General features: G+C 53.7%; 53 protein-coding genes and 2 pseudogenes (1 of these 55 cut by a window edge). 32 read left to right on the forward strand and 23 right to left on the reverse strand.

What is annotated here, in order from left to right; translation table 11 throughout:
• The first annotated feature begins 28 nt into the window (after positions 1-28).
• Genes ABGB15_RS04470 through ABGB15_RS04485 form a run of 4 tightly spaced genes read left to right on the forward strand, consistent with a single transcriptional unit; the run spans position 29 to position 2523 of the window.
• Complete coding sequence (locus tag ABGB15_RS04470; RefSeq protein ID WP_215722562.1) at positions 29-532, forward strand: hypothetical protein; 504 nt, start codon at positions 29-31, stop codon at positions 530-532.
• A gap of 9 nt (positions 533-541) precedes the next feature.
• Positions 542-988, forward strand: a complete 447-nt coding sequence (locus ABGB15_RS04475; RefSeq protein WP_215722563.1) for a DUF421 domain-containing protein — start codon at positions 542-544, stop codon at positions 986-988.
• Between the two features lie 11 nt (positions 989-999).
• On the forward strand, positions 1000-1518 hold the full coding sequence (locus ABGB15_RS04480; RefSeq protein WP_152082133.1) for a 2-oxo-tetronate isomerase: 519 nt from the start codon (positions 1000-1002) through the stop codon (positions 1516-1518).
• A gap of 18 nt (positions 1519-1536) precedes the next feature.
• Positions 1537-2523, forward strand: a complete 987-nt coding sequence (locus ABGB15_RS04485) for an SDR family oxidoreductase (RefSeq protein WP_215722564.1) — start codon at positions 1537-1539, stop codon at positions 2521-2523.
• Here ABGB15_RS04485 and ABGB15_RS04490 read toward each other — a convergent pair whose 3' ends face one another.
• The 7 genes from ABGB15_RS04490 to ABGB15_RS04520 all read right to left on the reverse strand — a co-directional run bounded on the left by ABGB15_RS04490 (position 2524) and on the right by ABGB15_RS04520 (position 8122).
• Positions 2524-4149: an alpha-amylase family protein gene (locus ABGB15_RS04490; protein ID WP_152082131.1), complete on the reverse strand. Its 1626-nt coding sequence runs from the start codon at positions 4147-4149 to the stop codon at positions 2524-2526.
• 8 nt (positions 4150-4157) lie between these two features.
• A complete protein-coding gene (cydB, locus tag ABGB15_RS04495) occupies positions 4158-5168 on the reverse strand; it encodes a cytochrome d ubiquinol oxidase subunit II (RefSeq protein ID WP_152082130.1) in 1011 nt (336 codons plus the stop codon).
• Entirely contained in the window at positions 5168-6571 is a 1404-nt protein-coding gene (locus ABGB15_RS04500) for a cytochrome ubiquinol oxidase subunit I (RefSeq protein ID WP_313326907.1), read from the reverse strand. The genes cydB and ABGB15_RS04500 overlap by 1 nt, the downstream gene beginning before the upstream one ends.
• Before the next feature lie 21 nt (positions 6572-6592).
• A complete protein-coding gene (locus ABGB15_RS04505; RefSeq protein WP_152082128.1) occupies positions 6593-7099 on the reverse strand; it encodes a ferritin-like domain-containing protein in 507 nt (168 codons plus the stop codon).
• A gap of 25 nt (positions 7100-7124) precedes the next feature.
• Complete coding sequence (locus ABGB15_RS04510) at positions 7125-7328, reverse strand: hypothetical protein (RefSeq protein WP_013096662.1); 204 nt, start codon at positions 7326-7328, stop codon at positions 7125-7127.
• A 24-nt stretch (positions 7329-7352) separates the two neighbouring features.
• Complete coding sequence (locus tag ABGB15_RS04515) at positions 7353-7847, reverse strand: ferritin-like domain-containing protein (RefSeq protein ID WP_152082127.1); 495 nt, start codon at positions 7845-7847, stop codon at positions 7353-7355.
• An 89-nt stretch (positions 7848-7936) separates the two neighbouring features.
• A complete protein-coding gene (locus tag ABGB15_RS04520) occupies positions 7937-8122 on the reverse strand; it encodes a general stress protein (RefSeq protein WP_152082126.1) in 186 nt (61 codons plus the stop codon).
• 523 nt (positions 8123-8645) lie between these two features.
• On the opposite strand from ABGB15_RS04520, the gene yjdI reads away from it, so the two are divergent.
• Positions 8646-8876, forward strand: coding sequence for a 4Fe-4S mono-cluster protein YjdI (gene yjdI, locus ABGB15_RS04525; protein ID WP_215722566.1), 231 nt, complete (start codon positions 8646-8648; stop codon positions 8874-8876).
• A 10-nt stretch (positions 8877-8886) separates the two neighbouring features.
• Positions 8887-9159, forward strand: a complete 273-nt coding sequence (locus ABGB15_RS04530) for a GNAT family N-acetyltransferase (RefSeq protein WP_152082124.1) — start codon at positions 8887-8889, stop codon at positions 9157-9159.
• 35 nt (positions 9160-9194) lie between these two features.
• Here the strand turns inward: ABGB15_RS04530 and ABGB15_RS04535 are convergent, their stop codons facing one another.
• Complete coding sequence (locus ABGB15_RS04535; protein ID WP_152082123.1) at positions 9195-10424, reverse strand: amino acid permease; 1230 nt, start codon at positions 10422-10424, stop codon at positions 9195-9197.
• A gap of 118 nt (positions 10425-10542) precedes the next feature.
• On the reverse strand, positions 10543-11004 hold the full coding sequence (locus ABGB15_RS04540; protein WP_152082122.1) for a multidrug/biocide efflux PACE transporter: 462 nt from the start codon (positions 11002-11004) through the stop codon (positions 10543-10545).
• A 100-nt stretch (positions 11005-11104) separates the two neighbouring features.
• On the opposite strand from ABGB15_RS04540, the gene ABGB15_RS04545 reads away from it, so the two are divergent.
• The 3 genes from ABGB15_RS04545 (at position 11105) to ABGB15_RS04555 (ending at position 14248) form a co-directional block, all read left to right on the forward strand.
• Positions 11105-11971 (forward strand): LysR family transcriptional regulator, encoded by an 867-nt coding sequence (locus tag ABGB15_RS04545; protein ID WP_215722567.1) that lies wholly within the window; start codon positions 11105-11107, stop codon positions 11969-11971.
• Positions 11972-12064: 93 nt separating this feature from the next.
• Complete coding sequence (locus ABGB15_RS04550; RefSeq protein WP_152082120.1) at positions 12065-13243, forward strand: acetyl-CoA C-acetyltransferase; 1179 nt, start codon at positions 12065-12067, stop codon at positions 13241-13243.
• A gap of 321 nt (positions 13244-13564) precedes the next feature.
• Entirely contained in the window at positions 13565-14248 is a 684-nt protein-coding gene (locus tag ABGB15_RS04555; protein WP_152082118.1) for an oligogalacturonate-specific porin KdgM family protein, read from the forward strand.
• A 204-nt stretch (positions 14249-14452) separates the two neighbouring features.
• Here the strand turns inward: ABGB15_RS04555 and ABGB15_RS04560 are convergent, their stop codons facing one another.
• Positions 14453-15628 carry an oligogalacturonate lyase family protein gene (locus ABGB15_RS04560; RefSeq protein WP_215722568.1) on the reverse strand — a complete coding sequence of 392 codons (1176 nt, stop codon included), beginning with the start codon at positions 15626-15628 and terminating at the stop codon, positions 14453-14455.
• Positions 15629-16041: 413 nt separating this feature from the next.
• Here ABGB15_RS04560 and kduI point away from each other — a divergent pair, with 413 nt between their 5' ends.
• The 3 genes from kduI (at position 16042) to ABGB15_RS04575 (ending at position 19433) form a co-directional block, all read left to right on the forward strand.
• Positions 16042-16878 carry a 5-dehydro-4-deoxy-D-glucuronate isomerase gene (gene kduI / locus ABGB15_RS04565; RefSeq protein ID WP_215722569.1) on the forward strand — a complete coding sequence of 279 codons (837 nt, stop codon included), beginning with the start codon at positions 16042-16044 and terminating at the stop codon, positions 16876-16878.
• A gap of 63 nt (positions 16879-16941) precedes the next feature.
• Positions 16942-17703 carry a 2-dehydro-3-deoxy-D-gluconate 5-dehydrogenase KduD gene (gene kduD / locus ABGB15_RS04570; RefSeq protein WP_152082115.1) on the forward strand — a complete coding sequence of 254 codons (762 nt, stop codon included), beginning with the start codon at positions 16942-16944 and terminating at the stop codon, positions 17701-17703.
• Between the two features lie 314 nt (positions 17704-18017).
• Entirely contained in the window at positions 18018-19433 is a 1416-nt protein-coding gene (locus ABGB15_RS04575) for a sugar porter family MFS transporter (RefSeq protein ID WP_152082114.1), read from the forward strand.
• 81 nt (positions 19434-19514) lie between these two features.
• Here ABGB15_RS04575 and ABGB15_RS04580 read toward each other — a convergent pair.
• The 5 genes and pseudogenes from ABGB15_RS04580 to ABGB15_RS04600 form a co-directional block, all read right to left on the reverse strand.
• Positions 19515-20641: pseudogene (locus ABGB15_RS04580) on the reverse strand (oligogalacturonate lyase family protein).
• 67 nt (positions 20642-20708) lie between these two features.
• Positions 20709-21995 carry an ABC transporter substrate-binding protein gene (locus tag ABGB15_RS04585; RefSeq protein ID WP_215722570.1) on the reverse strand — a complete coding sequence of 429 codons (1287 nt, stop codon included), beginning with the start codon at positions 21993-21995 and terminating at the stop codon, positions 20709-20711.
• 13 nt (positions 21996-22008) lie between these two features.
• A complete protein-coding gene (locus tag ABGB15_RS04590; protein WP_215722571.1) occupies positions 22009-23136 on the reverse strand; it encodes an ABC transporter ATP-binding protein in 1128 nt (375 codons plus the stop codon).
• Positions 23137-23148: 12 nt separating this feature from the next.
• Positions 23149-24051 carry a carbohydrate ABC transporter permease gene (locus tag ABGB15_RS04595; RefSeq protein ID WP_152082110.1) on the reverse strand — a complete coding sequence of 301 codons (903 nt, stop codon included), beginning with the start codon at positions 24049-24051 and terminating at the stop codon, positions 23149-23151.
• Entirely contained in the window at positions 24044-24934 is an 891-nt protein-coding gene (locus ABGB15_RS04600; protein WP_152082109.1) for a carbohydrate ABC transporter permease, read from the reverse strand. The genes ABGB15_RS04595 and ABGB15_RS04600 overlap by 8 nt, the downstream gene beginning before the upstream one ends.
• A 532-nt stretch (positions 24935-25466) precedes the next feature.
• Here ABGB15_RS04600 and wzz(fepE) point away from each other — a divergent pair.
• The gene (gene wzz(fepE), locus ABGB15_RS04605; RefSeq protein ID WP_215722572.1) at positions 25467-26591 is read left to right on the forward strand and encodes an LPS O-antigen length regulator Wzz(fepE); all 1125 of its coding nucleotides are present in this window, start codon (positions 25467-25469) and stop codon (positions 26589-26591) included.
• A 40-nt stretch (positions 26592-26631) separates the two neighbouring features.
• On the opposite strand, the gene ABGB15_RS04610 is transcribed toward wzz(fepE), so the two are convergent.
• A complete protein-coding gene (locus tag ABGB15_RS04610; RefSeq protein ID WP_152082107.1) occupies positions 26632-26955 on the reverse strand; it encodes a cupin domain-containing protein in 324 nt (107 codons plus the stop codon).
• A gap of 135 nt (positions 26956-27090) precedes the next feature.
• Between ABGB15_RS04610 and ABGB15_RS04615 the strand changes: the two genes are divergently transcribed.
• A complete protein-coding gene (locus ABGB15_RS04615; RefSeq protein ID WP_152082106.1) occupies positions 27091-27783 on the forward strand; it encodes an aspartate/glutamate racemase in 693 nt (230 codons plus the stop codon).
• Here ABGB15_RS04615 and ABGB15_RS04620 read toward each other — a convergent pair.
• Positions 27778-28704, reverse strand: coding sequence for a LysR family transcriptional regulator (locus ABGB15_RS04620; protein ID WP_152082105.1), 927 nt, complete (start codon positions 28702-28704; stop codon positions 27778-27780). The genes ABGB15_RS04615 and ABGB15_RS04620 overlap by 6 nt on opposite strands.
• A gap of 123 nt (positions 28705-28827) precedes the next feature.
• On the opposite strand from ABGB15_RS04620, the gene lysA reads away from it, so the two are divergent.
• Positions 28828-30090, forward strand: a complete 1263-nt coding sequence (lysA, locus tag ABGB15_RS04625; RefSeq protein WP_215722573.1) for a diaminopimelate decarboxylase — start codon at positions 28828-28830, stop codon at positions 30088-30090.
• Here lysA and ABGB15_RS04630 read toward each other — a convergent pair.
• Positions 30060-31097: a LacI family DNA-binding transcriptional regulator gene (locus ABGB15_RS04630; protein WP_152082103.1), complete on the reverse strand. Its 1038-nt coding sequence runs from the start codon at positions 31095-31097 to the stop codon at positions 30060-30062. The genes lysA and ABGB15_RS04630 overlap by 31 nt on opposite strands.
• 300 nt (positions 31098-31397) lie before the next feature.
• On the opposite strand from ABGB15_RS04630, the gene ABGB15_RS04635 reads away from it, so the two are divergent.
• From ABGB15_RS04635 to ABGB15_RS04650, 4 genes are all read left to right on the forward strand, one after another.
• Positions 31398-32723 (forward strand): PTS sugar transporter subunit IIC, encoded by a 1326-nt coding sequence (locus ABGB15_RS04635; RefSeq protein ID WP_152082102.1) that lies wholly within the window; start codon positions 31398-31400, stop codon positions 32721-32723.
• A 7-nt stretch (positions 32724-32730) separates the two neighbouring features.
• Complete coding sequence (locus ABGB15_RS04640; RefSeq protein ID WP_313326914.1) at positions 32731-34158, forward strand: glycoside hydrolase family 1 protein; 1428 nt, start codon at positions 32731-32733, stop codon at positions 34156-34158.
• 78 nt (positions 34159-34236) lie between these two features.
• Positions 34237-35010, forward strand: a complete 774-nt coding sequence (locus ABGB15_RS04645; RefSeq protein WP_152082100.1) for an FCD domain-containing protein — start codon at positions 34237-34239, stop codon at positions 35008-35010.
• Positions 35007-35483, forward strand: coding sequence for a GNAT family N-acetyltransferase (locus tag ABGB15_RS04650; protein ID WP_215722575.1), 477 nt, complete (start codon positions 35007-35009; stop codon positions 35481-35483). Before ABGB15_RS04645 ends, ABGB15_RS04650 begins: the two co-directional genes overlap by 4 nt.
• On the opposite strand, the gene galR is transcribed toward ABGB15_RS04650, so the two are convergent.
• Positions 35444-36460: an HTH-type transcriptional regulator GalR gene (galR, locus tag ABGB15_RS04655; protein WP_152082098.1), complete on the reverse strand. Its 1017-nt coding sequence runs from the start codon at positions 36458-36460 to the stop codon at positions 35444-35446. The genes ABGB15_RS04650 and galR overlap by 40 nt on opposite strands.
• A 622-nt stretch (positions 36461-37082) precedes the next feature.
• On the opposite strand from galR, the gene aas reads away from it, so the two are divergent.
• Both aas and lplT read left to right on the forward strand, forming a co-directional pair.
• On the forward strand, positions 37083-39242 hold the full coding sequence (gene aas / locus ABGB15_RS04660; RefSeq protein ID WP_215722576.1) for a bifunctional acyl-ACP--phospholipid O-acyltransferase/long-chain-fatty-acid--ACP ligase: 2160 nt from the start codon (positions 37083-37085) through the stop codon (positions 39240-39242).
• Positions 39235-40428: a lysophospholipid transporter LplT gene (lplT, locus tag ABGB15_RS04665; RefSeq protein WP_215722577.1), complete on the forward strand. Its 1194-nt coding sequence runs from the start codon at positions 39235-39237 to the stop codon at positions 40426-40428. The genes aas and lplT overlap by 8 nt, the downstream gene beginning before the upstream one ends.
• Positions 40429-40533: 105 nt before the next feature.
• On the opposite strand, the gene ABGB15_RS04670 is transcribed toward lplT, so the two are convergent.
• The 4 genes and pseudogenes from ABGB15_RS04670 to ABGB15_RS04685 all read right to left on the reverse strand — a co-directional run.
• Entirely contained in the window at positions 40534-41574 is a 1041-nt protein-coding gene (locus tag ABGB15_RS04670) for an NADP(H)-dependent aldo-keto reductase (protein WP_215722578.1), read from the reverse strand.
• A 131-nt stretch (positions 41575-41705) separates the two neighbouring features.
• A complete protein-coding gene (locus tag ABGB15_RS04675) occupies positions 41706-41924 on the reverse strand; it encodes a YgdI/YgdR family lipoprotein (RefSeq protein WP_152082094.1) in 219 nt (72 codons plus the stop codon).
• 128 nt (positions 41925-42052) lie between these two features.
• Complete coding sequence (mutH, locus tag ABGB15_RS04680; protein WP_215722579.1) at positions 42053-42745, reverse strand: DNA mismatch repair endonuclease MutH; 693 nt, start codon at positions 42743-42745, stop codon at positions 42053-42055.
• 154 nt (positions 42746-42899) lie between these two features.
• Positions 42900-42974, reverse strand: a pseudogene (locus ABGB15_RS04685) (hypothetical protein); the annotation flags it as partial.
• 454 nt (positions 42975-43428) lie between these two features.
• Here ABGB15_RS04685 and rppH point away from each other — a divergent pair.
• The 11 genes from rppH to recB form a co-directional block, all read left to right on the forward strand.
• On the forward strand, positions 43429-43959 hold the full coding sequence (gene rppH, locus ABGB15_RS04690; RefSeq protein ID WP_369064112.1) for an RNA pyrophosphohydrolase: 531 nt from the start codon (positions 43429-43431) through the stop codon (positions 43957-43959).
• A 12-nt stretch (positions 43960-43971) separates the two neighbouring features.
• Complete coding sequence (gene ptsP / locus ABGB15_RS04695; protein ID WP_215722580.1) at positions 43972-46218, forward strand: phosphoenolpyruvate--protein phosphotransferase; 2247 nt, start codon at positions 43972-43974, stop codon at positions 46216-46218.
• Between the two features lie 160 nt (positions 46219-46378).
• Entirely contained in the window at positions 46379-47254 is an 876-nt protein-coding gene (gene lgt / locus ABGB15_RS04700; protein ID WP_152082091.1) for a prolipoprotein diacylglyceryl transferase, read from the forward strand.
• A gap of 6 nt (positions 47255-47260) precedes the next feature.
• A complete protein-coding gene (gene thyA / locus ABGB15_RS04705; protein ID WP_152082090.1) occupies positions 47261-48055 on the forward strand; it encodes a thymidylate synthase in 795 nt (264 codons plus the stop codon).
• Positions 48056-48239: 184 nt separating this feature from the next.
• Entirely contained in the window at positions 48240-48704 is a 465-nt protein-coding gene (locus ABGB15_RS04710) for a prepilin peptidase-dependent protein (protein ID WP_215722581.1), read from the forward strand.
• Positions 48695-49255, forward strand: coding sequence for a prepilin peptidase-dependent protein (locus tag ABGB15_RS04715; RefSeq protein WP_215722582.1), 561 nt, complete (start codon positions 48695-48697; stop codon positions 49253-49255). Before ABGB15_RS04710 ends, ABGB15_RS04715 begins: the two co-directional genes overlap by 10 nt.
• A complete protein-coding gene (locus ABGB15_RS04720; RefSeq protein ID WP_215722583.1) occupies positions 49252-49653 on the forward strand; it encodes a DUF2509 family protein in 402 nt (133 codons plus the stop codon). The genes ABGB15_RS04715 and ABGB15_RS04720 overlap by 4 nt, the downstream gene beginning before the upstream one ends.
• Positions 49638-49961 (forward strand): prepilin-type N-terminal cleavage/methylation domain-containing protein, encoded by a 324-nt coding sequence (locus tag ABGB15_RS04725; RefSeq protein ID WP_152082086.1) that lies wholly within the window; start codon positions 49638-49640, stop codon positions 49959-49961. The genes ABGB15_RS04720 and ABGB15_RS04725 overlap by 16 nt, the downstream gene beginning before the upstream one ends.
• Positions 49962-49973: 12 nt before the next feature.
• Positions 49974-53348 carry an exodeoxyribonuclease V subunit gamma gene (gene recC, locus ABGB15_RS04730; protein WP_215722584.1) on the forward strand — a complete coding sequence of 1125 codons (3375 nt, stop codon included), beginning with the start codon at positions 49974-49976 and terminating at the stop codon, positions 53346-53348.
• A 139-nt stretch (positions 53349-53487) separates the two neighbouring features.
• Positions 53488-56370 carry a pitrilysin gene (ptrA, locus tag ABGB15_RS04735; protein WP_215722585.1) on the forward strand — a complete coding sequence of 961 codons (2883 nt, stop codon included), beginning with the start codon at positions 53488-53490 and terminating at the stop codon, positions 56368-56370.
• Positions 56367-57180: the beginning of an exodeoxyribonuclease V subunit beta gene (gene recB / locus ABGB15_RS04740; protein ID WP_369064113.1), read on the forward strand. It continues 2729 nt past the right edge of the window; only the first 814 of its 3543 coding nucleotides appear in the window; it begins with the start codon at positions 56367-56369; its stop codon lies beyond the right edge, outside the window. Before ptrA ends, recB begins: the two co-directional genes overlap by 4 nt.

Below are 57180 nucleotides of genomic sequence, written 5' to 3' on the forward strand. Positions count from 1 at the left end.
GTAAATAGGCGAAACGGTAAAGGTTGCCATGAATCGTAAAAATGAAAAGGTGCCTGGGATAAATGAGAGTTATCGCTTACTGACGTTTGAGTTTGCATTTCGCCAGGTGGGTTTTATTGTGTTGTTGGGCATTATTGTCGCCGCCGTTGCGGGGCTGTTTTCGAGTGGGGTAGTGAGTGACAGGGAAAAAATAAATTCAGCGAAATCGCTGACAATCAACTATGAGCGCTTTGGTCGCCGACAAACGGAGTCCAGAATGCAGCTTACCTTCCCGGTTAAAAGTGAGGGAAAATATATCATCAGTATGACCACGGAGAGCCGTGAGGCTTACGAGCCAGGCAGCGTCTGGCCGCAGCCGGACAGCATGTACAGTCGCGGTAATACCCTCTTCTTTGTTTACAACCACCTGAAAACTGAAGATACATTCTCCGTCCTGTTATTCATCACGCCCTCTAAAGCCGGAAAATGGGCCAATGTCATTCGCGTAAATAACGAGCCGGATATTCATTTCTGGCAGTTTATTTACCCTTAGGAGGCTGATATGGATATGGTCTTTCGTGCCCTGGCAATTTACCTGTTTTTGATGGTGGTATTTAAAGTGGCCGGGCGTCGTGCTTTGCTACAGATGACCAGTTTTGACCTGATACTCCTTTTAATTATCAGTGAGGCGACACAGCAGGCGTTGCTGGGGGATGATTTTTCCATCACGGGGGCGATGATAACGATCACCACGCTGGTGGTGGTAGATATTATATTTGGCCTGATGAAGAAATATTTTTCTCCGGTGGAGAATATTCTCGATGGCACGCCGGTTATTCTTGTGGATAACGGCGTTCCGTTACGCGATAAACTTAAAAAAGTCGATGTTTCCTGTGACGATATTTTAGTGTCCGCACGCCAGAATCATGGCATTACAGAATTAAGTGAAATTAAATATGCCATTCTGGAGCGTAATGGCCATATCTCAATTATTCCTTTTGAAAATTAAGAGGTGCAGGTATGAGCAATCTTTACCACGATAAAAATACCACGGTCAGTGAACTGACCAAAAAGGTAGCGAGCAAGCTCACGGACTTAGGGCTTCGCTTAACCACGGCAGAATCCTGTACCGGCGGAAATCTGGCCGTCGCGCTCTGTGCCGAAGAGAACACGGCAGAATTTTACGATGTCGGCATGGTGGTTTTCAGTGATGCCGCAAAGGAAAGAATTCTGGGTGTACGCCCGGAGACCATCGCGCGCTTTACTGCCGTCAGTGAACAAACCGTTACCGAGATGGCCGCCAAAATTCTCGACATTGCCGAGGCGGATATCAGTATCGCTATCAGTGGCTATGCCGGGCCAGAAGGGGGCGACGATGGCACCGCAGCGGGCACAGTCTGCTTCGCCTGGAATTTACGCGGACATACTGAAACGAGCACCGTGCTGTTCTCAGGTGAATGTCAGGATGTGGTGGAAAAAGCGGTCCGCTATTCGCTATCGGAATTGATTGTGAAGCTATCAGACGGGAAAAACGGATAAAACAACGGCGGAGGTTCTATGGCTGTGATTGTCATTACCGGCGGTACGGCGGGCGTGGGGAAAGCCACGGCGCTGCACTTTGCGAAAGCGGGCTATGATGTGGGCATTATTGCCCGCGATGAGGAAAGCCTGCACTCTACGCAGGAGGAGCTACGCCGGTTTGGGGTGAATGCGTATGCCGTCCATGCCGACGTGGCCGACAGCAAGGCGGTCGTCGATGCTGCTAATGAAATCGAGTATCGTCTCGGGGCCATTGATGTGTGGGTCAACAACGCCATGGGGGCAGTGTTAGCGCCGTTTCGCACCCTGACGCCCGATGAATTTCGTCGTGTCACCGAGGTGACTTACCTGGGCTATGTCAACGGCACCCGCGCCGCGCTGGAGTTAATGATCCCCCGCGATCGCGGCACGATTATTCAGGTCGGCTCGGCGCTGGCCTACCGTTCCATTCCGTTGCAGTCGGCCTACTGTGGCGCAAAAGCGGCAATTCGGGGCTTCACCGATGCCGTGCGTACCGAGCTGATGCATGAAAACAGTCGGGTCACGTTGTCGATGGTGCAGATGCCAGGTCTCAACACACCGCAATTCGAGTGGGCCAGAAATAAATTTGCCTGGGCCATGCGCCCCGTACCGCCGGTCTTTCAGCCTGAAGTGGCCGCCAGCGCGATTTTTAAGGTCGCGCAAAAGCCGGTACGTGAACTGTGGGTGGGAAGCAGCACTATTCAGTCGATTGTCGGGCAATTTCTCTTTCCCGGTTTTCTCGATCGCCTGATGGTTAAAAAAGCCTGGGAAGGGCAGATGACCGATAACCTGAAGGCAGAAAATCGACGGGATTATCTGGATCAGCCGGTTAACGATCTGCACAAAATCCATGGGCATTTTTCCGCTGAAGCGAAAGATCGCGCCACAGCCATCACCTCTGGTGCGCCGGGGAAAGTGCTGCTCGGCTCCCTCGCGGTGGCGAGTCTGATCATGGTTCGTCTGCTGGCGACCCGGAAAAAATAATCAGCGCAGCGCGGTGCGGTTGGTCCAGAACCAGCGGTAACCGTAGCCGCCAATGCTGAGCTGCACGGTTTTGCCGCAGATCAGCGCGTCATCGTAGCGTTTGTCGGCCAGACAGGCGGTCCATGTCGTGTTCCGGATGCCTCTGGCGGTGAACTGTACGGGCTTGTCGCTGAAGTTCACGAAGGTCAGAATGCTGCGCTCGTCGGTCTCGTAACAGATCCCCAGAACCGCATCCTGATTGATATTAATGATACGAAACGGCGCAATGCCGATCTCCGGAAACTCCGAGCGCGTATTGGCGATATCAATGATTCTGTGCAGCAGCGAGTTGCGGTGCAATAGCGAATCCGCCACGTTGATTTTCTGATAACGAAACGGGCCGTGGTCGATGATGGGCGCGATAAAGGTCTCTGGGTCGGCGTCGGAGAAGCCACCGCCTTGCGATCCTGCCCACTGCATCGGCGTGCGGACGGCATAACGCTCCTCAAGCGCCAGGTCGTCACCCATCCCAATCTCATCCCCGTAGCGCATCACGGGTACGCCAGGTAGCGAAAACAAAACTGCGTGGCAGAACGCCAGCCGCTTTTGATTGCCGTTCAGCATGGGAGCCAGACGGCGGCGGATACCTCGCTGGTAAACGTACATCTCTTCTTCCGGCGCAAAGGCGTCGAGAACGGTCTGCATTGCTTTTTTACCGATCCCTTCCAGGTCCAGCTCGTCATGATTGCGCAGCCAGTTGGCGAAACAGCAGGCGTCAGGCGGCACAATCATCTTTTTAACCGCATTACGCAGCGGCCGCGCGCTTTTCTCTGCAAGGCTGACGTAGAAGAACTTATTGAGCCAGAAGTTCAGCACCAGATTCAGGCGGTCGTTATTACCGAAGTAGTCTTTATACGCCTCAACCTCAACGTCGACTTCGCCGAGCAGGATCGCATCCGGATTGTGTTGTTCAACGAGGTTGCGCATATGCTCCAGAATCCATAGCCCCTTTTTTTCATCACCGCGTCCGGCTTGTTTTGTCAGATGTGTCGCTGCATCCAGACGAAAGCCCGACACGCCGAGTTTGAGCCAGAAGATGATGATGTTCTCGATCTCTTTGAGGACGGCAGGCGAGGCCAGATTCAGGTCCGGCTCATGGTGATAGAACATATGCCGATAGTATTGGCCAGCTTCGTCATCCCATGACCAGATACTCTTTTCCACGCCGGGGAACATGGGCGGCGTGTCGTCGTCGTCATTATCAGACCACAGGTAATAGTCACGAAACGGTGAGTGCGGGTTGCGACGCGCTTTCTGAAACCAGGGATGCGCGTCAGAGGTATGCTGGATCAGCAGCTCAATGATGACCTGCATCCCCAGCTCGCGGGCCAGCTCGATAAACGCGATAATGTCCGCCAGTTTACCAAAACGGGGATCGACCTGAAGATGGTCGCTTACGTCATACCCCTCGTCCAGAAAGGGCGTAAGGTAAAAAGGGGTGATCCAGATAACCGTTGCCCCCATCCGGCGAATGTAGCGTAACTTCGCCCCTATTCCGGCGATATCTCCACAGCCATCGCCGTTAAGATCGTAAAACAGTGCAGTATCAATCTGATAAATAATGGCTCGAGTATGCCAGCCTGCCATAGCGTACCTCAGTGATAACCTTCCGTTCCGGAAACCTTGCCCCGGAAGACGTAGTAGCTCCATGCGGTGTAGACCAGAATCACCGGAATAATGAGCAGTGTACCGACCAGCATAAACAGCTGACTGGCAGGAGGGGCCGCAGCGTCCCACAGGGTGATATGCGGCGGAATAATGTGAGGCCACAGGCTAATCCCCAGCCCGCTAAAGCCGAGAAATATCAGCCCAAGCGTCAGCAGGAACGGGCGGGCATGGCTGTCCGGATTACGGGTTAGCCGCCAGATCCACAGACTGAACACGCCGACCAGCAGCGGAACCGGCAGGAACCAGAAGAAGTTGGGCAACGTAAACCAGCGCTCGGCCACGTACTGCCAGCCGAGCGGCGTCCAGATGCTCACCACGGCAATCACCGCCATCAGTGCGAGCAGTACGTGTCGGGTCAGGTCGCGCATGCGGTTTTGCAGTGCGCCTTCACTTTTCATGATCAGCCACGTGGTCGCCAGCAGGGTGTAGGCGACAACCAGCCCTAATCCACAAAACAGGTTAAACGGCGTGAGCCAGTCGAGTGCTGACCCTACGAAGCGCCGCCCCTCAACCTTAAAACCGTTGATCATCGCACCGACGACAATCCCCTGGCTGAAGGTGGCGAGCAGCGATCCGCCGGCAAAAGAGTAATCCCAGAATTTACGGTGTGAGGGCGTGGCCTTAAAGCGGAACTCAAAGGCTACGCCGCGAAAGATAAGGCCAATCAGCATGGCGGTGAGGGGAATGGTCAGCGCGTCGATAATCACCGCATAGGCCAGCGGAAACGCGCCGAATAGCCCTGCGCCGCCGAGCACCAGCCAGGTTTCATTCCCGTCCCAGACCGGAGCGACGCTGTTGACCATGACGTCCCGTTCCTTTGCGTCGCCCACGAAGCTGAACAACATCCCAATACCTAAGTCAAAGCCATCCATGATGATATACATCAGCGTGGCGAAGACGATGATGGCAAACCAGATAACCGAGATATCAACGCCCATCAGGTTCTCTCCTGTTCCGGAACCGACTCTGCGGCAGACAGCGGACGAGCAGGCGTGCCCGATGTATTCGACGTCAGCGTGCCGACAGGCTGCGGCCCTTTCTTGATCAGCCGGACAAGGTAAACGTAGCCCACGCCAAACACCGAGCAGTAGACTACGATGAAGGCCAGCAGGCTAATGCTCATCTGCAGCGTGCTGTGAAGTGACACCGCATCAATGGTACGCAGATAACCGTAGACCACCCACGGCTGACGGCCTACTTCGGTGGTGACCCAGCCTGCAAGTAACGCAAGCAGTCCGGCGGGGCCCATGCAGAGAGCAAACCAGTGAAACGGCCGCGAGTGATAGAGCCGGTGGCGATAGCGTAGCCAGACGCTCAGCGCGCCGAGGGCAATCATTAACAGCCCCATCCCGACCATAATCCGGAACGACCAGAAGACGATTAACGAATTCGGGCGATCCTCTTTTGGAAAATCTTTCAGGGCGGGAACCTGTTTATCAAGGCTATGCGTCAGGATCAGGCTGCCGAGCGCGGGGATCGCCAGCCCATATTTCGTGCGCTCTTCTTCCATATCCGGCACGCCAAACAGCAGCAGCGGCGTGGCCTCGCCAGGCGGATTCTCCCAGTGGCCTTCGATTGCGGCAATTTTAGCGGGCTGATGCTCAAGCGTATTCAGACCGTGCATATCGCCCACGACGGCCTGGATGGGGGCAACCAGCAGCGCCATCCACATCGCCATCGAGAACATTTTCCGCACCGCCGGCGTATCGTTGCCGCGCAGCAGATGCCACGCACCCGACGCCCCCACAAACAGCGCGCTGCTGAGGAACGCGGCAATAGACATGTGAATCAGGCGGTAAGGGAAGGAGGGATTAAAGATAACGGCCAGCCAGTCCTCCGGGATCACCTGGCCGTTCTGAATACTAAAGCCCTGAGGCGTATGCATCCAGCTGTTAGAGGCCAGTATCCAGAAGGTCGACATCAGCGTGCCGAGGGCGACCATGCAGGTGGCGAAGAAATGCAGTCCGGGGCCAACCTTGTTCCAGCCGAACAGCATCACGCCCAGGAAACCCGCTTCGAGGAAGAAGGCGGTGAGCACTTCATAGGTGAGTAGCGGGCCGGTAATACTTCCCGCAAACTGAGAGAACCCGCTCCAGTTAGTGCCGAACTGGTATGCCATTACCAGCCCTGAAACCACGCCCATGCCAAAATTGACGGCGAAGATCTTTAGCCAGAAATGGTACAACGAGCGCCAGACGTCATTTTTGGTGCGCAGCCACATCCCCTCCAGCACCACCAGATAGCTGGCCAGCCCAATGGTGATCGCCGGAAAAAGGATGTGAAAGGAGACGGTAAAGGCGAACTGAATCCTGGCCAGATGAAACGCATCGAGTTCGAACATAGCCCGCCCCCCCGAAGAGCGCTATTTTTTCGCTTCGACGCCGGATGCGTCAGAGCGCAGCAGGAATTCTTCTGTGGTTTGCGGAATATGGCGAATCAGCCAGTCTGCCATTTCGCGCTCTTCCGCCAGAATAGTTTCAATGGCCGGGATCGAGGCCGTGTCACCCGCTTTTTTTGCAGCTGCCAGCAGCGAGGTATAACAGGCAATTTCGAACTGTTCGAAAACATACCCGCTGATCGAGCCTTTGACGATTTCATCTGACGGGAACATACCACCAATGGACTGACCCAATGCGGCCATCTTGCTCATGGAGTCTTTTAAAACCGAACGTGAAATATCATTGCGATCGAGAATTTCTTCCAGCAATGTGATTTGGCGTTTTGTCTCATTAATATGTTGTTCAATTCGGGTACGTAAATCAGGGTAATTTTCAATACGGCTGGCCATGGATTCCAGCATTGATTCTGCCTGCTTTTCCATCGCATGGGCATCGCGTAGCCAGTCATGGTAGTGTTCAACGTGATTCATTTTATTTACCTCTACATTTGGCCGGTTATTTGGTTTCACTTTCAGCAGCCTGGTCGGCACGTGCGGCGCTATAGCCGGATAAGTGGCCGACAATATTGGCATATATACTGATGATAATGACCCAAAGCACGCTATTCTTCCACCATATAACGGAAGGTATTGCAAGAATGAACCATATTATGGCTGCCGTTAAATGGCACCGTTTAATTGTCCTGGGACTGATGCTCATTTTTATTTAACCTGTTAAATAGCGTTATTTTTGCGCTTTTTGGTTAATATTTCCTACAGCCAGGTCGGTGAGTTTAAGATCGGTTGCTTTTTCTTCTTCCAGTGTTTCGGCAAGAAGTTTTACTGCTTTTTTATAGCCTAATTGCTCAGCTAAAGTCGCCAGAGTACCGTAACTTGCAATTTCATAGTGTTCGACTTTTTGTGCGGCGGCAATTAATGCGGCATCACGCACTTCATTTTTCTCTGTGCTCTCAATAACTTCATTCGCTTCTTCTATTAAACCTTCCATTGCAACGCATTTCATGCGTTTAAGTTTAATACCCGATTCCTGTTCAATGATCTGATCGATTCGCTCAATCTGACCCTGCGTCTCTTCCTGGTGCGCGGTAAAGGCTGTGCTTAGCTGCTCGCTGGATGCGGCACGAGAGAGCTTACCGAGCGCGCGGGCTAGCTGCTTTTCGGCGCTATAGGTGTCTGATAACAGGTGGATAAAGACATCTTCGATGCTTTTCATATTCATACCAGTGCTCCGATTAAATAAGTTCGTATACTGCGAGCCACCCGGCCCGCAGCATTCTCTCTGATTATTTATAAGGGACTTAAATATACTCAGGAGTTGTCAGATTTACGGCCTCCGCCATGACTATTTTGTCCCCCTTTTTTGCCTGCTTCAGAGGCGCGTTGCGGATCGTTTTTAAAATTACCGCCGCTATGCTGGCCACCTTTACGTCCAGCGTCAGATGCTTTTTCACGGTCTTCAGCGAAATTACCGGAACCACCACGATGCTCTGCCATATATCAACCCTCATGTTGCGTTTATGTCAGGAGATACGAGTTGTCATTCGTATCAGTTGTCGTTCAGGAATTAACATTAGTCGTTATATCCAAAGAGTCAAATTTGTCGTTTGGCTCGTAACTGTAATATTTTGAAATATTGCAAAATATGCCGCTTCGTTTTCACTTGAGGAAGGTGTATGGAAAGTAAGGGAAATCCATTGGTTAGGCTTAGAATTTAATAAATCATACCTTTAACGCCTGGCTAATATTCTTATTTGTCAGCGCGGCGGTAATAATTACACGAGTTTACAAGCGGGAAAATATATTCCGTTGCAGTGAGAAAATAAATATTAGGATTATTCTTATCTAATCGTCATGATTATATTGCAGATCGTGATTCGTTGACGCCGTTAACGGAGCGGACAATGCCTGGTGAGGCGAGGCAGTGCGCAACCGTTTTTAGAACGAATGAAGCATAGCCAGCGGGGGACTGGGGGACTATGCTTCATTCGCAACGGAAAAATAAAAACGAGGTAATGTCGTGGATAAAGAGCTACTGGACGCGGGTTACCGGGCCTACACCGGGGAAAACATTGATGTCTACTTCAACACCAGCATTTGCAAACATTCAGGTAATTGCGTGCGCGGCAGCGCGCAGCTCTTCAATCTGAAACGTAAACCGTGGATCATGCCGGATGAAGTTGACGTTGAAACTGTCAAACGTGTGATTGATACCTGCCCAAGCGGTGCGTTGAAGTATCGCCAGAAATAAGCGAGGAACCATGGAGATTCTGGAAGGCCATAACAAATTTTATGTTAACGATGCAGACGGTAATCAGGTAGCTGAGATTGTTTTTGTCCCGACCGGAGAGCATCTGAGCATTATTGAGCATACCGATGTGGACCCAAGCCTTAAAGGGCAGGGGGTAGGTAAGCAACTGGTGGCAAAGGTGGTGGAGAAGATGCGCGGTGAGAAGCGTAAAATTATCCCGCTGTGCCCGTTTGCTAAGCACGAGTTCGACAACACGCGGGAGTATGACGATATTCGTGCCTGAACCGTGTGCCCGGCATCGCGCCGGGCATAGACGGATTAACCCACAAACATTACCGACACACACAGCACGCCGACGATAAATGTCAGCAGGTTGCCGGTGGAGCGGTACTGTTTCAGCGACGGGATCAGGTACGTTGAAAGCGTTGGCATAATGAACAGGATCAGGGCGATAAGCGGGCCGCTGATGGCGTAAATCATCGAGATGGCATTCGGGTTAATGCAGCACACCGCAAAGGTAATCAACGACACGCCCAGAATCGAAATCGCGCGGTTAAAAGCGCGGCTTTTCTTCATGCCGACCTGATTCAGTGACGATTTCACAATCTCGGTCGCCCCTTCAATCACGCCAAAATAAGTACCAAGGAACGATTTCGACATTGCAACGATTGCCACAATAATCCCGGAGATGCCGAGCCACGCCGGAGAAGAGGGCATCATCGACAGCGCCGACAAGATCGTCACCCCTTCCTCCTTCGCCGCCACGATATATGACCGTGGAATAGAAAGCAGGCAACTGAACACAAAGAACAGCACGCTCAGGCAGATGATCAGATAGGCCACCTTCATGATTTTTTTGCATTTACCCATGGCCTCGTCACCATACTTCTCCCGACGGTCAACGGCGAAGGTCGAGATAATCGGGGTATGACTAAACGCGAAAACCATCACCGGGATCGAAATCCACACCTGGTGCAGCGTATGGTTATCGAACGCCATCTGGCTGGTAAGCAGCGACGGCTGCCAGCTTCCGGTCAGATACAGCGAAACAAACAGGAAGTAGGCGATCAGCGGGAACACCAGAAAGCCCATCACCCTGATGGTGATGTGCCGTCCCATCAGGAAGATGGCATTCAGGACCAGCACGACACCAAAACTCACCAGCATTCGCAGGGCAGTATCCACCGTCATATGCTTCGCCAGCTGTTCCGTCAACGAGTTGGTGATCGCTACCGCATAAATCAGCACCACCACAAAGAAGGCAACGAAATAGAGAGTTGTGATGAGATTGCCGATCTTCTTGCCGTAGTAATGCGTGACGGCTCCGGTGATCCCTTCATTCCCATTTGTTTTCGATGAGAGGATAAACTGTGCCAGCGCTTTGTGCGGCCAGTAGGTTAAGGGATAGGCCACAAGGGCGGTAATGAGCAGGACAATCGCGCCTGCGGAGCCGAGCTGAATGGGCAGAAAGAGCGTTCCTGCGCCTACGGCTGTGCCATAGAGGGCGAAACTCCAGAGAGTCTCTTCTTTTGACCAAATTTTCGACATTAGAGCAACGTATCAACTATAAAACCAACAAAAAGGAGTGCAATTTACCATAATTCTGTGGCGAGGTCGCAGTTGCTTCGGAGGGGCTGGCCGGAGCGGGTGTCCGGCCAGTGGGACGTTAGCTTGCCAGGGCGCGACGCTGCTGGCGGCGTTTGATGAATTTCTCACGCAGGGTGTCATACGCCCAGTTATAAAACATGGTGTACGGCAGGAAGAACAGGAAGAACCCGATTTCAAGCGTGAAGGCCTGCAAAAGTGTTACGCCCAGAACGGCGGCGACAATAGACACGCCGATCACAATAAACCCGCACTCAAATCCCAGCGCATGCAGCGCACGTACTTTGGCCGTGCGTTTAACGCGCTGTACGGGCCAGAAACGGTCGAAGCCGAAGTTATAAATAATGTTCCAGAGCATCGCGGTCGTCGCCAGGATGATGGTAAGCCCGCCCATTTCAACCACTGAGCGCTGCATTAACCATGCGGCGGTGGGAGCGAGAATAGCCGTGGCGATCCCTTCGAAGCAGACGGCGTGGAAGATCCGCTCTGGCAGCTTTCGTTGGAGTGTATCCTGATGTTGCATAGTGACCTCATGATTCGCCGGTATGGGCGTTGATGCGGCCTATTCTTATCGTTAAAGATGATATATAAAAGATAGTATCCATCGTAAAAGTAGATACTTCATGCGTTATTCACCCGAAGCCCTGACGGCGTTCGTTGAAACGGTTGCGGCGGGATCGTTTTCCGGCGCTGCCCGTCGTTTGCGTAAAAGCCAGTCCACCATCAGTACCTCCATTGCGAACCTTGAAGCTGATTTAGGGTTTGAGCTTTTTGACCGCTCGGCGCGCCAGCCGGTGTTAACCGCCCAGGGGGAGCAGGTGCTTGGCTATGTACAATCGATCCTGGCGGCCAGTGCGCGCCTGGATGAGCTGGCAGTGTCGTTAACCGCGCAAACAGAGGCGCGCCTGACGTTTGTGCTCTCCGATACGCTCAACCCGGACGTGCTGGAAGATTTGCTGAGTCAGTTCGATCACCGCTTTCCTCACACGGAATTTGAGTGCCTGATCGGTGAGGATGAGGACGTTATCGATCTGCTGCAAAAGGAGCGGGCACAGATTGGTCTGACGGAAGCGCGCGACAGCTACCCGACCGGTATTGGCGTCACCCGGCTTCCGATGCAAACCCGAATGGCGATTTATGTTTCGACAACGCATCCCCTTGCCGGGCTGCCTGAGACTCAGGCTGATGAGCTGCACGGCTGGCGTGAGCTACGGCTGAATACCTATCTCGAACGCGAGCCGACGCTGGCGCGCGGGCCGGTCTGGTCGGCACCGAATTACCTGTTACTCTTGAGTATGGCGGTGCAGGGCTTTGGCTGGTGTGCGTTACCCTGTGCGCTGGTGGATGAATTTGCCGCGGCGAAATCGCTCGTGCAACTGAACGTTCCCGGCTGGCCACGCACGATCGCTATCGATCTGCTCTGGAACAAACGAACCCCGCCCGGCGTCGCCGGTAGCTGGCTGCGGCAGTATTTGCAGGAAGCGCGCTAATCCTTGTGATTAAACTCACTAATTTTAAACAATTGCGATAATTTTTGATAACAATCCTCTACTATCGTCCTGTCATTTTGCACAGAGGTCGTGATGAAAGATGTCGTTATAGTGGGTGCGTTACGTACGGCTATCGGCTGTTTTCAGGGAGCGCTTGCGCGCCATTCTGCTGTTGATCTCGGCAGCGTGGTGGTCAAAGCACTGGTGGAACGCAGTGGGATCGCCGCACACGAAATTGACGAGGTGATCCTGGGCCAGGTGCTGACCGCTGGCGCGGGGCAGAACCCTGCGCGGCAGGCGGCGCTGAAAGGCGGTCTGCCGAACACCGTGTCTGCAATAACCATCAACGACGTCTGTGGTTCCGGTTTAAAAGCACTGCATCTTGCGACGCAGGCTATTCAGTGTGGCGAAGCAGACGTGGTAATTGCCGGTGGGCAGGAGAACATGAGCCGCGCTCCGCACGTACTGACCGACAGCCGCACCGGCGCACAGCTGGGTAACAGCCAACTGCTCGACAGCCTGGTTCATGACGGACTGTGGGATGCCTTCAATGACTACCATATGGGCGTGACGGCGGAAAACCTGGCGCGCGAGTATGGGATTAGCCGTGAGCTGCAGGATGCGTATGCGCTTAGCTCGCAACAAAAAGCCCGCGCCGCGATTGATTCCGGGCGCTTCCGGGCTGAGATCGTTCCGGTCAGCACTCTGCGCCAGAACGGCGAAGCCGTGACGGTCGATACCGATGAACAACCGCGTACCGATGCCAGCGCTGAAGGGCTGGCAAAACTCAATCCTGAGTTTGAAACTCTCGGCTCGGTGACGGCGGGGAACGCCTCTTCCATTAATGACGGTGCCGCCGCTGTTATGATGATGAGTGAAAGCAAAGCGCTGGAGCTTGATCTCCCGGTGCTGGCGCGAATCAAGGCCTTCGCCAGCGTGGGCGTTGACCCTGCGCTGATGGGGATTGCCCCTGTGTATGCGACCCGGCGCTGTCTTGAGCGTGCGGGCTGGCAGCTCAGCGATGTGGATCTGATTGAAGTCAACGAGGCCTTTGCTGCGCAGGCAATCTCGGTCGGTAAAATGCTGGAGTGGGACCCGTTGCGGGTCAACGTCAACGGCGGAGCCATCGCGCTCGGCCATCCTATCGGCGCTTCTGGTTGCCGCATCCTGGTATCGCTGGTTCACGAAATGATGAAGCGTGACGCCCGCAAAGGGCTGGCAACGCTCTGTATCGGCGGTGGGCAAGGGGTTGCATTGGCCATTGAGCGGTAGTTATCCGTGCCCGGCCTACATTAAAACCTCCTTTCGGGAGGTTTTTTTTGACAGTCAGAATTATATTTTTACTCTTATCAGCTCTTTCTTAAGTTCTCTCCGGTGCTTGCACTCCTAATTATTCTCCTCGCTAACGTTTTAGTGTGATCTCTCTCCTGAAATTTAAGGTTAATACCCGCGTTTTGTTGATGGGTGTCACGTCCATCTTTGCCAAAAAAAATGAAACAAATAATTTCGATCCTGGTCACTAAAATAACGTTATTTAAAAAATAAACTGCAGTTCCATAAAAACGAAACGTTATTTTAATTGAGGGTTTTTTCATGTTTAAGAAATCTCTGGTCCTTGCTTCTCTTATTGGTGCATCTTTTGCGGCTCAGGCCGTTACCGTCGATCTGCGTCATGAATATATCGACAGTGGTTCGAATGCCGATCGTGTTTCGGTTTCGCATCGCTTTGCGAACGGCTTAGGTTTTTCTGTAGAAGCAAAATGGAAATCAGGTGGTGACAAGGCTGACCAGCCTTTTGCGGATGTCGTCGGCAACGGTCATGAAGACCAGATTAGCTGGCGCTGGAAAGCGACAGACAATATCGCGCTGACGCCAGCGTTCACGATTGAGAGTAATGACAGTCGTACCATTTATAAGCCGAATCTGCATTTGCAATATAGCTTCGATAATGGTTTCTACGTGGCGGCGCGCTACCGTTATGAATATACCCGTTATCCGTCAAGCGCGAATAAAGACGATGATAAAGTTAACCGTGGCGATGCGTGGATCGGTTGGGTACTGGGAGACTGGCGTACCGAGCTGAATTATGTTTATGCGAAAAGCTCTGAAGGGATGATCCGTAACAATAATAAAGATTACTCTAACGAATATAACGCCAAGCTGGCCTACAAATGGGATAAAAACTGGGCACCGTATGTTGAAGTGGGTAACGTGGGCGTGAAAGAGACCGACGAACGTCAGACCCGTTTCCGTTTAGGCGTGGCGTACTCTTTCTAAAATAATAAGCAGTACCTCCGGGAAAAGGCCGGCTCGTTTGAGCCGGTTTTTTTGCGCCCAGAAAACGCCGGGTGGCGATGTGCGGGATAAAGCGGATTTTGTAGGCCCGGTAAACGCAGCGCCACGGGGCAAAAAGCGCGCATTGAGCAAAAAAAAGCCCCCCGAAACGGAGGGCAAGGCCAGTTACAGAAACATTAACTCAAATCATGCATGCAACATTTCAGGTTGCTCGGGGAGTTTCGCGATATAGAGAGCCGGTTTGCCGTCTTTATCGGAACTGTACAGCACCGCACGGTCATCCGGTGTAAAGGATGGATGCGGGTGGGTGACCTGGCGGCTGTTGGCCACCGTCGCCCAGGAGGTGTCGTGACGGGCAATACGGAAGTATGCTTTTTTCGCCACGTCAAAGGCATAGAGATAAGGATCATTGTCAATGGTGTAACCGCTGGTGTCCTTCACGTCCACCGGTGTGCCTGAACCGTCACCCACCAGCAGCGTACCGTCAAAATTGCTCATCAGATGCGAGCAGGCTGGCATTGGCATCACTGCCTCGTTAACGCCGGTATCCGGGTTGTAGCTGTAAATGGTGCGCCCCTGCTGACCTTTCAGGTAGGAGACATACACCAGCGCAGAACCGTTTGGCACCCAGAATTCGTGAGTACAGCTTTCACCTTCCGCATGTGCTTTCACTTTGCGCACGTTACTGCCGTCCTCATTGACCAGCCACATACGGGCGTCTACCAGGTCGTGCGGCCCTTCATGGCAGAAGGCCACGGTATGGTCATCGAACGGGCGGTAAATAGGATGGCCGAGCCAGCTCTTCTCTTCGTGGATGGTCGTGCTTTCGCCGGTTTTCAGATCCACGCGCAGCAGGCGACAGTGTGGCCCTTTGTGGAAAAAGTCGTGGAAGATTTTCCAGTCGTTGAGCGGCGTCCAGTCGCTTTTGGCAATCTCGATGCCGACCAGTTTGGTGCAGTCACTGTTGGCAACCCATGTGCCGTAACCGACCCACTCGTCCGCGACGCGATACACTTCGCGTTCTGCCAGCGTCTGCAAATTCACTTCCAGCAGCGTGCGATCGTTCTTCACATAGTAGAACGATTTGTCATCCGGCGAGAGGAACCCGCCAAAGGTGTTATCACCCGCACCTTCTGTCAGCTGCACCGCCTCGGCTTTTTTCAGATCCAGCAGGTAGTAGTTCCAGTGGCCGTCGAACTCCCCGGCAAACAGCAGATGGCTGCCATCATTAAAGAAGCACTTCTGGTAAAAGTAGTTGCGATGACAGGTTACTTCGGGTGGGGTCAGGCGGGTGACTTCCACGCCTGTATCCGGATCGTGGCTGACTTCATAGTTCAGCTTGACCCGCATACCTTTAGCCATAATGCGCTCCTTTATTACGATGAATGATAAGTTTAAAAACTGAGTGTCAAATTATCAAAACATCGTTTCAATATGTGTGACTGGTGGCGCAATTCGCAAGATTAATTCAGCCTGGCGATCCCATCTTTGATTTTTAACACCGAATGTTTTTTACACCGTCGTATTTCAAAGGTTTTATAATTGATTGTTTATTATGATTAATATCCATGATTGCTTCGCTCTTGTCTGTGTCAATTCCCCAACAATCGTGATCAAAACATCATTTTCGGCATAAATTTGCAGAAAAAGTGAAACGTTGTTTTAAATGTAATTGAAAACCCAAATCTGTGCGGATACTATGTGCCTATCATGAAAACGGAACATTGTTTCGTTAATTATCTTTGCCTTCGGGCACGATCAATCTGGAGGTTAACGTGGACGTCAGACAAAGCATCCACAGTGCGCATGCGAAAACGCTGGATACCCAGGGGCTGCGCAATGAGTTTTTTATTGAGAAGGTTTTTGAAGCCGACCAGTACACCATGGTCTACAGCCACATTGACCGCATCATTGTGGGCGGGATTATGCCGGTGACGAACACGGTTTCCGTTGGCAGTGAAGTGGGTAAACAACTGGGCGTGAGTTATTTTCTGGAGCGTCGCGAGCTGGGCGTGATTAATATCGGTGGGCCGGGCACCATTACCGTAGACGGGCAGTGTTATGAGATCGGCCACCGCGACGCGCTGTACGTCGGCAAAGGTGCAAAAGAAGTGATCTTTGCCAGCGTCGACAGCAGCAAGCCTGCGAAGTTTTACTACAACTGCGCGCCAGCACATACCACCTGGCCAACCAAAAAAGTCACTCCTGCGGACGTAGCGCCCGTGACGCTTGGCGATAACCTCACCAGCAACCGTCGCACCATCAACAAATACTTCGTGCCGGATGTGCTGGAAACCTGCCAGCTCAGCATGGGGCTGACCGAGCTTGAGCCGGGCAACCTGTGGAACACCATGCCGTGCCACACTCACGAACGCCGCATGGAGGTCTATTTCTACTTCAACATGGAAGAAGACGCGTGCGTGTTCCACATGATGGGGCAACCGCAGGAAACGCGTCATATCGTGATGCATAACGAGCAGGCCGTAATCTCTCCGAGCTGGTCCATTCACTCTGGCGTGGGCACCCGCGCGTATACCTTTATCTGGGGTATGGTCGGTGAAAACCAGGTCTTTGATGACATGGACCACGTTGCTGTAAAAGATCTGCGCTAGTCGCGGGCAGTTAAGCATAAACCTGCCTGTTCGTGACAGGCGCTGAAAGAGTAAGGAACAAACATGATTCTGGATGCATTTTCTCTGCAGGGTAAAGTGGCGGTCGTTTCCGGTTGTGACACCGGGCTGGGCCAGGGCATGGCGTTAGGTCTGGCGGAAGCGGGCTGCGATATCGTCGGTATCAACATTGTTGAGCCTACAGAAACGATTGAACGCGTCACCGCGCTGGGCCGCCGCTTCCTGAGCCTGACTGCCGATCTGCGTAAAATCGACGCTATTCCTGAGCTACTGGATCGCGCGGTGGCAGAATTTGGTCATATCGACATTCTGGTGAACAACGCCGGTCTGATCCGTCGTGAAGACGCGATCAACTTCAGCGAGCGTGACTGGGATGACGTAATGAACCTGAACATTAAGAGCGTGTTCTTCATGTCTCAGGCGGCAGCGAAACACTTTATCGCCCAGGGTAAAGGCGGCAAGATCATCAACATCGCCTCCATGCTCTCCTTCCAGGGCGGCATCCGCGTGCCGTCTTACACCGCGTCAAAAAGCGCCGTAATGGGTGTGACGCGTCTGCTGGCGAACGAGTGGGCGAAGCACAACATCAACGTCAACGCGATCGCTCCCGGCTACATGGCAACCAATAACACCCAGCAGTTACGTGCGGACGAACAGCGCAGCGCGGAAATCCTCGACCGTATTCCGGCGGGCCGCTGGGGTCTACCGAGCGACCTGATGGGGCCGGTGGTGTTCCTGGCCTCTCCGGCATCTGACTATATCAACGGCTACACCGTGGCGGTTGACGGTGGCTGGCTGGCGCGTTAATCCGGCTTTGCGAAACAACCTCTGCCCTCGGGCGGAGGTTTTTTTTTGCTCAAAAATTGCCATTATCCATATCCTCAAAGATGAAAAATCCATACTAAAAAAATCATGAATGATGCGCATCACACTTTAATTTCTTAAAAATTAGCTGGTTAACAAATCATGGTGATAATTCGCCAGAAGTTTAAATTGTAATGTCCATCACAGTTCACTATGTCGTAGCGAAATAATCCATATCTTCACCCTTTCCGGCCTGACACTTTTTCTCGCTATCTCGTAATTTCAGTTAACGAATTTCGCTGTTCAGGCAGGAAACTATGACATCTGTAAATGACTCTACCCTTATGCCCGCTGCACTGCGGGATACCCGACGCATGAACCAGTTTGTCTCCATCGCGGCGGCCGTGGCGGGCCTGTTGTTCGGACTGGATATCGGCGTGATTGCCGGAGCGTTACCCTTCATTACCGATCACTTCACGCTGAGCAACCGCCTGCAGGAGTGGGTGGTGAGCAGCATGATGCTCGGCGCGGCCATCGGCGCACTGTTTAACGGCTGGCTGTCGTTCCGGCTTGGGCGTAAATACAGCCTGATGGTCGGGGCGATTCTGTTCGTTGCAGGCTCTATGGGCTCCGCGTTTGCCACTAACGTCGAAGTGCTGCTGCTCTCCCGCGTGCTGCTGGGGGTGGCGGTGGGGATTGCCTCTTACACCGCGCCGCTTTATCTCTCCGAAATGGCGAGCGAGAACGTGCGCGGCAAGATGATCAGTATGTATCAGCTAATGGTCACGCTCGGCATTGTGCTGGCATTTTTGTCCGATACGTATTTCAGCTATAGCGGTAACTGGCGTGCGATGCTCGGCGTGCTGGCGCTGCCTGCAGTGTTGCTGATTATTTTAGTCATCTTCCTGCCAAACAGCCCGCGCTGGCTGGCGCAAAAAGGCCGCCATGTAGAGGCCGAAGAGGTACTGCGTATGCTGCGTGATACCTCGGAAAAAGCGCGTGAAGAGCTGAATGAAATCCGTGAAAGCCTGAAGCTGAAGCAGGGCGGCTGGTCGCTGTTCAAAGTGAACCGCAACGTGCGCCGCGCGGTGTTTCTCGGGATGTTGCTGCAGGCGATGCAGCAGTTTACCGGGATGAACATCATCATGTACTACGCACCGCGCATCTTCAAAATGGCCGGGTTTACCACCACCGAGCAGCAGATGATCGCCACGCTGGTGGTGGGGCTGACCTTTATGTTCGCCACTTTTATTGCAGTGTTCACCGTGGATAAAGCCGGGCGTAAACCGGCGCTGAAGATTGGCTTTAGCGTCATGGCGCTCGGTACGCTGATCCTCGGCTACTGCCTGATGCAGTTTGACAACGGCACGGCCTCCAGCGGGCTTTCGTGGCTCTCAGTCGGTATGACGATGATGTGTATCGCCGGTTATGCGATGAGCGCCGCACCGGTGGTGTGGATCTTGTGCTCCGAAATCCAGCCGCTGAAATGCCGCGACTTCGGCATCACCTGTTCCACCACCACTAACTGGGTGTCGAACATGATCATCGGCGCGACCTTCCTGACGTTGCTGGATGCAATTGGCGCAGCGGGCACCTTCTGGCTCTATACGGTGCTGAACGTGGCGTTTATCGGGATAACGTTCTGGCTTATTCCTGAAACCAAAGGCGTGACGCTGGAACACATTGAACGCAAGCTGATGGCAGGGGAGAAGTTACGCGACATCGGCGTGTAATGTTATTGCCCGGCGGCGCTACGCTTACCGGGCCGACAAGTTTGAACAGGCCGGGTAAGGCGGAGCCGCCACCCGGCTTTTTTACACCCGCGCCAGGTAAAGCGCGGGCATCCCTTCCTCATCCGACGTATACAGCACCCACTTATTATCCGGCGAAAATGACGGATGCGGATGCGTGACCTGGCGGTCGCCATCCAGCACTTTCCAACTGGTGTTGTGCTGGCAAATGGCTTTCTGCGTTCCGGCATGAATATCAAATACCCAGATAAACGGGTCGTTCAGGCTGATATCCCCCGTATTATGTGGCGCACCGTCGCCGACAATCAGCGAACCATCATGGTTACTCATCAGGTGCGAGCAGGGCGGAATCGCCATTAGCTGGCGGTTTTCCAGCGTTTGCGGATGAGCGCTGCACAAATAGCGATTAGAATCGTTCTCTTTATGTTCAACGTAGTACAGCGCCGAGCCGTCCGGTACCCAAAACTCATGGGTAAAACTTTCACCCGTGGCATGCTGGCGAACTTTGCGCACGTTGCTGCCGTCTTCGTTGATAAGCCACATACGGGCGTCGATGGCATCGCGCGGGCCTTCGTGGCAAAACGCCACGGTGTTGTCATCAAACGGGCGATAGATCGGATGCCCAAGCCAGCGGTTTTCCTGCAACATCACCCGACGCTCGCCGGTGCGTAAATCAATATTAATCAACCGGCATTCCGGGTTAGTGAAGTAAAACGCGCGGAACTTGCCCCAGTCGGTCAGTGGCTGCCAGTCGCGCTTGTTGATTTCAATGCCGACCAGTTTTGTGCAGTCTGAATTCGCGACCCAGGTGCCGTAGGCCACCCATTCGTCATCCACCTTATAGACGATGCGCTCTGCAAAAGAAGAGAGATCGACGCACCGTAGTTCACGGTTATTTTTGACATACCACAGCGATTTATCATCGTCCGATAAAAAGCCACCGAACGTGTTATCACCAGCGCCTTCCGTCAACTGAGTCGCCTGCTGCTGCGTAATATCCAGCAGATAGTAGTTCCAGTGTCCTTCGAACGCGCCGCCAAAAATCAGTTTATTGCCATCGCGGGTAAAGCATTTTTGGTAGAAGTAATTACGGTGGCAAATAATATGCGGGGCGTCATCCGTATCACCTCGTGCCCGGTTTCACTGTCCTGACGCGTGCAGAAACGTAACGGGATGATTTTGCCTTTCATTGTTCTCTCCTTGAGATAAAAAAATACCCCGCCGCGCGGACGGCAGGGTATTCACAGTGACAATGGATTAACGCATGGCGCGTTTCAGGATGCGTTCAGCCTGACGCTGGAAGTCAGCGGCAGTCTCTTCCACGGTTTTCTGTCCGTAGTCGATGTACTGCAGAGATGTACCGAACTGCGCCACAATTTGCGGATCGTCAAAATAAGGTGACACAGAGAGTTTCGCGGGCAGAGACTGGGCCAGACGCAGACCTGCGACAGAAGGATCGCTCTCTTTGATGGTGCCATCTTCTGTCAGGAACTGCACCGCCGCTTTGCTCAGCGGTACGCCGCGCTCCAGGCCCAGCGTATCGACACCCTCTTTGCTGTTCAGCAGGAAGTTAATCAGCTTCGCCGCCGCTTCCGGGTTTTTCGTGGATTTACCAATCGACAACATTTGTGCCGGTTTAAAGAACAGACCCGCGTCGGTCGCACCTGGCAGCATCGGGTAGTTGCCCAACTCCAGTTTTGCCGGTGGCTTCAGGTTGTCGGAATATTTGTTGATAGTGGAGTTCCACATGTAAGTGCCGCCCCATTCGCCCTGTATCCACGGCTTCATCTCGTACATGTTGCTCTTACCAAACGACGCATAGTATTTGGTGTCCGGCATCACGTGGCTGTCCACCAGCTTTTTATAGGTCTGGAAGAATTCAACCCACTGTTCTTTGCTGTAAGAGAATTTTTTGGTTTTCTCGTCCACGGCAGGGATGTTGTATTTCTGAATCATGTAAGAGTTCAGCAGCGCCAGCGTGTCCTGGTGCTCCAGTACCACCGGGTAATACTGTTTGCCGAGCTTGCTCTCGAACGCTTTACCGGCCGCCATCAGTTCGTCCCAGGTTTTCGGGTATTCAACGCCCGCTTTTTTCCAGGTTTCGTCATTGAAATAGAAGACGCGCGCCGTCACGGAGATCGGAATGCCGTTCAGCTTGCCGTTGACGGTGGTGGACTGCAGCTCTTTTGGATCGAATTGCGTTAAGTCGATCACGTCCTTCATTTTGTTCAGATCGTAGAAGCCGTCGCCGTTTTTAGAGAAGATCGGCAGCCAGTTCCAGTTGGTCTGCATCACGTCCGGCTCGGTGCCGCCCGCAATCTGGGTGGTCAGACGGGAGAGGTGACCGTCCCAGCCGGTGTACTCCGCTTTTACGTTGATGTCCGGGTTCTGTTTATGGAACTCCTCCAGAGCTTTCAACGTGACCTGGTGGCGGCCATTACCGCCCCACCAGGACATACGTAAATCAACATTTTGCGCCATCGATGGCAAAGCAGTCAGGCCCAGGGTAGCGGAGATTGCTGCGCTTAAAAGCACTTTTTTCATTTTTATTACTCCATCAGAGAGAGAGGTTCTGTTCAGTTTTTGCGTCAAAAATATGACATTTATTCATATCGAACTTGAAATACACCTTACGATGAAGACCTTTATCAATCATCGGCTTAGCTTCATCAGAAGGAATTCGGGCGGTCAGTTCATAATCCGCAACTTTCAGATACACAAAGAATTCGTGGCCCATGTTCTCCACGCGCACCATTTCGCCGCTGCAACCGCCCTCTGCGAACGGTTCATCGGAGAGAGCAACGAATTCCGGGCGCACGCCGTAGAAGATCTCCTGGCCTGCATAAGCAGAGACTTTCTCCTGCTTTTCCGCATTTAACGGCATGGTTTCATGGCCGATAGCGATGTGCAGTTGCCCCTCTTTTTCCACCAGAAGGCTTTTACGAATGTTCATTTCCGGCGCGCCGATAAAGCCCGCCACGAACATGTTTTTCGGCTTGTGGTAGAGGTTATCGGGCGTGTCCACCTGCATGATGTGACCGAGCTTCATCACGCAGATGCGGTCGCCCATGGTCATCGCTTCTGTCTGGTCGTGGGTGACGTAGACGGTGGTCGCCGGTTTACCCGATTTCTTCAGCTGTTTGTGCAGGTCAGAAATACGGATACGCATCGAGGCGCGCAGCTTGGCGTCGAGGTTTGACAATGGTTCATCGAACAGGAACACGTCTGGCTTTTTCACAATTGCACGGCCTACAGCCACACGCTGGGCCTGGCCGCCGGAGAGCTGGCGAGGCAGGCGGTCGAGCAGCTCTTCCAGTTCGAGGATTTTGGCCGCTTCGTTCACCTGCGATTCAATCTGATCTTTCGGCAGCTTGCTCAGCTTCAGGCCGAAAGCCAGGTTCTCGCGCACGGTCATGTGTGGGTAGAGCGCATAGTTCTGGAACACCATCGCAATCCCGCGCTCTTTCGGCGCGAGGTTATTCACGATCTTGTCGCCGATACGGACTTCACCACCGCTGATGGTTTCCAGCCCGGCCAGCATACGCAGGGTGGTGGATTTGGCGCAGCCGGACGGCCCGACAATCACCATAAATTCCCCCTCAGCGATTTTAAGGTCGATAGCATGTACCGCTTTGAAGCCGTTGGAGTAGACCTTTTCCAGTTTGTTGAAGATAACTTCAGCCATGATATTTCCCTCTTAACCTTTAATTCCGCTGCTGGTAACGCCCTGTACGAAGTAGCGCTGTGCCAGGAAGAAGACAATGATGGATGGCAGAATGGAGATGCTCGCCATTGCCAGAATTTCGTTCCACGGCGCACCTTCGGTGACGTCGATGGACATTTTCAGAGCCAGTGCAATCGGGTATTTATCCACGCTGTAGACGTAAATCAGCGGCCCGATGAAATCGTTCATTGACCACATGAACTGGAACAGGGCGACGGAGATAATGGCCGGTTTCAGGATCGGCACCACCACGTACCACAGCACCTGGATAGAGTTGCAGCCGTCAATTTGCGCGGCCTCTTCCATGTCACGCGGCACGCCGCGCAGGAACTGGATCAGCATAAAGACGAAGAACCCCTGCGTGGCGAAGGCCAGCGGCAGGTACAGCGGCATGTAGCTGTTCAGCATGCCCATTTCACGGAACATCAGGTACTGCGGGATCAGCAGCACAGTGCTTGGCAGCAGCATGGTGGTGATGAGCGTGGCGAACCAGAATTTCTTCCACGGGATCTCGAAGCGGGCAAAGCCATAGGCCACGATGGTGGAGGAGATAATGGTCAGGATCACTTTCGGGATCACATACTTAAAGGTGTTCAGCATGTAATGGCCGAAGTTGTACTCGGTGCCGGTTTTCCAGCCATTCACAAAGCCGTCCCAGGTGGCGTGGGCAGGCCACAGGCTCAGGGTGGTGAAGATCTCGTGGTTCGGTTTGAACGACGCCGAGAACATCCACACCAGCGGGTAGAGCATCAGCAGGCCGACAATCAGCAGGATCACATAGCGAATGCTGGCGTTAATTTTTTCTCTGCGCAGCGTGCGGGCCACTTCGCGTTCCGCAATGCTTCTCGCCGTGGAGAGTTGTTGGATATCAGCCATTTTTGCCTCCTTTATCGGCGGAATAGAACACCCAGTATTTCGACGACTTAAAGGCGATACCGGCAAAGACGGCCACGACCAGGAACAGAACCCAGGCCAGCGCCGCGCCGTAGCCCATATCGAAATATTTGAACGCCGTGTCGTAGATGTAGAGCGAGAACAGGTAGGTCGAGTAGGTTGGTCCCCCTCCGGTAATCACATACGGCCCGGTAAATTCCTGGAACGCCTGCGTGGTCTGCATAATGAAGTTGAAGAAGATCACCGGTGTAATCAGTGGAACGGTCACTTTCATGAACATCTGCCACTTAGAGGCTCCGTCAATCATCGCCGCTTCATACTGCGACTGCGGCACGTTTTGCAGTGCCGCGAGGAAGATGACCATCGCGGAACCAAACTGCCAGACGCGCAGCAACGTGACGGACATCAGCGCCAGAGAAGGCTCACCGAGCCAGTTCACCGGATCGAAACCAAACACGCCGATAAAGCTGTTCAGCAGGCCATCAATAGCAAACAGCGCGCGCCACAGAACGGCAATGGCGACGGAGCTGCCGAGGATCGACGGAATATAGTAGGCAGTACGGAAGAAGCCGATGCCGCGTAATTTAAAGTTCAGAACAAACGCAATGCCCAATGCAAAGGCGAGCTTTAAAGGAATGGTCAAAAATACATAGGCAAACGTCACACCCATTGATTTCCAGAAGAGGGTGTCTTCGGTAAACATGTAGCGATAGTTCTCAACGCCGTTAAACACCGGCGGGCTCATCAAATCGTACTCCGTAAAACTGAGGAAGAACGATGAGACAAAGGGGAAAGCCGTAAAGAGTATCAACCCAATTATGTAAGGTGATATCCACGCGAGCCCCAGCAGTTTGTTTTCATTCATACATACCTACCTGGCAATCAATGGTTTAAAACGGAATCTGCTTTTGTTACAACGCCTCATGCTCGCATGAGGGGGAGTGTTCAGGATGATATTTGCGAGTTCTGCTCCATTTAACTTTGTTTTTTCACGCTTTTTTTGATTTATCCTTGTTTCATACTCGTTGAGTTTCAAAACATGCGAACCGCCGTTTTTGAATACTAAAACATCGTTTTATTTTATTTTATTGCTATTTATTTCCGCGTCATTCGCTTAATGATGGAAATGTGATCACGGTCGAAACGCTGTTTCAATAAAGTGAGTGGGGTGGCATTTTTAACGTTGATATGCACAATCCGGTACGAAAAAAAGGAAGTGGGAAGGGGCAGGCTGAGGATGAATAACAGTGTTAATACGCTGAGTCTCCCTACTAATTTTGATAGCCAGGTCTCGTGTTTTGTTAAACGGATTTCAGATAAATCTTACTTTCTTGTATTATCGGCTTTCAGGGATCTCAGAGCAGTTTTAACTGCGCTATCACAACAGAAGAATTGTTATGTCAGTCATGGATTTCAAAAAAAATACGGATGTGGATTTCTCCCGCCATGCCTCCCCGGTACATGCGCACAACGAGATTGACCTTTCAGGACTGCTGATGGTGTTGTACGCCGCCAAAAAACGCATCGTGGTGACGATGCTGGCCTTTGCGTTAGCCGGTCTGGCGATAGCCTTCCTGCTGCCACAGAAGTGGACCAGTAAAGCGGTGATTACCCCGGCGGAACAGACGCAATGGAATCCCCTGCGCCAGATGTTGGTTTCACTGGAGGTGCTGGATGTGGATGTTAAAATTACCCGCCCGGACGTGTTTAACCTGTTTATCAAAAAGTTTCAGTCACAATCGTTGCTCGAAGAGTATATGAAAAGCTCGCCTTACGTGATGTCTCAACTGGAAAGCACAAATGTAGACCCAATGGAGCTGCACCGCGCGGTGGTTAACATCGCGGAGAGAATGAAAGCGATAGATAACACACAGGTGAAAGAGGCGTACAAAGTGCCATATGTCTCCTGGACATTGAGTTTCACCGCCCCGACAGCAGAAGATGCCCAGACGGTGCTGGATGGCTATATCACCTATATCTCCCGCATCGTTGAGCAGGAAGTCATGCAGAATATCCGTAATCAGGTGACGCTAAAGGCGAAAGTGGTAAAAGAGCAGCTGGATCTCGATCGTGTGCGCCTGACGAATATTCATAAAACGAACCTGCAGCGCCTCAATTACTCGCTGGAAGTGGCAAATGCGGCGGGCATTAAAAAGCCGGTCTACAGCAATGGACAGGCAGTAAAAGATGATCCGGATTACTCCGTCGCGCTGGGTGCCGATGGTATCGCGCAGAAACTGCAAATTGAAAAAAGCATGAAGGATGTGGCCGAGCTGAACGCAGACTTCCAGAACCGTGAATACTACCTGGCTCAGTTGCAAAAACTCTCCTTTAAAGATGTGGAGCTTGAGCCGTTTAAATACCAGCTCACGCCGTCAATGCCGGTGAAAAAAGACGGTCCAGGTAAAGCGCTTATCGTTATTCTGGCCAGCCTCCTGGGAGGGCTTATTGCCTGCGGCAGCGTACTGTTACGCGAAGCGATGCTTGCCCGCAACCCACTGCCTGAGCCGGTAACAGAATAAATTAACCAGATAAAAAAGGGGCGCTCTGCAGCGCCCTTTTTTATTTAAGAAAATCTTCGCGCACCGGGGTGAAGGTATCCAGCAGGGTACCGGGCTTCAGGCAAACGCAGCCGTGCATAATGTGCGGTTCTTTATAAAGCGTATCGCCCGCCGTCACGACATGCTTTTCTTCACCAATCGTGAATTCGAACTCGCCTGAGAGCACGTAGGTTAATTGCTCATGCGGATGGTTGTGCATCGGGCCAATGGCACCTTGCTCAAAATTGACCTCTACCGCCATCATTTTACCGTCATGCGCCAGAATGCGACGCGTAACGCCATTGCCCAGATCTTCAAGCGTCGTCTCTTTATGGAAAATAAACATCTCTCCGCCTTATTATGTTATGAAACATTGTTTCATTTAATTTATCTCACTCGCGGTTAAAAGGAAACGATTCGCCAAAGAACTGGAAAGGCGATCACAAGTTTGCTTCACTGGAAGAAACGCAAAGGAGAGATAATGAAAACGATCGGTCTGTTAGGTGGCATGAGCTGGGAATCAACGATCCCTTACTACCGCCTGATTAATGAAGGGGTGAAGCAGCGTCTGGGTGGTCTGCATTCGGCGAGCCTGCTGCTGCACAGTGTGGATTTCCATGAAATCGAAGCCTGCCAGTCGAGCGGCGACTGGGACAAGGCGGGAGAAATACTGGCTGACGCCGCGCTTGGTCTGCAGCAGGCGGGGGCGCAGGGCATTTTACTCTGCACCAACACCATGCATAAGGTGGCATCACATATTGAAGATCGCTGTTCGCTGCCGTTCCTGCATATCGCCGATGCGACCGGACGTGCCATTACCGCATCCGGTATGTCGCGTGTGGCGCTGTTAGGCACACGCTACACCATGGAGCAGGATTTTTATCGCGGCCGTTTGCACAGTGAGTTTGGGATTGAAAGCATCGTCCCGGATGACGCCGATCGGGCGCGAATTAATCAGATTATCTTCGACGAACTCTGCCTGGGCACCTTCAGCGAACCCTCCCGCACGTATTATGTCAGCGTGATTGAGAAACTGGCGCAGCAGGGGGCGGAAGGGGTGATCTTCGGCTGCACGGAAATCGGCCTGCTTGTACCGGTTGAGCAAAGCCCGATCCCGGTATTTGATACCGCTGCCATTCACGCTGCCGATGCCGTCGAGTTTATGCTGTCATAATGGGTTTTGTCGGTCAGGTAAGCGAAGCGCCACCTGACGTGCGTGCTCAATCAGATGCCCGGTAAAAGCCTCCACCAGTGCGGATGCCGGACGGTGTACCGGGCGAATCAGGCTTACGGTGAACGGAACCGATACACTAAACGGGCGGATGACAATCTCGCTCCCGGCGTAGTCCAGCGCCGTGAGCGGGTTAACCACCGAGACGCCAACCCCCGCTCGCACCATGGCGCAAATCGACGCGGCGCTGTGCGTTTCGACCACCATCCGCCGCTTCACCTGATGCTCGGCAAATAATGCATCCAGCAGCTGTCGGTAGCTGTCGGTTTGCGACAGGCTAATGTAGTTTTCACCGTGGAAATCCGCAGGCGTGAGCACCTCTTTACTGGCAAGCGGATGCCCGGCGGGTAACACGCACACTTCATCTAAAGAGAGCAACTCCGTGCGCTCTGTTCCTGCTGGCGTGGCAAGGGTTTCCGTCAGCCCCAGATCGTGACGCTGTGCCGAGAGCCACTCTTCGAGCAGCGGCGACTCCTGCGGCACAATAGTGAGACTGACCTCAGGGTAACGGGCGAGAAAAGGCTGCAGCAGCATCGGCAGGAACGACTGGGAAAATACCGGCAGGCAGACGATGGACAGCTCGCCCTGACGAAACTCGCGCAGGCTTTCTGCTGCGCTAACAATCCTGTCCAGCCCGTACCACGAGCGCTGAACTTCCTCGAACAACCGTAAGCCCTGAACCGTGGGATGGAGTCTGCCGCGCGTGCGCTCAAACAGCTTCAGCCCCAGCACCTTCTCAAAACGCGCCAGTTCGCGGCTGACCGTTGGCTGCGAGGTGTGCAGCATTTGCGCGGCTTCGGTGAGATTACCGGTGGTCATCACGGCATGAAAAATCTCGATATGGCGAAGGTTAACGGCGGGCATAGAACACCTGATGTCTGAACGTAATCCATATCATTTTTGCATAGACTCACGATAAAACGATATTTTTTATTCTCTTCGCGCTGTGGCGTAATCATAAAAAAATGTGACCGCCCGGAGAAGACCATGCCACGCCCGCTCAACCAGACTGATACCGATTTGAACGCCGATAACCTGCTGCGCCTGCCTGCCGAATTTGGCTGCCCGGTGTGGGTGTATGACGCGCAGATCGTCCGCGAGAAGATTGCCGCCTTACATCAGTTTGACGTGGTGCGTTTTGCGCAGAAGGCCTGCTCCAACGTTCACATCCTGCGCCTGATGCGCGAGCAGGGGGTGAAAGTTGACTCCGTATCGCTGGGCGAAATCGAGCGTGCGCTGGCGGCCGGGTTCGACCCGAAAACCGACAGCGATGCGATTGTCTTTACCGCTGACCTGATTGACGATGCCACGCTTGCGCGCGTACATGAACTGCAGATCCCGGTAAATGCGGGTTCTGTGGATATGCTGGAACAGCTTGGACAGGTCTCCCCCGGTCATCGCGTCTGGTTGCGCGTAAACCCTGGCTTTGGTCACGGTCATAGCCAAAAAACCAATACCGGCGGTGAGAACAGCAAGCACGGTATCTGGTATGCCGATCTGCCTGCGGCGCTGGAGGTGTTGCAGCGCTATAACCTCACGCTGGTGGGCATTCATATGCATATCGGCTCCGGTGTGGACTACGGTCATCTTGAGCAGGTGTGCGGCGCGATGGTGCGCCAGGTCGTCGACTTCGGCCAGGATCTGGAGGCGATCTCTGCCGGTGGTGGTCTGTCCATTCCTTACCGCGAAGGGGAAGAGGCGATCGATACCGCTCACTATTACGGCCTGTGGAACGCTGCACGCGATAAAATCGCCGCGCATCTGGGCCACCCGGTGAAACTGGAAATCGAACCGGGACGTTTCCTGGTGGCGGAGTCCGGCGTGCTGGTGGCGCAGGTGCGTAGCGTGAAAGAGATGGGCAGCCGTCACTTCGTGCTGATTGATGCAGGCTTCAATGACCTGATGCGTCCGTCCATGTACGGCAGCTATCACCACATCACGGCGCTCGCTGCCGATGGTCGTGATTTAACCCAGGCTCCCCGCGTTGAGACGGTCGTCGCAGGCCCGCTGTGTGAATCTGGCGATGTGTTTACCCAGCAGGAAGGCGGCAAAGTGGAGACCCGCGCGCTGCCTGAAGTGCAGCCGGGAGACTATCTGGTATTGCACGATACCGGCGCATACGGGGCGTCTATGTCGTCTAACTACAATAGCCGCCCACTGCTGCCGGAGGTGCTGTTTGATCGCGGCGTGGCGCGATTGATCCGCCGGCGCCAGACCATTCAGGAACTGCTTGCGCTGGAACTCTTCTGATTAAAATACGGTCCCGTTGTCACCGAGTCGCGTAACACCAGCGTGCCGGTAAACGGCGGGATCGCTTCGACAGGCTGGTTTTTAGCCAGCCGGATCGCCTGGTCGATCGCCGTGACGATCATGTTGTCGATCGGCAGATACACCGAAGACAGCGCAGGCTCCAGCCATTTTGCACTGGGTGCATCGTCAAATCCAAACAGCGAAATATCCTGCGGGATCTTAAGCCCGGCCTGGTGTAATGCTTTGGACGCGCCGAGCGCCATATCATCGTTACAGGCAAACAGGGCGGTAAACGGAACCTTTTCGGCAATCAGCTCCCTGCACAGTTCATATCCCCGCGTCATCCCGGCATCACCGTATTTAATTCGCCGTTCGTCCAGGCGAATGCCATGCTTTTCCAGCGCTTTACGGTAGCCCATCAGGCGCGCTTTACCGGTTGGCGTATGGATAGGCACCGTCATACAGGCGATCTCCCGATGGCCCTGGCTTATCAGGTAATCCACCGCTTTGAAAGCGGCATCCTGCTGTTCGAAAAAGACGCAGCGATCCGCCGCCTGGCTGACTTCACGGTTGATGATTACCAGCGGCGTTTGCACGCTGTTGATCAACTTCATGATCGTCTTTTCGCTCATGTAGCGCGTGTAGAGCACAATGGCGTCACATTTGCGATCGGCCAGCATCTGCACCGCCTGTTCTTCCTGCTCGGGCGCGTCGTGGCCGTCGGTGACGATCAGCTGCTTTCCGTGGGTTTCCGTCTGGCGTGAGGCCTGTTGCAACAGGCGACCGAAGTAAAAACCGTCGAAAGTAGAGACCACCAGACCAATGCTGTTGCTGGTCTGGTTGGCAAGGGAACGCGCGAGAAAGTTCGGGCGGTAGCCCAGCTCTTCCATCGCAGTGAACACCTGCTGACGCGTACTCTCTTTAACCTGACCTGTGCCGTTCAGCACGCGCGAGACGGTGGCCTTCGACACACCCGCACGTAATGAGACATCCAGCATTGTTGCCATTAGAAATTCCTGCTTCCACATAATGGTCTGCAGTTTAACACAGACCATCCGGCGCATAAGCGACGCGGGCAGGGCAAAATCCCCATCACGATCACGCTTTTCGGTAACGATCCGCCAGGCCGGAATAAATGTCGGCAAGTGGTATGCCAAATTGGTCATAAATCGTAATCTGGAATACCTCTGGCGGCATTGAGAGCTTAATCACAGAACAATATTTGCCCAGAAGCTATTTTTGGTATGCCAATAGTATCCGGCTGTACACCTTATTCAATAAAAGCCCTTTTACTGAGGTATTACCCTATGGCATTACAGGAAAAACTGATCGACGCTCTGGGCAGTTTTGCCACCAAATTCAATAGCTATCGCTATATCATGGCGATTAAGTCTGCTTTTATTACCTTAATGCCGGTCATCATCGTTGGCGCATTCTCCGTGCTGATCTCCAACATGGTGCTGGACCCTAAAAATGGCCTGGCGAGCTTTCAGTCGCTGTCATTCCTGGCGGCGCTAAAGCCGATCACCAGCGCGCTGAACTACGCCACGCTTAACTTCCTCAACATCGGCGCGGTGTTTTTAATCGGCATTGAGCTGGGGCGGATTAACGGCATCAAGTCGCTGTTCCCTGGCCTGCTGGCGGTGATCTGTTTTATCTGCGTGACGCCGACCACCGTAGAGATGCTGGTGGACGGCGAGATGCACGTGGTGAAAGACGTGCTCCTGCGCCAGTTCTCAGATACCCGAAGCCTGTTCCTCGGTATGTTTATCGCCATTTTATCCGTGGAGATTTACTGCTGGCTGGAAAACCGCAACGGGCTGAAAATCAGAATGCCGGACACCGTGCCGCCTAACGTGGCCGCGTCATTTTCTGCCCTTATTCCGGCGATTATTACCACCACCGCCATTGCCACCTTTGGCTTCGTTTTCCATCAAATGACCGGCATGTATCTGTACGACGCGGTTTACCAGGTGGTGCAACAGCCGCTGGAGCGTGTGGTGCAAAGCCTGCCGGGTATTCTGCTGCTGATGTTTGTCGCCCAGCTGTTCTGGGTGATTGGCATTCACGGTAATCAGATGATCAAGCCGATCCGCGAGCCGCTGCTGCTGGGGGCGATCACCGTCAATATGAGCGCCTTTGAGCAGGGCAAAGAGGTGCCGAACATCATCACCATGCCGTTCTGGGACGTGTACATGAGTATTGGCGGTTCCGGCCTGACTATTGGCCTGCTGATCGCCGTCATGATTGCCACCAAACGCAAAGAGATGAAAGAGATCGCCAAACTTTCCATCGGACCGGGCATTTTTAATATCAACGAGCCGGTGATCTTCGGCATGCCAATCATGCTCAATCCGATCCTCGCCATTCCGTTTATCATCACGCCGCTGGTGACTGGCTCTATTGGCTATTTTGCTACCGTAACCGGTTTTGCCGGTAAAGCGGTGGTGATGGTGCCGTGGACCACGCCGCCGCTGGTTAATGCCTGGCTCTCCACGGCAGGCTCGATGGGGGCGGTGATCACCCAATTGATCTGCATTGTGACGGCGGTCATTATCTATCTGCCGTTTGTGAAGATCGCATCGCGTCGCGCAGAGCAGGCTGCGCTGCAACAAGCCACCGACAATGCGTGAGGATGTGATGAGCACAAAACAGATAACAATACCGCAGGATTTCATTCTGGGCGCGGCGGCGTCAGCCTGGCAAACGGAAGGCTGGAGCGGCAAGAAGGCGGGGCAGGATTCGTGGATCGATCTCTGGTACAAGAACGACCGCCACGTCTGGCACAACGGCTACGGTCCGGCGGTGGCGACCGATTTTATCAACCGCTTCCGGGAAGACGTGGCGCTGATGAAGCAGGCCGGGCTGACGCATTACCGTACCTCGATCAACTGGTCGCGTTTTTTGACCGATTATGAAAACGTGACGGTGGATGAAGAATACGCCGCATACTATGACGCGCTGTTCGATGAGATGCATCGTCAGGGCATCGAACCGATGATCTGCCTGGAACATTACGAATTACCGGGCGTGCTGCTGGAAACCTACGGCGGCTGGGCGTCGAAGCATGTGGTTGAGCTGTTCGTTCGCTATGCGGAAAAAGTGTTCGAACGCTACCACACCAGAGTCGCCCGCTGGTTTACGTTCAATGAGCCGATCGTGGTGCAGACCCGCGTTTACCTTGATGCACTGCGCTGGCCTTACGAGCAGAACACCAGTACGTGGATGCAGTGGAATCACCATAAAGTGCTGGCGACGGCAAAAGTGGTGAAGCTGTTTCGTGAGAAAGGTTATCGTGGTTCGGTGGGCTGCATTCTGAACCCTGAAGTGACTTATCCGCGCTCACGTGCGCCGCATGATGTGCGGGCGGCGGAGATCTACGATCTCTTCTACAATCGCGTCTTTCTCGACCCGCTGGTACATGGTCACTATCCACAGGAACTCTTTACCCTGCTTGCGCAGCACCACGTTCAGTGGGACTACACGGCAGAGGAGCTGGCGCTGATTGCTGGTAACACCGTCGACGAGCTGGGGATCAACCTCTATTACCCGCACCGGGTGAAAGCACCTTCCCGCGCCTGGCACCCGGAGACACCGTTCCACCCGGCGTACTATTACGAACCGTTTGAGCTACCGGGGCGGCGAATGAATACCTCTCGCGGCTGGGAAATTTATCCGCGTATTATCTACGACATGGCGATGCGGATTAAAAAGGATTACCGCAATATCGACTGGTTCGTGGCGGAGAGCGGGATGGGGGTTGAAAACGAAGCACAGTTCCGCAACCGTGATGGCATTATCGACGACACGTACCGCATCGACTTTATCAGCGAGCACCTTTACTACACGCTGCTGGCGCGGGAGGAGGGGGCAAACTGTCACGGCTATATGCTCTGGGCGTTCACTGATAATGTGTCACCGATGAATGCCTTTAAAAACCGCTACGGGCTGATTGAGATCGATCTGGGCGATAACCGCGCCCGACGCGCAAAGAAATCGGCCGCCTGGTTCCGGCAACTGCGCGATGCGCGCGTGCTGACGCTCACCGTTGACGATGAATGGAAGTAAGCGTTCTGATAAAATAGTACACAAACTGGCCGGGAGGACGCCCGGCCTGCGCATTCACTGAAAAACACAGGTGGTAACGTGGATAAGGCTGTCATCCTGCCGGAAAAAAAACAGTACCAGGAAATTGGCGAGGATTTACGGGCGCAAATTATCCAGGGGCATTATCCCGTTGGGTCGCGCCTGCCGCCGGAGCGCAACATTGCCGAAACCTATGGCGTAAGCCGCACTATCGTGCGAGAGGCGCTGTTGATGCTTGAGCTGCAGGGCACGGTGGATATCCGTCAGGGCTCGGGTGTTTACGTGATGCGCATCCCTGAAGAACACGAAAACGAAGAAGAGCGCTTTCTCAACAGCGACGTAGGGCCGTTTGAGATTTTACAGGCGCGCCAGCTGCTTGAAAGCAATATTGCCGCGTTCGCCGCGAAAATGGCGACGCGTGCCGATATCGACAACCTGCGCCGGATTATCGAGCAGGAGCAGCGGGCAATTGCTGCCGACGATCGCAGCCAGGACAATAATAAGATGTTCCATCTGGTGCTGGCGGGCGCGACGCAAAACCAGATGCTGCTGGCGACCGTTGAGAGCGTCTGGCACCACATGGACAGCAGCCCGCTGTGGCAGCAGTTTAATGTCCACATTGCCAGCCGCGCGTACCGCCTCAAATGGCTGGGCGACAGGCAAACGATCCTTGCCGCGCTACGTCGACGCGATGTGACGGGAGCCTGGCAGGCGATGTTCCAGCATCTGGAAAACGTGAAAAAGAGCCTGCTGGAGTTGTCTGACGAAGATGCGCCTGATTTTGATGGCTATCTTTTTGAATCCGTGCCGATTTTTCAGGGGAAGCTGGTGTGAATATTGTTCCTCTCCATGCTGCGCCTCAGTATGCGGAGCAGGTTACGGACTGGATCTGGCAGGCCTTTGGTGAGGGGCTTCCGCGTGAGTTTTTCCACTGCATCGTTGAGCACAGCCAGATGCCGGGGGCGTTGCCGCTGACGTTTATTGCCGTTGAAGGCGAGCAGTTGCGGGGAACCGTGGGACTGTGGCGCTGCGATTTGATCACCCGTCAGGATCTCTGTCCGTGGCTGGCGGCGCTGTACGTTGATGAAGCGGCGCGTGGCCAGGGGCTGTCGGGGCAACTTCAGCAGCATGTCATCGCGTATGCCGCACAGGCCGGGTATAGCGAACTGCATCTGTGGTCTGCCTACCGTGACTTTTACGAACGCTACGGCTGGCAGTACATTGGCGATGCGCTGGAATACCCGGACAAAACGGTACATCTTTATCGCTATTCGCTTTGCGCCTCGGCAGGCGATACAACGGAGTGACGGCGAACGAGCGTCGGGCTGAACAGATGCGTAATGTCTGGCGGCTGACGCTGTTCGGCCAGCGCCAGCGCCAGCTCTGCCGCCTGCGTTGCCATGGTGATAATCGGGTAGCGCACGGTGGTCAGGCGTGGGCGCACGTAGCGGGAAACCAGCACGTCATCAAAGCCAATCAGGGAAATTTCTGCCGGAACTTCAATACCGTTGTCATTTAACACACCCATTGCACCTGCGGCCATAGAGTCGTTATAGCTGGCAATCGCGGTGAAATTCCGCCCGCGTCCTAACAGCTCCGTCATCGCCTGCTCACCGCCGCTTTCGTCCGGTTCACCATAGGCCACCAGCCGGTCATTGCACGGCAAACCATTTTCGCGCAGCGCGTCGTAATAGCCCTGCAGGCGATCTTCCGCATCGGAAATGGGGTGATTGGAACAGAGATAACCAATGCGGGTATGGCCTTGTTGGATCAGGTGGCGCGTTGCAAGCCAGGCTCCGTAGCGATCATCAAGGGCCACACAGCGTTTTTCGAATCCGGGGATAATACGGTTGATGATCACCATACCGGGCATCTGCTTCATCAGGTGAATCAGTTCGGCATCGGGGATCATTTTTGCATGCACCACCAGCGCCGCACAGCGGTGGCGGATTAGCTGTTCGATGGCCTGGCGTTCTTTTTGTTCGTTGTGATAGCCATTACCGATCAGCAAAAAATTGCCCGTCTGATAGGAGACCTGCTCCACCGCTTTGACCATGGCACCGAAAAAGGGATCAGACACGTCGCCCACTACCAGCCCGATGGTTTCCGTTGACTGCTGCGCAAGCGCGCGCGCGTTGGCGTTGGGATGGTAGTTCAGGGTTTCCATGGCGTTCTGCACTGCCTGGCGTGATGCGTCACTGGCTTTTGGGGAGTCGTTGATCACGCGTGAGACGGTCGCGACGGAAACTCCGGCCAGACGAGCCACATCCTTAATTGTCGCCATTAAATACCTTCTTATTAGGGGTAAGCGTTTACACACCAACTAGTGTTGCGGAAAAGTGGCGCGCATTCAAGGGGGGCGCGGTTCCGCAATCGACAAACGTGATGCAGACCCAACCGCCGTGGTGTAATCGTTACACGGCCAGTCATGTCAAAATAATGTCAATTCGAACCTTTAGTTACACTTTGCCTCAGGCTGTTGCGATTGTCCGATAGCAAAGAAGAGCGGGGGATTGATAGAGTCGAGATCCCAGAGGTATTGATAGGTGGAATCAACTCCGGTTGATTAACACGATTTACACCAACCTGCGTTTTTACGCAGGTTTTTTTTTGCCTGTAAGTTCAACCTGTAACAGCAACTGAGAATATTCACACCTGGTTGCACTTAGGCTCATTCCCTTGCGTTTTCTCGCTGGCGAAGCGTAGGGCGAGCAGCCACAATCAAGATCCCAGAGGTATTGATTGGTGAGAATTCTTAGTACGATTTCGTACTCATCTCTTGCACCAACCTGCGCGGATGCGCAGGTTTTTTTTTGCCTCTATTTTTGCTGTCGCTCCCTTACCACTTCTCGTGTAATCTGCCACCATTTAATAACCCTTCATACCGGCTGGCAAAGGGAGTTGAGATGCTATTTGGGTTCTTCCGTACTCTGTTTCGTGTTCTTTTTCGCATTCGCGTAACTGGTGATACCCAGGCGCTTCACGGCGAACGCGTTCTTATCACACCAAACCACGTTTCTTTTATTGACGGCATTTTGCTGGCGCTGTTTTTACCTGTGCGTCCGGTGTTTGCGGTTTACAGCTCCATTAGCCAAAAATGGTACATGCGCTGGCTGGCACCGCTGATTGATTTTGTGCCGCTCGACCCGACCAAACCGATGATGATTAAGCATCTGGTGCGCCTGGTTGAGCAGGGGCGTCCGGTGGTTATTTTCCCGGAAGGGCGTATCTCGGTGACGGGTTCGCTGATGAAAATTTATGACGGCGCAGGTTTTGTTGCGGCGAAGTCAAAAGCCACCGTTGTGCCGCTGCGCATTGAAGGGGCGGAACTTACCCATTTCAGCCGCCTGAAAGGGCTGGTGAAGCAACGCCTGTTCCCGAAAATCACCCTGCATATTCTGCCGCCGACATCACTGCCGATGCCAGAGGCTCCGCGGGCGCGCGATCGCCGTAAAATCGCCGGTGAAATGCTGCATCAGAAAATGATGGAAGCGCGCATGGCAATTCGTCCCCGTGAAACGCTGTATGAATCTTTGCTGGCGGCACAGTACCGTTATGGCGCGAAGAAAAACTGTATTGAGGATATTAACTTCACGCCGGATACGTACCGTAAGCTGGTGACCAAGACCTTGTTTGTGGGGCGTATTCTTGAGAAATACAGCAAACAGGGCGAAAAGATTGGCCTGATGCTGCCTAACGCGGGGATCAGCGCAGCGGTGATCTTCGGGGCCGTTTCTCGTGGCCGTATTCCCGCGATGATGAACTACACCGCGGGCGTGAAAGGGCTGACCAGCGCCATCACCGCGGCGCAAATCAATACTATTTTTACTTCCCGTCAGTTTCTCGACAAGGGCAAGCTGTGGCATCTGCCGGAGCAACTTACTCAGGTTCGCTGGGTCTTCCTCGAAGATCTGAAAGCGGACGTGACGACGAGTGATAAGCTGTGGATATTTGCTCACCTGCTTGTGCCGCGCCTGGCGCAGGTTAAACAGCGGCCGGAAGATGACGCGATTATCCTCTTTACTTCGGGTTCCGAAGGAAATCCGAAAGGCGTTGTGCACAGTCATAAAAGCATTCTGGCGAACGTCGAGCAGATCAAAACCATCGCCGATTTTACGGCGAACGACCGCTTTATGTCGGCGCTGCCGCTGTTTCACTCCTTTGGCCTGACCGTCGGCCTCTTTACGCCGTTGCTGACCGGGGCTGAAGTGTTCCTCTATCCAAGCCCGCTGCACTACCGCGTTGTGCCGGAGCTGGTGTATGACCGTAACTGCACCGTGCTGTTCGGTACCTCAACGTTTCTCGGCAATTACGCCCGCTTTGCCAATCCGTATGATTTCTTCCGCGTGCGTTATGTGGTTGCGGGTGCGGAAAAACTGCAGGACAGCACGCGCCAGATCTGGCAGGACAAGTTTGGCCTGCGCATTCTGGAAGGCTATGGCGTGACAGAGTGTGCGCCGGTGGTCTCTATCAACGTGCCGATGGCGGCGAAACCGGGTACGGTTGGGCGGATACTGCCGGGGATGGATGCACGTCTGCTGGCGGTGCCGGGGATTGAAGAGGGGGGGCGTCTGCAGCTGAAAGGGCCGAATGTGATGAATGGCTACCTGCGCGTGGAAAACCCAGGCGTGCTTGAAGCGCCGACGGCGGAAAACGTCAACGGCGAGGTTGAGACAGGCTGGTACGACACAGGCGATATCGTTCGCTTCGATGAGCAGGGTTTTGTGCAGATTCAGGGACGTGCAAAACGCTTTGCTAAAATTGCGGGTGAAATGGTCTCTCTCGAAATGGTGGAACTGCTGGCGACGGCGGTATCAGCCGACAAGATGCATGCAACGGTGGTGAAGAACGATGCCAGCAAAGGTGAAGCGCTGGTGCTCTTTACCACCGACAGCGAGCTTAAGCGTGAGCAGCTGCTTAAGTATGCCCGCGAACACGGCATTCCTGAACTGGCGGTGCCGCGTGATATTCGCTACCTCAAACAGCTTCCGGTGTTGGGAAGTGGTAAACCCGATTTCGTGACCCTGAAAGGTATGGTCGAAGAGGCGGAACAGCACAATGCATGAGTCAGTACACACTAACACCTCACTCTGGTCGAAGGGCATGATGGCGGTGATCGCCGCGCAGTTTCTCTCTGCGTTCGGCGACAACGCCCTGCTGTTTGCCACTCTGGCACTGCTGAAAGCTGAATTTTATCCCGACTGGAGCCAACCGATCCTCCAGATGGTGTTTGTGGGTGCTTACATTATCTTTGCGCCGTTCGTGGGGCAGGTGGCGGACAGTTTCCCGAAAGGCCGGGTAATGATGTTTGCCAACGGTCTTAAGCTGTTGGGGGCGGCGAGTATCTGTTTGGGTATCAACCCGTTTATCGGCTATACGCTGGTGGGGATAGGCGCGGCGGCCTACTCTCCGGCGAAGTATGGCATCCTGGGCGAACTGACGACCGGTGACAAGCTGGTGAAAGCCAATGGCCTGATGGAGTCCTCCACCATTGCGGCGATCCTGGTGGGGTCCGTGGCGGGGGGCGTGCTGGCGGACTGGCATGTGCTCGCCGCGCTTGGCGTATGTGCGGCGGTGTATGGCGGCGCGGTTATCGCAAACCTGTTTATCCCGACGTTGCCGGTGGCACGTCCGGGGCAATCCTGGCGTTTTACCCCGATGACGGGCAGTTTCTTTAACGCCTGCCGCGTACTGTGGCGTAACGGTGAAACGCGATTCTCGCTGATGGGCACCAGCATGTTCTGGGGCGCGGGCGTGACGCTCCGTTTCCTGCTGGTTCTGTGGGTGCCAGTCGCGCTGGGTATTGCTGACAACGCCACGCCAACTTATCTGAACGCGATGGTCGCCGTCGGGATTGTCGTCGGTGCCGGGGCAGCGGCAAAACTGGTAACGCTTGAGACCGTCGCACGCTGTATGCCTGCGGGGATTTTAATCGGCGTCGGCGTGTTGTTCTTCTCGCTCCAGCATGCGTTGCTGCCAGCGTATGTGCTGCTGATCCTGATTGGTATTCTGGGTGGTTTCTTTGTCGTGCCACTGAATGCGCTACTGCAGGAACGTGGCAAGCAGACCGTCGGGGCGGGTAATGCTATTGCAGTGCAAAACCTTGGTGAAAACATGGCGATGCTGTTAATGCTGGGGCTTTATTCGCTGGCAGTAAAAGCGGGTGCGCCAGTGGTGGGGATTGGCGTCGGGTTTGGCGCGCTGTTCGCGCTGGCGATTGCCGGGTTGTGGATCTGGCAGCGTCGTCGTTGATATCAGTGCCCGGTGGCGGCGTTGCCTTACCGGGCCTACAAAATCCGCCAACATCACGAAACGTAGGCCGGGTCAGGCGAATCCGCCACCCGGCAAAGCGTCCACTTACGGTGCCGGATAGGTATAAACCTGATGCACCGCTTCAATCTCCGCTAATACCTCTTCGCTCAGGGTCAGATGGAAACTCTCAATATTAGTTTTCAACTGTTCCATTGTCGTCGCGCCCAGCAGGGTGCTGGCGACAAACGGTTGACGACGCACGAAGGCCAGCGCCATCTGGGCGGGATCAAGGCTGTGACGTTTCGCGATATCAACATAGGCCGCAACGGCTTTCTGCGTCTGCTCGCCGCTGTAACGGGTAAAACGGCTGAAAAGGGTATTACGCGCTCCGGCAGGCTTCGCACCGTTCAGGTATTTGCCGGTCAGCGTACCAAAGCCCAGACATGAGTAGGCGAGCAGCTCCACCTCTTCATACTGCGTGACTTCTGCCAGGCCCACTTCGTAACTGCGGTTCAGCAGGCTATAGGGATTCTGGATGGTAACGATGCGTGGCAAATCATGTTTATCCGCCAGGTGCAGATAACGCATTACACCAAACGCCGTTTCGTTTGAGACGCCAATGTAGCGGATCTTGCCCGCGCGCTGGCATTCAGTCAGGGCTTCCAGCGTTTCAAGCAGCGTAACGGCCGGTGCGCTCTCGTTCCAGCTGTAACCGAGCTTACCAAAGCAGTTGGTGGGACGCTGCGGCCAGTGCACCTGGTAAAGGTCGAGATAGTCGGTTTGCAGCCACTTAAGGCTGGCATCCAGCGCGGCGCGGATATTCTTGCGATCGAGGATCTGGTTCGGACGTATCCCGGCATCGTTATTGCGGGAGGGGCCGCTGACTTTGGAGGCGACAATCAGCTTTTCGCGATTGCCACGTTTTGCCAGCCAGTTACCGACGTAGGTTTCGGTTAACCCTTGCGTTTCCGGGCGTGGTGGCACAGGGTACATCTCTGCAACATCAATCAGGTTAATCCCCTGGCTGACGGCATAGTCGAGTTGTGCATGGGCATCGGCTTCGCTGTTTTGTTCACCAAATGTCATCGTGCCCAACCCCAGTTGGCTTATCTCCAGAGCGCTGTGGGGGATACGGTGATAATGCATAGCCGGCTTCCTTCATTAAAAGACAGACCGCGTCAGGAACTTCCCGACAAAGGAATATAAACATGGCAGAGGGGAAGCAAAAGGGGAAGAAAAAATTCAAGGAGGCCAGCAAGCCACTGACCTTAATCCGTTTATCGCTCGATGATCTGGGATACTTCGTCGCGATTGATCTGCATCTTATTACCTTCCTGATCGCGGTAGCTCACCAGGCCGGTGTCGTCGTCGACTTCAGGTTTGCCATCGGTCAAAATCATACGTCCGTCTTTTGTTGCCATAACGTAATCACTGCTACAACCCGATACCGCAAACGCTAAACCCACCGCCGAGATTATCACTGCCCATTTTTTCATCGTTATCATCCTCACTGGCTCGTATCAAATCATAGTGTAGTAATAACCCGATATTACGACAGGTAAAAGTAGTAAAATCTTAAAAACAACGTAAATATGATTGATAGCGCTCAATTTCCGTTAAAAAACTATGGTTTTAGTAAAAAATGGCGTGCCAGCAGTGCGCCGGTGAAATTTTTTTTAAGGTAGAAGCCGCGTGGCAACGTCAGGATCGGTTCGCCGCGCGCCCCGACGGCTTCTGTTAACGCCTTGCTGTTGGCGGCTTTCGGACGCAGCTGTAACACTTCGCCGTGACGGGCGGTGATGCGCTCTACCTGCCCCAGCACAATCATATCCATCAGCTCTTCCCAGTCCTGGCAAAGCTGCCTCTCTTCCTCTTCATCAGGGCTCCAGAGCAAAGGCGCACCGACGCGACGCTCTGCCAGCGGGATCTGTCTGTCACCTTCAACGGGCACCCATAGCACCCGTTTCAGCTTATGGCGAACATGGCTGGTTTCCCAGGTCACACCGCTATTGCCCGTTAACGGCGCAACGCAGACAAAGGTGGTTTCCAGCGGCCTGCCCTGGCTGTCTACCGGGATCGTTTTCAGTTCAACGCCCAGTGCAGCGAAATCTTGTTCCGGCTTACTGCCTGCGCTCGCTCCCAGCCAAAGCTCCAGCAGCATACCGATCCAGCCTTTATCGCGCTTGAGATCCTCTGGAATGGGTAAACCTGCCATCGAAGCCAGTTCCCCCAGCGAAAAACCGGCCAGACGCTGTGCCTGGTGCAATAGTTGAGCCTCACTGGCAGGGGGAGAAAGGAGCGGCGCAAGCGAAAGCATGAAGTTAACCCTTTGATTAAAAAATGAACTGATAATTTACCCTCTGTGGACAGAGTTTAACTTTTTCTGCGTAAATATCACATCTCTATGATTTATATGTTTTTTTATCTTTTCTGGGAAAAGGGTCTGTGCGTAAAAAGCAGGTTGTTCAAATCTGGTCACTGACAATAAACAGGATCTTACACCATGTTATCCACAGAAAAGTGGGATAACTGGGAATAACCCTCACTACTGTTTCAATTTACAGCCTTGACGTGCGACGAAAATCGAATTTTCACACAAATTGTGCCTAACTTATTGGCACAATCTGTGGATAAAACCGACGCTGTTCGATCTTTCATCAGCATGAGGATAGCTGATGTGATGATCATCACGTTATTCACCGTTTGCACAATCAAAACGTCATTAACTGGATGAAAATAATAAAATTATTTTTTGATGTCACAGTGGTGATATTGCATGGTTTTCAGGTTGTTCATCGGTAATTCCGTACTTCTTCACAACTATATCCACAGAAAAGGTGAATAAAATTGCCTTTGCGGTGCCTCATCTGTTTATAACTCTCCCTTAATTTGTGAGTTATTCAAATGTTATTAGGTTACAGGCCCGTAAGAGAGTGGTTTACCGCCTCCCTGTAGTGTGAAACAATCATTCATATATAAGGTTTAGTTTGGGGTAGTCCGGTGATTGATGACGATGGCTACCGCCCGAACGTCGGGATAGTAATTTGTAATCGTCAGGGCCAGGTGATGTGGGCCCGACGATATGGTCAGCACTCCTGGCAGTTCCCGCAAGGCGGGATCAATCCAGGGGAGTCCCCAGAACAAGCGATGTACCGGGAGCTGTTTGAAGAGGTCGGTTTAAGCCGAAAAGATGTTCGCATCCTGGCTTCGACCCGCAACTGGTTGCGTTACAAGTTACCGAAACGTTTGGTGCGTTGGGACACAAAGCCGGTTTGTATCGGCCAGAAACAAAAATGGTTTCTGCTGCAGTTGGCGGGCAACGATTCAGATATCAATATGCAAACCAGCAGTACGCCGGAGTTTGATGGCTGGCGCTGGGTAAGCTACTGGTATCCTGTTCGTCAGGTCGTGTCATTTAAGCGCGATGTTTACCGTAGGGTGATGAAAGAGTTTGCAAGTGTTGTCATGCAGCTTCAGGAGGCCCCTCCTAAGCCGCAGAGCGCACCTGCCTGGCGACGTAAAAGAGGTTAAGCTACGCAAATCATGCTCACCCGCTTGCGAGAAATAGTCGAGAAGGTCGCCAGTGCGCCTCGCCTGAACGAGGCGCTGAACATTCTGGTGACCGACATCTGTCTTGCGATGGAAACCGAAGTTTGTTCGGTATATCTGGCCGACCACGATCGGCGCTGCTATTACCTGATGGCGACCCGTGGTTTGAAAAAACCACGGGGGCGTACCGTTACGCTCGCGTTTGATGAAGGCATTGTGGGCCTGGTCGGGCGCTTGGCGGAACCCATCAACCTCGCTGATGCGCAAAAACACCCCAGCTTTAAATATATCCCTTCCGTAAAAGAAGAGCGCTTCCGTGCTTTCCTGGGCGTGCCCATAATTCAGCGTCGCCAGCTACTTGGCGTGCTTGTTGTTCAGCAACGTGAACTACGTCAGTACGACGAAAGCGAAGAGTCCTTCCTCGTGACGCTGGCAACCCAGATGGCGGCGATCCTATCCCAGTCTCAGCTGGCTGCGCTCTTTGGCCAGTATCGCCATACGCGTATTCGTGCACTTCCGGCCTCGCCGGGCGTGGCGATTGCTGAAGGCTGGATGGACGCCACGCTGCCGTTGATGGAGCAGGTTTACGAGGCTTCCACGCTTGATGCAGCACTTGAGCGTGAACGCCTGACCGCCGCGCTGGAAGAGGCGGCGAACGAGTTTCGCCGTTACAGCAAACGCTTTGCAGCAGGTGCGCAAAAAGAGACGGCGGCCATTTTTGACCTTTACTCGCACCTGCTTTCCGACGCACGCCTGCGTCGGGAACTGTTTGCTGAGGTGGATAAAGGCTCGGTCGCGGAATGGGCCGTTAAAAAAGTCATCGAGAAATTTGCTGAGCAGTTTGCAGCGCTGACCGACGGCTATCTGAAAGAGCGTGCGGGCGATCTCCGCACCCTGGGGCAGCGGTTGCTGTTCCATCTCGACGATACCATTCAGGGGGCAAATGCCTGGCCTAAACGGTTTGTGCTGGTTGCCGATGAGCTTTCTGCTACAACGCTTGCTGAACTGCCTCAGGACAGGCTTGCGGGCGTGGTGGTGCGAGACGGTGCCGCTAACTCCCATGCGGCCATTATGGTACGCGCACTCGGTATCCCGACCGTTATGGGCGCGGATATTCAGCCTTCGGTTCTGCACCGGCGTACTCTGGTCGTGGACGGGTATCGCGGTGAGCTTCTGGTCGATCCTGAGCCGGTACTGCTGCAGGAATACCAGCGCCTTATCAGCGAAGAGAATGAATTAAGCAAGCTGGCGGAAGATGACGTTAACCTGCCCGCACAGCTGAAAAGCGGCGAGCGGATCAAGGTGATGCTCAATGCCGGTTTAAGCCCCGAACACGAAGAGAAGCTCGGCAGTCGAATCGACGGCATCGGTCTTTACCGCACCGAAATTCCGTTCATGCTGCAAAGCGGCTTCCCGTCTGAAGAGGAGCAGGTCGCGCAGTATCAGGGCATGTTGCAGATGTTTAACGACAAACCTGTCACCCTGCGTACACTGGACGTCGGGGCGGATAAACAACTGCCGTACATGCCGATCAGCGAAGAGAACCCGTGTCTCGGCTGGCGGGGGATACGCATTACGCTCGATCAGCCTGAGATCTTCCTGATCCAGGTGCGCGCTATGCTGCGCGCCAATGCGGCGACCGGCAACCTCAGCATTTTACTGCCGATGGTCACCAGCATTGACGAGATCGACGAAGCACGACGCCTGATCGAGCGTGCGGGTCGCGAAGTCGAGGAGATGATCGGCTATGCGATTCCAAAACCACGTATCGGCGTGATGCTCGAAGTGCCGTCAATGGTCTTTATGCTGCCGCAACTGGCAAACCGCGTCGATTTTATCTCTGTTGGCACCAACGATTTGACGCAATATATTCTGGCTGTCGATCGTAACAACACGCGTGTTGCCAGTATTTACGACAGCCTGCATCCGGCCATGCTCCGCGCACTGGCGATGATCGCCCGTGAAGCTGAACAGCACGGCCTTGATTTGCGTCTGTGTGGTGAAATGGCCGGGGATTCAATGTGTGTCGCTATTCTGATTGGCCTGGGGTTCCGTCACCTGTCAATGAACGGTCGTTCTGTTGCTCGTGTGAAATACCTGTTACGTCATATTGAAATTGAAGACGCTCAGGAACTGGCTGCACGCAGCCTGGAAGCACAGCTGGCAACCGAAGTGCGGCATCAGGTCGCTGCGTTTATGGAGCGGCGCGGTATGGGTGGCCTGATCCGCGGTGGCCGCTAGTTATTCTGCTCCCGATTCTATACACATCTTTTACATCTCAGGCGCATCCCCTGCGCCTGCCTTATGCTATGATTCGCAACTTTGGAGCACCTGCCAATGGCGGGAACGCAATTCTACCGCTGTCCACTTTCAGCGGAATAACAACATCTTGTGGTGACAGATGAACAGTGGTTATCTGCATTTTCCGGAATTCGATCCGGTTATTTTCTCAGTTGGACCTGTAGCGCTTCACTGGTACGGGTTAATGTACCTGGTGGGCTTCGTTTTTGCCATGTGGCTTGCAGGCCGTCGCGCCAGCCGTCCCGGCAGTGGCTGGACGAAGAACGAAGTGGAAAACCTGCTGTATGCGGGCTTCCTCGGCGTGTTCCTGGGCGGCCGTATCGGTTACGTGCTGTTCTACAACTTCCCGGTATTCCTGAGCGATCCACTCTATCTGTTCCGCGTCTGGGACGGCGGCATGTCCTTCCACGGTGGGCTGATTGGCGTGATCCTGGTGATGGTGATCTTTGCCAAACGCACCAAACGTAACTTCTTCCAGGTGGCTGATTTTATTGCACCGCTGATCCCGTTCGGGCTGGGTGCGGGTCGACTGGGCAACTTCATTAACGGTGAGTTGTGGGGGCGTGTCGATCCGAGCGTTTCCTTTACCATGCTATTCCCTGGATCTCGTGCAGAAGATATCGCGCTGCTGCCGTCACACCCGGAATGGCAATCCCTTTTCGACACTTACGGCGTTCTGCCGCGTCACATGTCTCAGCTTTATGAGCTGGCGCTGGAAGGCGTGGTACTGTTTATCATCCTGAATCTGTTTATCCGTAAACCGCGCCCGATGGGGGCTGTTTCTGGCCTGTTCCTGATCGGCTACGGCGCGTTCCGTATCATCGTCGAGTTCTTCCGCCAGCCGGATGCACAGTTTACCGGCGAGTGGGTGCAGTACATCAGTATGGGGCAGATCCTCTCCATCCCGATGATTGTCGCGGGTGCCATTATGATGATTTGGGCGTATCGTCGTCGTCCACAGCAACAACTTTCCTGAGGAATCATGAAACAGTATCTTGAATTGATGAAAAAAGTGCTCGATGAGGGCACGCCGAAAAACGACCGCACCGGCACCGGGACGCTCTCCATTTTTGGCCACCAGATGCGCTTCAATCTGCAAGAAGGCTTTCCTCTGGTGACGACAAAGCGCTGCCATCTGCGCTCGATCATTCATGAACTGCTCTGGTTCCTGCAAGGCGATACCAACGTTGCGTATCTGCATGAAAACAACGTCTCTATCTGGGACGAATGGGCAGATGAAAACGGCAACCTCGGCCCGGTATATGGCAAACAGTGGCGCGCATGGCCAACGCCAGACGGTCGTCATATTGATCAGATCACCACTGTGCTTAACCAACTGAAAAACGACCCGGACTCGCGCCGGATTATCGTTTCCGCCTGGAACGTGGGTGAGCTGGACAAAATGGCGCTGGCACCGTGCCATGCGTTTTTCCAGTTCTACGTGGCGGACGGAAAGCTCTCTTGCCAGCTGTATCAGCGCTCCTGCGATGTGTTCCTCGGCCTGCCGTTTAACATTGCGAGCTACGCACTGCTGGTGCATATGATGGCGCAGCAGTGTGATCTCGATGTGGGTGATTTTGTCTGGACTGGCGGTGATACCCACCTTTACAGCAACCATATGGAACAGACCCATCTTCAGTTGACCCGTGAACCGCGTGCATTACCGAAACTGGTGATTAAACGTAAACCGGAATCCATCTTCGATTACCGCTTTGAAGATTTCGAGATTGAAGGTTACGACCCGCATCCGGGCATCAAAGCGCCTGTCGCGATCTGATACGGCACATCCTGTCACAACCGGTGCTCTTTAGCGCCGGTTTTTTTTCGCCCTCGTTCTGTTTTTCGAGCCTCTATCCAGGGATTATGCAACGTCATGCAACAGGCGATTTTCTCTGGATAACGGCTCGTAAAGTCCTGTTTTAACGCTCGCTGCTTTTCCCGCACTTCGCCACACTCCTGCCATGAACAAAAAGAACGGTTTTACGCTTATCGAAACGCTTGTCGCCATTGCGCTGGTCGTGATCCTCAGTGCCACAGGGCTATATGGCTGGGACAGCTGGCAACGACAACAGAGGTTGTGGCAAACCGCTATGCAGGTGCGTGATTACCTGGTGTTTTTGCGTAACGACGCGAACCGGTATAACCGGGATCACCTAATCACGCTACAACAAGATGGGCTGCAGAGTTGCCTGTCGAGCACGCCAGCCATGGCCTGTGAAAACAGGAGCCCCTTCGTCCTCAGGATGCTCTGGCCGGAGGTCACATTGAGCGAGATAACGCCTTCACTGGGCTTCTACGGCTTAAGGGATACGGCATGGGCTGGAAGGATCGGCCTGCAAAGTCGGGCGGGGAAGTGGTTCGTTATTGTCTCCAGTGGTGGCCGTATCAGGATGTGCAATAGCACAGGAGAAAATTCATGTCGTTGAACCAGCGAGGTTTTTCACTCACTGAGGTGCTTATCGCTATGGCGATAAGCAGTATTTTGTTGTTAAGCACATCGCGGTTTTTACCGGGTTTACAGCAGGCTGTTTTGCTGCAATCTGGCCAACAGGAGCTTGAAGAGGAGGTCTGGCAGCGCCTGTTTGCAATCGGTAAGCAGCTCCAGCGAGCGGGATACTGCGCAGGCGATTGCCAGGGGCAGGGGCTGGTCATTGGCAGGAAAGGAGAGTGCGTGATAGTGCAGTGGGATGCTAACAGTAACGGCTACTGGGACGTCTCTGCGTCCGAAAACGACAGCACGGGATTTCGCCTGGAGTCCGGGGCGCTGGAGGCGCTGCGGGGAGCGACATCCTGCGAAGGCAAAGGGTGGGAAAAACTCACCGACCCGGACAGGCTTGTGATCCAGCAGTTTGTGGTACGTAAAACCGAGCACACAGGTTTCGCGCCAGAGTTGAATATTGAGATAGCTGCCCTTCGCAAAGGACTATTAACCGAACCTTTTTGGGCTGACTACTCGGTCAGGGGATTTAATCTGTGAACCGTCAGAGAGGAATGTCGTCGCTGGCGTTGGTCTTGCTTTTGTTGGTGCTCGGCACGTTGATCCTCACCGGCCTTAACCAGCAGCTTGAAACCTTCAGTACGCTGGTGGGCGGTGAAAGCCTTTCCATTCGACAGCAAGCTGCCATCCAGTCCGCGCTGGAGTGGGGACGCGTTCAACACTGGTCGCTACAGCCAGCGGTTCAGTGCAAAAAGACGACTGCGTGGCGAGTCTGTTTGCGGTTGCTGAATGAGTCGCGCGTTTTGCTGATAGCCGGGGGACACGATCAATTATTGTGGCGCGCAGGAGAAGTTAGCGACGGTCATATACGCTTCTCAGCCCATGGCTGGAGCGATTTCTGCCCGCTTAAGGAAAATTCACTATGCCAGTTGCCCTGAACAGACAAAAAGGATTTAGCATGGTTGAAGTGCTGCTGGCGATGATGCTTCTTGTTGTGGTTGTGACGGCATTATCCGGCTATCACCGCGCACTGGCCTCCCGGTTTGCACTGCTGAATCAGTATCGCCAGCTTTGGCACCATGCCTGGAATTTGTCTCAGCTCTCAACAATTGCGCAACCAGCAGGCTGGCGAGTCAGTCGGGGGCAGACAACGCAGTCCGGATGTGTCAGCATCACGGTTACCATTATTTCTCCTCTGGGGCGGCGCGGCGAGATGTCACAGCTGCATTGCCCGGTTAGCCAGTAGTCGGGAGTGTCTATGTTAAGGGTCTACCACTCAAATCGTCTGGATGTGCTGGAAGCGCTGATGGAATTTATCGTTGAGCAAGAACGGCTTGACGATCCTTTTGAGCCGGAAATGGTGCTGGTACAAAGCACCGGTATGGCGCAGTGGCTGCAAATGTCCCTTTCGCAGAAGTTTGGGATTGCAGCGAACATCGACTTCCCGCTTCCGGCGAGTTTTATCTGGGAGATGTTTGTGCGGGTATTGCCGGATATTCCTGAGCAGAGCGCCTTTAATAAACAGAGCATGAGCTGGAAGCTGATGGCGCTGCTACCGGACATGCTGGCGCACGATGACTTCGCCATGTTACGTCACTACCTCCATGACGATACCGATAAGCGCAAGCTGTTCCAGCTGGCATCGCGCACTGCCGATCTCTACGACCAGTATCTGGTTTATCGCCCGGAATGGCTGACACGCTGGGAAGCCGGCGAGCGGGTTGAAGGATTACCGGAGGCGCAAACCTGGCAGGCCCCACTGTGGAAAGCGCTGGTCGAACATACAGAGGAACTTGGTCAGCCGAAGTGGCACCGTGCCAATCTCTATCAACGCTTTATCTCGATGCTGGAAAATGCCGCCGAACGTCCCGCCCGGCTGCCGTCCAGAGTGTTTATCTGCGGGATTTCGGCGTTACCGCCGGTCTATCTCAATGCACTAAAAGCGTTGGGTAAACATATAGATATCCATATTCTGTTCACCAATCCATGTCGGCACTATTGGGGCGATATTCAGGATGCTCGCTGGCTTTCACGGCTGGTAACCCGGCAGAGGCGACGTCTTTTTGAAGAACGCACCGTACCTCTGTTTAAAGACAGCGCAACGGCCGCGCAGCTTTTTGATGAGGATGGCATTCAGGATCTGCCAAATCCACTGCTCGCCTCCTGGGGCAAACTTGGGCGCGACTATATTCATATGCTCTCTGATATCACATCATCAGGGGAAGGTGATGTGGATGCGTTTGCAGATATTACGCCGGACAGCCTGCTGCATAATATTCAGCTGGATATTCTGAATCTTGAAAACCGCGCTATTGCCGGGATCACTGCCGACGAGTTTGCCCGCAGCGATAAGAAGCGAAAACTGGCACCTGACGACCGCAGCATCACTGTCCACGTTTGCCATAGCCCGCAGCGGGAAGTGGAGATCCTCCATGATCGATTGCTGGCAATGCTTCAGGACGATCCAACCCTGACGCCGCGCGATATTGTGGTGATGGTGGCGGATATCGACAGCTACAGCCCGTTTATTCAGGCCGTTTTTGGGAGCGCAACGGGCGAGCGGTATCTGCCGTACGCTATTTCTGACCGTCGGGCGCGTCAGTCTCACCCGGCGCTGCAGGCATTTCTCAGCCTGCTTTCGTTGCCCGACAGCCGGTTTATCTCTGAGGATGTACTGGCATTGCTGGATGTGCCTGTCCTTGCCGCACGTTTCGATATCAACGAAGAAGGGCTGCGCTACCTTCGTCAGTGGGTTAATGAATCCGGCGTGCGCTGGGGCATAGATGACGATAATGTTCAGGAGTTTGAACTTCCGGCGACGGGCCAGCATACATGGCAGTTTGGCCTGACACGTATGCTGCTGGGCTACGCGATGGAAAGTAACCAGGGCGAGTGGAATGAGGTGCTGCCTTATGATGAATCCAGCGGGCTAATTGCTGAACTGGTCGGCCATTTAGCCTCACTGCTGATGCAGCTTAACCGCTGGAGACGCCAACTGATGCAGCCACGTCCGCTTGAAGAGTGGTTGCCGGTTTGTCGCGAAATGCTCAACGATTTCTTCCTGCCGGACAGCGAAACGGAAGCGGCAATGGCGCTTATTGAAAAACAGTGGCAGGCCATTGTCGAAGAGGGCGTCAGTTCACACTACGCAGAGGCGGTTCCGCTTTCGCTGCTGCGTGATGAGCTGACGCAAAGGCTCGATCAGGAGCGTATCAGTCAGCGTTTTCTTGCTGGTCCAATTAATATCTGCACCCTGATGCCGATGCGTTCGATCCCGTTCAAAGTGGTTTGCCTGCTCGGTATGAACGACGGTGTCTATCCACGGGCGCTACCGCCGCTGGGTTTTGACCTGATGAGTGCTCAGCCAAAGCGGGGGGATCGTAGCCGTCGTGATGATGACCGCTACCTCTTCCTGGAGGCGCTCATTTCAGCGCAAAGTCAGCTGTACATTAGCTATATCGGGCGATCGATTCAGGATAACAGCGAGCGTTTCCCTTCTGTGCTGGTGCAGGAACTGGTGGACTATATCGGGCAGAGCCACTATCTGCCTGGCGATGAAGCGCGAAACTGCGATGAAAGCGAACAGCGAGTTAAGGCACATATTACCTGTTGTCATAGTCGTATGCCGTTTGACCCTGTTAACTTCATTGCGAATGAGCACCAAAGTTACGCCCACGAATGGCTCCCCGCCGCGAAGAAAGAGGGAACGGCGCATTCCGACTTCATTCAGGAGCTTGACGCTCGCCCTCTTCCATCTCTGACCTTCGAGCAGCTTCAGCGCTTCTGGGCGCATCCGGTGAGAGCATTCTTCCAGCAACGATTACAGGTTAACTTCCGCGCGGAAGAGAGCGAAATTCCTGATGCCGAACCGTTTATTCTTGATGGGCTGGAACGCTATAAACTTAATCTCCAGCTTCTGAATGCACTGGTTGAACAGGAAGACGCCGACAAACTCTTTCGCCGCTACCGTGCTGCGGGCCAGTTACCTTATGGTGCATTTGGGGAAATTGTGTGGGATGCCCAGTGTCAGGAGATGAAGGCGCTTGCCGATCGCGTTATAGCGTGCCGACACCCTGGGGAAAGCATCGAAATCGATCTTAACTGCAACGGTGTCCATCTGACAGGCTGGCTGACCCAGGTTCAGCCTGATGGGTTGCTGCGCTGGCGTCCATCGATGCTCAGTGTTTCACAAGGCTTGCAACTCTGGCTCGAACATCTTGTCTACAGTGCTTGCGGTAATGAAGGTGAAAGCCGATTGTTTGTGCGTAAAGACGGTGAATGGCGCTTCCCGCCAGTGGCTACCGATCAGGCGTTGGCATATTTGTCGCTGTACATTGAAGGCTACCGGCAGGGCATGAACAAACCGCTGTTGTTGCTGCCAGAAAGTGGTGGCGCGTGGATAAAAGCCTGTTACGACGCGCAGAATGATGCCATGTTAACGGATGACGCCTCGCTGCAAAAAGCCCGCACTAAGTTTATGCAGGCTTACGAAGGAAACATGATGGTGCGCGGTGAGGGCGAAGATGTCTGGTATCAACGTTTATGGCGAACGCTCGAACCAGAATACTTCGACGCTATTACGGAAGAGGCGCAACGCTACCTGTTACCGTTGTTCAAATTTAATCAGTCCTGAGTGCTGTATAAAAATTGCACAGATTTGGGTGTTCATTTATGATGCATCCCTTATCACGGACTGATGTACCAAAAGAAAGAGATGCTGGCACGTCCAGCACGCACTTTGTTAATGATGTAGCCGTGATAAAGAGGTCGTAATGCCAGGCAGCACCTTGTTCAAAGCGTTTGTTTTGTTTATCGCCCTTTGGGCTCCCGTCACTCAGGCAAATTCCGGTTGGCAACCTGTTCAGGAAACTATCCGTAAGAGCGAAAAAGATACCCGCAAGTATCAGGCTATTCGCCTTGATAACGGAATGACCGTGCTGCTGGTTTCCGATCCGCAGGCGGTGAAATCTCTCTCTGCGCTGGTTGTGCCGGTGGGGTCGCTGGAAGATCCTGACGCCCATCCAGGGCTGGCGCATTATCTTGAACACATGACGCTGATGGGGTCGAAAAAGTATCCGCAGCCGGATAGCCTGTCTGAATACCTGAAAATGCACGGTGGCAGCCACAACGCCAGCACCGCACCGTATCGCACAGCGTTTTACCTCGAAGTGGAAAATGATGCGTTGCAAGGGGCGGTAGACCGTCTGGCGGATGCTATTGCCGCGCCGCTTCTGGATAAAAAATACGCCGATCGCGAGCGTAATGCCGTGAATGCCGAATTAACCATGGCGCGTACCCGAGATGGTATGCGCATGGCGCAGGTCAGTGCTGAAACCATCAACCCCGCGCATCCTGGTTCGCGTTTCTCCGGGGGAAATCTCGAGACGCTGAGCGACAAGCCGAACAGCCCGGTGCTGGATGCCCTGCATGCGTTTCGTGATAAATACTACTCCGCCAACCTGATGAAAGCGGTCATCTACAGCAATAAACCATTGCCAGAACTGGCAGATATGGCTGCGCAGACATTTGGCCGGGTGCCGAATAAAAATATCGGCCTGCCGAAAATTAACGTCCCGGTGGTGACTGACGCACAAAAAGGGATCGTGATCCACTACGTGCCGGCACTGCCGCGCAAAGTGTTACGCGTCGAGTTTCGTATTGATAACAACACGGCGCAGTTCCGCAGTAAAACGGACGAGCTGGTGACCTATCTGATTGGCAACCGTAGCCCAGGCACGCTCTCTGACTGGCTGCAAAAGCAGGGGCTGGTGGAAGGTATTCGTGCTGATTCCGATCCCGTTGTGAACGGTAACAGCGGTGTGCTGGCGATTTCTGCGACCCTGACCGATAAAGGTCTCGCGAACCGTGACGACGTGGTTGCCGCTATTTTCAGCTACCTTTCTCTGCTACGCGAAAAAGGCATCGATAAACGCTATTTTGACGAACTGGCGCATGTGCTGGATCTCGATTTCCGTTACCCGTCAATTACGCGCGATATGGATTACGTTGAATGGCTGGCGGATACCATGATCCGCGTGCCGGTGGCGCACACGCTGGACGCCGTCAATATTGCTGACCAGTATGATGCGGAGGCAGTAAAAGCCCGTCTGGCGATGATGACGCCGCAAAACGCCCGTATCTGGTACATCAGCCCGAACGAGCCGCATAACAAAACTGCCTATTTTGTCGATGCACCTTACCAGGTCGATAAAATCAGCGAACAAACCTTCACAGGCTGGCAGAAAAAGGCCGGAGAGATTGCGCTGCAGATGCCGGAACTGAACCCGTACATTCCGGATGATTTCTCACTGATTAAAACCACGAAGGATTACCCGCACCCGGCGCTGATTGTTGATGAGCCAACACTGCGCGTGGTTTACACCCCAGGCCGCTATTTTACAAGCGAGCCAAAAGCCGATGTCAGCGTGGTTTTGCGTAATCCAAAAGCGATGGACAGCGCTAAAAATCAGGTGATGTTTGCGCTTAATGATTATCTGGCCGGTATTGCGCTGGATCAGCTCAGTAATCAGGCGGCAGTGGGCGGGATTAGCTTCTCGACCAATGCCAATAATGGTCTGATGGTGAATGCAAACGGCTATACCCAGCGTTTGCCACAGCTGTTCCAGGCGCTGCTGGAGGGCTATTTCAGCTATACCCCAACGGACGAGCAGCTTGAGCAGGCCAAATCCTGGTACGCGCAGATGATGGATTCCGCGGAGAAAGGCAAAGCCTACGATCAGGCGATCATGCCTGCGCAGATGCTGTCGCAAATTCCGTACTTCCAGCGTGAAGATCGCCGCGCACTGCTGCCATCCATCTCACTGGAAGATGTACTGGCTTACCGCGAAAAGCTCAAAACCAATACTCGTCCGGAATTCCTTATCGTCGGGAATATGAGCGAGGATGAGGCTAAAACCCTGGCACAAAATGTGCGAACGCAACTGGGCTCAAAAGGTGACGAATGGTGCCGCAACCAGGATGTGCTGGTTGAGAAAAAGCAGAATGTGATTTTCGAAAAAGCGGGGAGCAGTACCGACTCCGCGCTGGCCGCTGTATTTGTCCCAACAGGTTATGACGAATTTTCCAGCTCCGCGCAGAGTGCGGTACTCGGACAAATTATTCAGCCGTGGTTCTATAACCAGCTTCGTACTGAAGAGCAGCTTGGCTACGCGGTCTTTGCGTTTTCGATGAACGTGGGTCGTCAGTGGGGGCTCGGTTTCCTGTTGCAGAGCAGCGACAAGCAGCCAGCGTATCTCTGGCAGCGTTATCAGGCTTTCTTCCCGCAGGCGGAAGCAAAACTGCGAGCCATGAAGCCGGAAGAGTTTGCCCAAATTCAGCAGGCGGTTATCGCCCAGATCATGCAGCCGCCGCAGACTCTGGGTGAAGAAGCCTCGCAACTGAGCAAAGATTTTGATCGCGGTAATATGAAGTTTGATTCGCGTGATAAAGTAGTGGCCGAGATAAAACAGCTGACGCCTCAGAAGGTGGCCGACTTCTTCCATCAGGCGGTGGTAAAACCGCAGGGAATGGCCATTTTGTCTCAGGTTTCCGGCAGCCAGAATGGGAAAGCAGAGTACGTTAACCCGAAAGGCTGGACCGTCTGGAAGAGCGTCAGCGCACTGCAGCAATCTATGCCCTGGAGTAAGAAAGAATGACCGATACCGCTGAGTCCCTTGATCCCTTACGTTTACCGCTACAAGGTGAACGATTGATTGAAGCCTCAGCGGGAACGGGAAAAACCTACACCATTGCCGCGCTCTATCTGCGCCTGCTGCTGGGGCTGGGTGGTAACGCGGCTTTTCCACGCCCGCTAAGCGTGGAGGAGTTGCTGGTGGTTACCTTCACGGAAGCTGCCACCGCCGAGCTACGCGGCCGTATCCGTGCCAATATCCATGAGCTGCGCATCGCCTGTCTGCGCCAGAGTACGGATAATCCTCTCTACGCAAGCCTTCTGGAAGAGATTGCCGATAAGCAACAGGCAGCCCGGTGGCTGTTGTTAGCGGAAAGGCAGATGGACGAGGCGTCAGTCTTCACCATTCATGGTTTTTGTCAGCGTATGCTGAGCCTGAATGCGTTTGAATCCGGCATGCTGTTTGAACAGCAGCTTATTGAAGATGAGTCTGAGCTTCGCTATCAGGCCTGCGCGGATTTCTGGCGTCGTCACTGTTATCCTTTGCAGCGTGATATCGCTGAAGCTGTACATGCGTTGTGGAAAGGGCCGGAAGAGCTTCTGCGCACTATCGATCGCTATCTGCAGGGCGAAGCACCGGTAATAAAGTCCCCGCCGCCAGCCGATGAAACGCTGGCCTCTCGCCATGAAAAGATCGTCGCGCAAATCGCGACCATAAAGCAAAAATGGAATGAGTCAGTCAGCGAGATTGACGCGATCATAGAAAATTCCGGGATCGACAGACGCAAGTTTAACCGTGGCAACCAGGGGAAATGGATCGAAAAGATCAGTGCCT

It is taken from the genome of Enterobacter sp. MALB-1, assembly GCF_041021625.1.
In the GTDB taxonomy this organism is placed as follows: Bacteria; Pseudomonadota; Gammaproteobacteria; order Enterobacterales; family Enterobacteriaceae; genus Enterobacter; species Enterobacter oligotrophicus.

Excerpts from the sequence above, each read along its gene's own strand:
- kduD (WP_152082115.1), top strand. The coding sequence starts at position 16,942 with ATGATTCTGGATGCATTTTCTCTGCAGGGTAAAGTGGCGGTCGTTTCC.
- aas (WP_215722576.1), top strand. The coding sequence starts at position 37,083 with ATGCTATTTGGGTTCTTCCGTACTCTGTTTCGTGTTCTTTTTCGCATT.
- ABGB15_RS04505 (WP_152082128.1), bottom strand. The coding sequence starts at position 7,099 with ATGAATCACGTTGAACACTACCATGACTGGCTACGCGATGCCCATGCG.
- ABGB15_RS04545 (WP_215722567.1), top strand. The coding sequence starts at position 11,105 with ATGCGTTATTCACCCGAAGCCCTGACGGCGTTCGTTGAAACGGTTGCG.
- ABGB15_RS04610 (WP_152082107.1), bottom strand. The coding sequence starts at position 26,955 with ATGTTTATTTTCCATAAAGAGACGACGCTTGAAGATCTGGGCAATGGC.
- ABGB15_RS04560 (WP_215722568.1), bottom strand. The coding sequence starts at position 15,628 with ATGGCTAAAGGTATGCGGGTCAAGCTGAACTATGAAGTCAGCCACGAT.
- ABGB15_RS04550 (WP_152082120.1), top strand. The coding sequence starts at position 12,065 with ATGAAAGATGTCGTTATAGTGGGTGCGTTACGTACGGCTATCGGCTGT.
- recC (WP_215722584.1), top strand. The coding sequence starts at position 49,974 with ATGTTAAGGGTCTACCACTCAAATCGTCTGGATGTGCTGGAAGCGCTG.
- ABGB15_RS04470 (WP_215722562.1), top strand. The coding sequence starts at position 29 with ATGAATCGTAAAAATGAAAAGGTGCCTGGGATAAATGAGAGTTATCGC.
- ABGB15_RS04575 (WP_152082114.1), top strand. The coding sequence starts at position 18,018 with ATGACATCTGTAAATGACTCTACCCTTATGCCCGCTGCACTGCGGGAT.
- ABGB15_RS04640 (WP_313326914.1), top strand. The coding sequence starts at position 32,731 with ATGAGCACAAAACAGATAACAATACCGCAGGATTTCATTCTGGGCGCG.
- ptrA (WP_215722585.1), top strand. The coding sequence starts at position 53,488 with ATGCCAGGCAGCACCTTGTTCAAAGCGTTTGTTTTGTTTATCGCCCTT.
- lplT (WP_215722577.1), top strand. The coding sequence starts at position 39,235 with ATGCATGAGTCAGTACACACTAACACCTCACTCTGGTCGAAGGGCATG.
- lgt (WP_152082091.1), top strand. The coding sequence starts at position 46,379 with ATGAACAGTGGTTATCTGCATTTTCCGGAATTCGATCCGGTTATTTTC.
- ABGB15_RS04515 (WP_152082127.1), bottom strand. The coding sequence starts at position 7,847 with ATGAATATGAAAAGCATCGAAGATGTCTTTATCCACCTGTTATCAGAC.
- ABGB15_RS04500 (WP_313326907.1), bottom strand. The coding sequence starts at position 6,571 with ATGTTCGAACTCGATGCGTTTCATCTGGCCAGGATTCAGTTCGCCTTT.
- ABGB15_RS04725 (WP_152082086.1), top strand. The coding sequence starts at position 49,638 with ATGCCAGTTGCCCTGAACAGACAAAAAGGATTTAGCATGGTTGAAGTG.
- ABGB15_RS04590 (WP_215722571.1), bottom strand. The coding sequence starts at position 23,136 with ATGGCTGAAGTTATCTTCAACAAACTGGAAAAGGTCTACTCCAACGGC.
- ABGB15_RS04600 (WP_152082109.1), bottom strand. The coding sequence starts at position 24,934 with ATGAATGAAAACAAACTGCTGGGGCTCGCGTGGATATCACCTTACATA.
- mutH (WP_215722579.1), bottom strand. The coding sequence starts at position 42,745 with ATGCTTTCGCTTGCGCCGCTCCTTTCTCCCCCTGCCAGTGAGGCTCAA.
- ABGB15_RS04510 (WP_013096662.1), bottom strand. The coding sequence starts at position 7,328 with ATGAGCATCAGTCCCAGGACAATTAAACGGTGCCATTTAACGGCAGCC.
- ABGB15_RS04485 (WP_215722564.1), top strand. The coding sequence starts at position 1,537 with ATGGCTGTGATTGTCATTACCGGCGGTACGGCGGGCGTGGGGAAAGCC.
- galR (WP_152082098.1), bottom strand. The coding sequence starts at position 36,460 with ATGGCGACAATTAAGGATGTGGCTCGTCTGGCCGGAGTTTCCGTCGCG.
- ptsP (WP_215722580.1), top strand. The coding sequence starts at position 43,972 with ATGCTCACCCGCTTGCGAGAAATAGTCGAGAAGGTCGCCAGTGCGCCT.
- ABGB15_RS04585 (WP_215722570.1), bottom strand. The coding sequence starts at position 21,995 with ATGAAAAAAGTGCTTTTAAGCGCAGCAATCTCCGCTACCCTGGGCCTG.
- ABGB15_RS04530 (WP_152082124.1), top strand. The coding sequence starts at position 8,887 with ATGGAGATTCTGGAAGGCCATAACAAATTTTATGTTAACGATGCAGAC.
- ABGB15_RS04670 (WP_215722578.1), bottom strand. The coding sequence starts at position 41,574 with ATGCATTATCACCGTATCCCCCACAGCGCTCTGGAGATAAGCCAACTG.
- ABGB15_RS04675 (WP_152082094.1), bottom strand. The coding sequence starts at position 41,924 with ATGAAAAAATGGGCAGTGATAATCTCGGCGGTGGGTTTAGCGTTTGCG.
- ABGB15_RS04715 (WP_215722582.1), top strand. The coding sequence starts at position 48,695 with ATGTCGTTGAACCAGCGAGGTTTTTCACTCACTGAGGTGCTTATCGCT.
- ABGB15_RS04535 (WP_152082123.1), bottom strand. The coding sequence starts at position 10,424 with ATGTCGAAAATTTGGTCAAAAGAAGAGACTCTCTGGAGTTTCGCCCTC.
- ABGB15_RS04555 (WP_152082118.1), top strand. The coding sequence starts at position 13,565 with ATGTTTAAGAAATCTCTGGTCCTTGCTTCTCTTATTGGTGCATCTTTT.
- lysA (WP_215722573.1), top strand. The coding sequence starts at position 28,828 with ATGCCACGCCCGCTCAACCAGACTGATACCGATTTGAACGCCGATAAC.
- ABGB15_RS04620 (WP_152082105.1), bottom strand. The coding sequence starts at position 28,704 with ATGCCCGCCGTTAACCTTCGCCATATCGAGATTTTTCATGCCGTGATG.
- ABGB15_RS04480 (WP_152082133.1), top strand. The coding sequence starts at position 1,000 with ATGAGCAATCTTTACCACGATAAAAATACCACGGTCAGTGAACTGACC.
- cydB (WP_152082130.1), bottom strand. The coding sequence starts at position 5,168 with ATGGGCGTTGATATCTCGGTTATCTGGTTTGCCATCATCGTCTTCGCC.
- ABGB15_RS04595 (WP_152082110.1), bottom strand. The coding sequence starts at position 24,051 with ATGGCTGATATCCAACAACTCTCCACGGCGAGAAGCATTGCGGAACGC.
- ABGB15_RS04475 (WP_215722563.1), top strand. The coding sequence starts at position 542 with ATGGATATGGTCTTTCGTGCCCTGGCAATTTACCTGTTTTTGATGGTG.
- ABGB15_RS04710 (WP_215722581.1), top strand. The coding sequence starts at position 48,240 with ATGAACAAAAAGAACGGTTTTACGCTTATCGAAACGCTTGTCGCCATT.
- ABGB15_RS04540 (WP_152082122.1), bottom strand. The coding sequence starts at position 11,004 with ATGCAACATCAGGATACACTCCAACGAAAGCTGCCAGAGCGGATCTTC.
- thyA (WP_152082090.1), top strand. The coding sequence starts at position 47,261 with ATGAAACAGTATCTTGAATTGATGAAAAAAGTGCTCGATGAGGGCACG.
- ABGB15_RS04615 (WP_152082106.1), top strand. The coding sequence starts at position 27,091 with ATGAAAACGATCGGTCTGTTAGGTGGCATGAGCTGGGAATCAACGATC.
- ABGB15_RS04635 (WP_152082102.1), top strand. The coding sequence starts at position 31,398 with ATGGCATTACAGGAAAAACTGATCGACGCTCTGGGCAGTTTTGCCACC.
- ABGB15_RS04490 (WP_152082131.1), bottom strand. The coding sequence starts at position 4,149 with ATGGCAGGCTGGCATACTCGAGCCATTATTTATCAGATTGATACTGCA.
- ABGB15_RS04630 (WP_152082103.1), bottom strand. The coding sequence starts at position 31,097 with ATGGCAACAATGCTGGATGTCTCATTACGTGCGGGTGTGTCGAAGGCC.
- ABGB15_RS04520 (WP_152082126.1), bottom strand. The coding sequence starts at position 8,122 with ATGGCAGAGCATCGTGGTGGTTCCGGTAATTTCGCTGAAGACCGTGAA.